The 57,389-nt window shown below is 53.1% G+C and carries 54 protein-coding genes and 2 tRNA genes (2 of these 56 cut by a window edge); 33 read left to right on the top strand and 23 right to left on the bottom strand.

Going from position 1 to position 57,389, the window contains the following annotated elements; genetic code table 11:
- Positions 1–1,003, top strand: the 3' portion of a protein-coding gene (locus tag IPM50_02410; protein ID QQS33453.1) for a hypothetical protein. The gene continues 713 nt to the left of window position 1, outside the view; 1,003 of the gene's 1,716 nt are visible here — the last part of the coding sequence; the start codon falls outside the window, past its left edge; its stop codon occupies positions 1,001–1,003.
- 7 nt (positions 1,004–1,010) lie between these two features.
- Here IPM50_02410 and IPM50_02405 read toward each other — a convergent pair whose 3' ends face one another.
- Positions 1,011–1,730 carry a tetratricopeptide repeat protein gene (locus tag IPM50_02405; protein QQS33452.1) on the bottom strand — a complete coding sequence of 240 codons (720 nt, stop codon included), beginning with the start codon at positions 1,728–1,730 and terminating at the stop codon, positions 1,011–1,013.
- Between the two features lie 107 nt (positions 1,731–1,837).
- Here IPM50_02405 and IPM50_02400 point away from each other — a divergent pair, with 107 nt between their 5' ends.
- Complete coding sequence (locus IPM50_02400) at positions 1,838–3,448, top strand: M20/M25/M40 family metallo-hydrolase (GenBank protein ID QQS33451.1); 1,611 nt, start codon at positions 1,838–1,840, stop codon at positions 3,446–3,448.
- On the opposite strand, the gene nth is transcribed toward IPM50_02400, so the two are convergent.
- Complete coding sequence (gene nth / locus IPM50_02395; protein QQS33450.1) at positions 3,445–4,095, bottom strand: endonuclease III; 651 nt, start codon at positions 4,093–4,095, stop codon at positions 3,445–3,447. The genes IPM50_02400 and nth overlap by 4 nt on opposite strands.
- 65 nt (positions 4,096–4,160) lie before the next feature.
- Between nth and IPM50_02390 the strand changes: the two genes are divergently transcribed.
- The 3 genes from IPM50_02390 to IPM50_02380 are packed head-to-tail and all read left to right on the top strand — an operon-like array spanning position 4,161 to position 7,890.
- The gene (locus IPM50_02390; protein QQS33449.1) at positions 4,161–5,279 is read left to right on the top strand and encodes a DegT/DnrJ/EryC1/StrS family aminotransferase; all 1,119 of its coding nucleotides are present in this window, start codon (positions 4,161–4,163) and stop codon (positions 5,277–5,279) included.
- Positions 5,280–5,292: 13 nt separating this feature from the next.
- A complete protein-coding gene (locus IPM50_02385) occupies positions 5,293–6,549 on the top strand; it encodes a hypothetical protein (GenBank protein QQS33448.1) in 1,257 nt (418 codons plus the stop codon).
- The gene (locus IPM50_02380) at positions 6,550–7,890 is read left to right on the top strand and encodes an O-antigen ligase family protein (protein ID QQS33447.1); all 1,341 of its coding nucleotides are present in this window, start codon (positions 6,550–6,552) and stop codon (positions 7,888–7,890) included.
- 63 nt (positions 7,891–7,953) lie between these two features.
- Here IPM50_02380 and rpoZ read toward each other — a convergent pair whose 3' ends face one another.
- From rpoZ to IPM50_02360, 4 genes are read right to left on the bottom strand one after another with little or no spacing between them, the layout of a single operon-like run.
- Positions 7,954–8,208, bottom strand: a complete 255-nt coding sequence (gene rpoZ / locus IPM50_02375; protein ID QQS33446.1) for a DNA-directed RNA polymerase subunit omega — start codon at positions 8,206–8,208, stop codon at positions 7,954–7,956.
- Entirely contained in the window at positions 8,205–8,840 is a 636-nt protein-coding gene (gmk, locus tag IPM50_02370; GenBank protein ID QQS33445.1) for a guanylate kinase, read from the bottom strand. The genes rpoZ and gmk overlap by 4 nt, the downstream gene beginning before the upstream one ends.
- 30 nt (positions 8,841–8,870) lie before the next feature.
- Positions 8,871–9,749 (bottom strand): YicC family protein, encoded by an 879-nt coding sequence (locus IPM50_02365; protein QQS33444.1) that lies wholly within the window; start codon positions 9,747–9,749, stop codon positions 8,871–8,873.
- Positions 9,746–11,551: an ATP-binding cassette domain-containing protein gene (locus IPM50_02360; protein ID QQS33443.1), complete on the bottom strand. Its 1,806-nt coding sequence runs from the start codon at positions 11,549–11,551 to the stop codon at positions 9,746–9,748. The genes IPM50_02365 and IPM50_02360 overlap by 4 nt, the downstream gene beginning before the upstream one ends.
- 119 nt (positions 11,552–11,670) lie before the next feature.
- Between IPM50_02360 and IPM50_02355 the strand changes: the two genes are divergently transcribed.
- Entirely contained in the window at positions 11,671–13,227 is a 1,557-nt protein-coding gene (locus IPM50_02355) for an OmpA family protein (protein QQS33442.1), read from the top strand.
- Here the strand turns inward: IPM50_02355 and IPM50_02350 are convergent.
- The gene (locus IPM50_02350) at positions 13,224–14,252 is read right to left on the bottom strand and encodes an ATP-binding cassette domain-containing protein (GenBank protein QQS33441.1); all 1,029 of its coding nucleotides are present in this window, start codon (positions 14,250–14,252) and stop codon (positions 13,224–13,226) included. The two genes, IPM50_02355 and IPM50_02350, sit on opposite strands and share 4 nt — an antisense overlap.
- A gap of 9 nt (positions 14,253–14,261) precedes the next feature.
- Between IPM50_02350 and IPM50_02345 the strand changes: the two genes are divergently transcribed.
- A complete protein-coding gene (locus tag IPM50_02345; protein QQS33440.1) occupies positions 14,262–14,531 on the top strand; it encodes a hypothetical protein in 270 nt (89 codons plus the stop codon).
- On the top strand, positions 14,528–15,208 hold the full coding sequence (locus IPM50_02340; GenBank protein QQS33439.1) for a hypothetical protein: 681 nt from the start codon (positions 14,528–14,530) through the stop codon (positions 15,206–15,208). The genes IPM50_02345 and IPM50_02340 overlap by 4 nt, the downstream gene beginning before the upstream one ends.
- A 1-nt stretch (position 15,209) precedes the next feature.
- Here IPM50_02340 and IPM50_02335 read toward each other — a convergent pair whose 3' ends face one another.
- Entirely contained in the window at positions 15,210–16,991 is a 1,782-nt protein-coding gene (locus tag IPM50_02335; GenBank protein ID QQS33438.1) for a hypothetical protein, read from the bottom strand.
- Positions 16,992–17,152: 161 nt separating this feature from the next.
- On the opposite strand from IPM50_02335, the gene IPM50_02330 reads away from it, so the two are divergent.
- Both IPM50_02330 and IPM50_02325 read left to right on the top strand, forming a co-directional pair.
- Complete coding sequence (locus tag IPM50_02330; GenBank protein ID QQS33437.1) at positions 17,153–19,399, top strand: VWA domain-containing protein; 2,247 nt, start codon at positions 17,153–17,155, stop codon at positions 19,397–19,399.
- Positions 19,400–19,509: 110 nt separating this feature from the next.
- On the top strand, positions 19,510–20,481 hold the full coding sequence (locus IPM50_02325; protein ID QQS33436.1) for a hypothetical protein: 972 nt from the start codon (positions 19,510–19,512) through the stop codon (positions 20,479–20,481).
- A gap of 2 nt (positions 20,482–20,483) precedes the next feature.
- On the opposite strand, the gene IPM50_02320 is transcribed toward IPM50_02325, so the two are convergent.
- A complete protein-coding gene (locus tag IPM50_02320; protein ID QQS33435.1) occupies positions 20,484–22,190 on the bottom strand; it encodes a S41 family peptidase in 1,707 nt (568 codons plus the stop codon).
- 270 nt (positions 22,191–22,460) lie between these two features.
- Between IPM50_02320 and IPM50_02315 the strand changes: the two genes are divergently transcribed.
- Positions 22,461–23,741 carry an insulinase family protein gene (locus IPM50_02315; GenBank protein QQS33434.1) on the top strand — a complete coding sequence of 427 codons (1,281 nt, stop codon included), beginning with the start codon at positions 22,461–22,463 and terminating at the stop codon, positions 23,739–23,741.
- Positions 23,742–23,744: 3 nt separating this feature from the next.
- On the top strand, positions 23,745–25,109 hold the full coding sequence (locus IPM50_02310; protein ID QQS33433.1) for an insulinase family protein: 1,365 nt from the start codon (positions 23,745–23,747) through the stop codon (positions 25,107–25,109).
- 70 nt (positions 25,110–25,179) lie between these two features.
- Here IPM50_02310 and IPM50_02305 read toward each other — a convergent pair whose 3' ends face one another.
- The 3 genes from IPM50_02305 to IPM50_02295 all read right to left on the bottom strand — a co-directional run bounded on the left by IPM50_02305 (position 25,180) and on the right by IPM50_02295 (position 26,874).
- A complete protein-coding gene (locus IPM50_02305; protein ID QQS33432.1) occupies positions 25,180–25,578 on the bottom strand; it encodes a VOC family protein in 399 nt (132 codons plus the stop codon).
- 1 nt (position 25,579) lies between these two features.
- The gene (locus IPM50_02300) at positions 25,580–26,020 is read right to left on the bottom strand and encodes a VOC family protein (protein ID QQS33431.1); all 441 of its coding nucleotides are present in this window, start codon (positions 26,018–26,020) and stop codon (positions 25,580–25,582) included.
- Between the two features lie 155 nt (positions 26,021–26,175).
- A complete protein-coding gene (locus tag IPM50_02295) occupies positions 26,176–26,874 on the bottom strand; it encodes a hypothetical protein (GenBank protein QQS33430.1) in 699 nt (232 codons plus the stop codon).
- A 314-nt stretch (positions 26,875–27,188) separates the two neighbouring features.
- On the opposite strand from IPM50_02295, the gene IPM50_02290 reads away from it, so the two are divergent.
- Together IPM50_02290 and IPM50_02285 are read left to right on the top strand one after the other, a co-directional pair.
- Positions 27,189–27,578 (top strand): helix-turn-helix transcriptional regulator, encoded by a 390-nt coding sequence (locus IPM50_02290; protein QQS33429.1) that lies wholly within the window; start codon positions 27,189–27,191, stop codon positions 27,576–27,578.
- A 29-nt stretch (positions 27,579–27,607) separates the two neighbouring features.
- Positions 27,608–27,994, top strand: coding sequence for a hypothetical protein (locus tag IPM50_02285; GenBank protein QQS33428.1), 387 nt, complete (start codon positions 27,608–27,610; stop codon positions 27,992–27,994).
- A gap of 87 nt (positions 27,995–28,081) precedes the next feature.
- On the opposite strand, the gene aroF is transcribed toward IPM50_02285, so the two are convergent.
- The gene (gene aroF / locus IPM50_02280; GenBank protein QQS33427.1) at positions 28,082–29,116 is read right to left on the bottom strand and encodes a 3-deoxy-7-phosphoheptulonate synthase; all 1,035 of its coding nucleotides are present in this window, start codon (positions 29,114–29,116) and stop codon (positions 28,082–28,084) included.
- Positions 29,117–29,189: 73 nt separating this feature from the next.
- Positions 29,190–31,217: an arginine--tRNA ligase gene (gene argS / locus IPM50_02275; protein ID QQS34439.1), complete on the bottom strand. Its 2,028-nt coding sequence runs from the start codon at positions 31,215–31,217 to the stop codon at positions 29,190–29,192.
- A gap of 107 nt (positions 31,218–31,324) precedes the next feature.
- On the opposite strand from argS, the gene folE reads away from it, so the two are divergent.
- The 4 genes from folE to IPM50_02255 are packed head-to-tail and all read left to right on the top strand — an operon-like array spanning position 31,325 to position 36,301.
- On the top strand, positions 31,325–31,906 hold the full coding sequence (gene folE, locus IPM50_02270; GenBank protein QQS33426.1) for a GTP cyclohydrolase I FolE: 582 nt from the start codon (positions 31,325–31,327) through the stop codon (positions 31,904–31,906).
- Between the two features lie 7 nt (positions 31,907–31,913).
- Positions 31,914–33,572, top strand: coding sequence for a M28 family peptidase (locus tag IPM50_02265; protein QQS33425.1), 1,659 nt, complete (start codon positions 31,914–31,916; stop codon positions 33,570–33,572).
- A 19-nt stretch (positions 33,573–33,591) separates the two neighbouring features.
- Positions 33,592–35,679, top strand: a complete 2,088-nt coding sequence (gene metG / locus IPM50_02260) for a methionine--tRNA ligase (protein QQS33424.1) — start codon at positions 33,592–33,594, stop codon at positions 35,677–35,679.
- A 1-nt stretch (position 35,680) separates the two neighbouring features.
- The gene (locus IPM50_02255) at positions 35,681–36,301 is read left to right on the top strand and encodes a hypothetical protein (protein QQS33423.1); all 621 of its coding nucleotides are present in this window, start codon (positions 35,681–35,683) and stop codon (positions 36,299–36,301) included.
- Between the two features lie 11 nt (positions 36,302–36,312).
- On the opposite strand, the gene IPM50_02250 is transcribed toward IPM50_02255, so the two are convergent.
- Positions 36,313–36,648: a hypothetical protein gene (locus IPM50_02250; GenBank protein QQS33422.1), complete on the bottom strand. Its 336-nt coding sequence runs from the start codon at positions 36,646–36,648 to the stop codon at positions 36,313–36,315.
- Here IPM50_02250 and IPM50_02245 point away from each other — a divergent pair.
- The 3 genes from IPM50_02245 to IPM50_02235 all read left to right on the top strand — a co-directional run bounded on the left by IPM50_02245 (position 36,647) and on the right by IPM50_02235 (position 38,813).
- The gene (locus tag IPM50_02245) at positions 36,647–37,600 is read left to right on the top strand and encodes a hypothetical protein (GenBank protein QQS33421.1); all 954 of its coding nucleotides are present in this window, start codon (positions 36,647–36,649) and stop codon (positions 37,598–37,600) included. The two genes, IPM50_02250 and IPM50_02245, sit on opposite strands and share 2 nt — an antisense overlap.
- Positions 37,600–38,385: a TatD family hydrolase gene (locus IPM50_02240; protein QQS33420.1), complete on the top strand. Its 786-nt coding sequence runs from the start codon at positions 37,600–37,602 to the stop codon at positions 38,383–38,385. Before IPM50_02245 ends, IPM50_02240 begins: the two co-directional genes overlap by 1 nt.
- A 209-nt stretch (positions 38,386–38,594) precedes the next feature.
- Positions 38,595–38,813 carry a hypothetical protein gene (locus IPM50_02235; GenBank protein ID QQS33419.1) on the top strand — a complete coding sequence of 73 codons (219 nt, stop codon included), beginning with the start codon at positions 38,595–38,597 and terminating at the stop codon, positions 38,811–38,813.
- Positions 38,814–38,874: 61 nt separating this feature from the next.
- Here IPM50_02235 and IPM50_02230 read toward each other — a convergent pair.
- Positions 38,875–38,949, bottom strand: a tRNA-Val gene (locus tag IPM50_02230).
- Positions 38,950–39,092: 143 nt separating this feature from the next.
- Positions 39,093–39,584: a prepilin-type N-terminal cleavage/methylation domain-containing protein gene (locus IPM50_02225; protein QQS33418.1), complete on the bottom strand. Its 492-nt coding sequence runs from the start codon at positions 39,582–39,584 to the stop codon at positions 39,093–39,095.
- Between the two features lie 208 nt (positions 39,585–39,792).
- Between IPM50_02225 and IPM50_02220 the strand changes: the two genes are divergently transcribed.
- The 3 genes from IPM50_02220 to IPM50_02210 are packed head-to-tail and all read left to right on the top strand — an operon-like array spanning position 39,793 to position 42,238.
- The gene (locus IPM50_02220) at positions 39,793–40,365 is read left to right on the top strand and encodes a sigma-70 family RNA polymerase sigma factor (GenBank protein ID QQS33417.1); all 573 of its coding nucleotides are present in this window, start codon (positions 39,793–39,795) and stop codon (positions 40,363–40,365) included.
- Positions 40,362–41,222, top strand: a complete 861-nt coding sequence (locus IPM50_02215; protein QQS33416.1) for a zf-HC2 domain-containing protein — start codon at positions 40,362–40,364, stop codon at positions 41,220–41,222. The genes IPM50_02220 and IPM50_02215 overlap by 4 nt, the downstream gene beginning before the upstream one ends.
- Positions 41,219–42,238, top strand: a complete 1,020-nt coding sequence (locus tag IPM50_02210; GenBank protein QQS33415.1) for a hypothetical protein — start codon at positions 41,219–41,221, stop codon at positions 42,236–42,238. Before IPM50_02215 ends, IPM50_02210 begins: the two co-directional genes overlap by 4 nt.
- Here IPM50_02210 and IPM50_02205 read toward each other — a convergent pair whose 3' ends face one another.
- Positions 42,239–42,553 carry a hypothetical protein gene (locus IPM50_02205; protein QQS33414.1) on the bottom strand — a complete coding sequence of 105 codons (315 nt, stop codon included), beginning with the start codon at positions 42,551–42,553 and terminating at the stop codon, positions 42,239–42,241.
- 100 nt (positions 42,554–42,653) lie between these two features.
- Here IPM50_02205 and IPM50_02200 point away from each other — a divergent pair, with 100 nt between their 5' ends.
- The 5 genes from IPM50_02200 to IPM50_02180 all read left to right on the top strand — a co-directional run bounded on the left by IPM50_02200 (position 42,654) and on the right by IPM50_02180 (position 48,744).
- Complete coding sequence (locus IPM50_02200; GenBank protein ID QQS34438.1) at positions 42,654–43,151, top strand: YajQ family cyclic di-GMP-binding protein; 498 nt, start codon at positions 42,654–42,656, stop codon at positions 43,149–43,151.
- Positions 43,152–43,223: 72 nt separating this feature from the next.
- Positions 43,224–44,207: a polyprenyl synthetase family protein gene (locus IPM50_02195; GenBank protein QQS33413.1), complete on the top strand. Its 984-nt coding sequence runs from the start codon at positions 43,224–43,226 to the stop codon at positions 44,205–44,207.
- A gap of 71 nt (positions 44,208–44,278) precedes the next feature.
- On the top strand, positions 44,279–44,902 hold the full coding sequence (locus IPM50_02190; protein ID QQS33412.1) for a hypothetical protein: 624 nt from the start codon (positions 44,279–44,281) through the stop codon (positions 44,900–44,902).
- A gap of 144 nt (positions 44,903–45,046) precedes the next feature.
- Positions 45,047–47,116 carry a VCBS repeat-containing protein gene (locus IPM50_02185; protein ID QQS33411.1) on the top strand — a complete coding sequence of 690 codons (2,070 nt, stop codon included), beginning with the start codon at positions 45,047–45,049 and terminating at the stop codon, positions 47,114–47,116.
- A 74-nt stretch (positions 47,117–47,190) separates the two neighbouring features.
- Positions 47,191–48,744: a PrsW family intramembrane metalloprotease gene (locus IPM50_02180; GenBank protein QQS33410.1), complete on the top strand. Its 1,554-nt coding sequence runs from the start codon at positions 47,191–47,193 to the stop codon at positions 48,742–48,744.
- 62 nt (positions 48,745–48,806) lie between these two features.
- Here IPM50_02180 and IPM50_02175 read toward each other — a convergent pair.
- Positions 48,807–48,882: transfer RNA gene (locus IPM50_02175), tRNA-Lys, on the bottom strand.
- Positions 48,883–49,097: 215 nt separating this feature from the next.
- Here IPM50_02175 and IPM50_02170 point away from each other — a divergent pair.
- From IPM50_02170 to IPM50_02155, 4 genes are all read left to right on the top strand, one after another.
- Positions 49,098–50,723: a protein kinase gene (locus IPM50_02170; protein QQS33409.1), complete on the top strand. Its 1,626-nt coding sequence runs from the start codon at positions 49,098–49,100 to the stop codon at positions 50,721–50,723.
- A 117-nt stretch (positions 50,724–50,840) separates the two neighbouring features.
- Entirely contained in the window at positions 50,841–51,773 is a 933-nt protein-coding gene (locus IPM50_02165; protein QQS33408.1) for a hypothetical protein, read from the top strand.
- Between the two features lies 1 nt (position 51,774).
- Entirely contained in the window at positions 51,775–52,272 is a 498-nt protein-coding gene (locus IPM50_02160; GenBank protein QQS33407.1) for a DUF4190 domain-containing protein, read from the top strand.
- Between the two features lie 34 nt (positions 52,273–52,306).
- Entirely contained in the window at positions 52,307–53,605 is a 1,299-nt protein-coding gene (locus IPM50_02155) for a protein kinase (GenBank protein ID QQS33406.1), read from the top strand.
- Here IPM50_02155 and IPM50_02150 read toward each other — a convergent pair.
- From IPM50_02150 to IPM50_02135, 4 genes are all read right to left on the bottom strand, one after another.
- Positions 53,602–54,453, bottom strand: coding sequence for a YihY/virulence factor BrkB family protein (locus tag IPM50_02150; GenBank protein ID QQS33405.1), 852 nt, complete (start codon positions 54,451–54,453; stop codon positions 53,602–53,604). The two genes, IPM50_02155 and IPM50_02150, sit on opposite strands and share 4 nt — an antisense overlap.
- A 14-nt stretch (positions 54,454–54,467) precedes the next feature.
- Positions 54,468–55,601 carry an alanine racemase gene (gene alr / locus IPM50_02145; protein ID QQS33404.1) on the bottom strand — a complete coding sequence of 378 codons (1,134 nt, stop codon included), beginning with the start codon at positions 55,599–55,601 and terminating at the stop codon, positions 54,468–54,470.
- A 25-nt stretch (positions 55,602–55,626) separates the two neighbouring features.
- A complete protein-coding gene (locus IPM50_02140) occupies positions 55,627–57,183 on the bottom strand; it encodes an acyl-CoA carboxylase subunit beta (GenBank protein QQS33403.1) in 1,557 nt (518 codons plus the stop codon).
- A gap of 64 nt (positions 57,184–57,247) precedes the next feature.
- On the bottom strand, positions 57,248–57,389 hold the 3' portion of the coding sequence (locus IPM50_02135; protein QQS33402.1) for a CDP-alcohol phosphatidyltransferase family protein. Its footprint extends 719 nt past the window's final position; the window shows 142 of its 861 coding nt (coding positions 720–861); its start codon lies off the right edge, out of view — the gene reads right to left on this strand; it ends in the stop codon at positions 57,248–57,250.

Genomic DNA, 57,389 nt, shown 5'->3' with positions numbered 1-57,389 from the left:
ATTCGATTTCATTATCACGCGACTCTTCTCAAAGAGCATCGGTATGGAACGCCGCTCATGCCTCTTCAATCGCGAGGAAATGCTCGGCCATATCAATACGCTCTATGAAGAGTGGGCAAGCGTGCCTCTATATGCAGCGGACGAGGACGATGAGTCCAAACTGCTGTTGACCGCGCTCAGTTTCGCGGATCTCGCAGAAGAAGCTGAGAATGCCGCGACGTTCGACCAACTGCTCAAGAACGAATTCTTTGAACGGCTGAGAATGTTCAAAGAAAGCATCAGCGATCTATTTTACGCTCCTAACGTTACTGCCGCGGCAATTGAAGCAAATGTTCGTATTGGCAATGCGTATGTTTCTTTGATCGAGCGCGAAAAGGACAAGATGGACGCCGAGGCGTTGGAGTCGAAATACGCGGACCACGATCACGATGCGATCTCGGAGGCCGCGGCAAGGACGCTGCATTTGGTCGACGTCCTGAAAGCAGGAAGTGCTAAAGAAGAAGAGACCGAAAGCGAAGCTCCGGAGATCATAGAACGGTTCGAAGACGAATCTCCGCAAACGAATGAGGCAGAGGCTCCTATCTCCCTCGGATCTCGGCTATCGATGCCGAAGTTCGCTTCAAATCTTCTCGAAAACGCGTTCGAGGTAAACAAGTGGCTCTTAGTGCTGTCGGCATTGCTGATCGCGGGTGCCGTCGGAGTTTATATTTGGGGCAACTATGTCGTGCGCGAAGATGTCAGCACCGCAGGGGTTGCTCCGATCAGCATTCAGAACGCTCAATTGGCCGAACAGGTAAGGGTTGCAAAACTCTCCGGTGAGAATCTGTATCTGCAAATGAACCCGAGCTGGGATGCTTTTCCGAAGGAGAAGCGGCAGGAATACCTCCAGCGTATGATGCAGGAAGGCTCGGCCATCGGATTCAAGCAGGTCACACTAATCAACAGCAACGGCAAATATGCCGGCTTTGCATCGGCGTCAAGGATCGACGTCGTCATGCCGTAAATTCTGTTTATTTCTTCGGGACAAGCGATGCGGCGAGCTTTTCGTCAGCAGCAGCCAAAGTCTGACTCTTGTTTGCGCGATAGAATCTTGCCCGCTCCAGGTAAAACTCAGCGGTGCCGCCGGAGATCTCTATGGCAGACGAAATATCCGCGATGGCTCCATTGATATCGCCGAGTTCGAACTTGGACTTCGCTCGATTGGCGAAGGCCCGAGAATGTTTCGGCCGCAATTCGATCACACGACTGAGGTCCGCGATAGCATACCGGAACTCTCTCTGAGCAAATCTTAAGGTCGCTCTATTGTAATATGGGGACGCATTTGCCGGCTCGGCAGCTATCGCTTTTTCATAATCAGAGAGGGCCTTTTCGATCTCGCCGTTCCGAAAGTAGGAAATGCCCCGATTCATCCAAGCTTCCGCTCGCTTTGGGTCGATGGCGATCGCCCTGGAAAAATCTGCGATCGCACCCATTTCGTCGTCTAGCCGTTTTTTCAGCAGGCCTCGATTATTGAACGCGTCATAGTCTGCAGGATCTAGACCGATCACCTTTGTATATTCAGCAACGGCCCCTTTCAGATCGCCGGCCTTTTGTTTGTCGATGGCGCGGTTGAATATCTCGTCTGTCCGTGACTGCCCGTAGCCCGCGGCCGTAAGCAAGCAGATAAGAGCCGCGAATCCGATCGCGGAGGAAACACAGCGCAATGATCTTTTGATATCTATTTCAGGCATTGAAACAAATTCGCCCCGTCTAGGGTATAATTACGCGTAATACGCCTTGTATTTCAGGTTTTGCGGAGGCTATTGATCCGTTTGCCTAAAGGCGTTTCAGACAAGCAATGAAGAGAATATCTACAGTCAAACACTTTGCAGCACTATTGTTGATCGTTTCGATCTTTACACCTTCGGCATTATTTGCACAGGCATCGCGCGATGAGGTTTACGCTGCGATACGAAAAGAGGGCATGGAAAGATCGACCATCATGAACTCGCTTCACTTCCTTACCGATCTTTATGGTCCGCGTCTTACGGGCAGCCCGAATCATGTGAATTCGGCACGCTGGGCAGCTCGGGAAATGCTGAACTGGGGATTTGACAAGGGAGAACTTGAGCCTTGGCAATTCGGGCATCCGGGCTGGGTGCTTGAGAGAGCTGTCGGCCTGATGCAGCGGCCTGTCCAAGATACCCTTACGTTCGAGGTATTGGCTTGGACGCCTTCAACTAAAGGTGTGGTGATCACCGATGCGGTGAATATGGTGCTGCCGGAAAGGCCGACACAAGAGGAATTGACCGCATACTTTGAGGGCATGAAAGAGAAGGTGAACGGCAAGGTCGTTCTCGTAGGGAAACCCGGCGTAATACCGGTAAACTTCAATCCTCCTGCAAAACGTATCGCTGACGACGTCCTGCAGCGTCGATTTGGTGCGGATGCTCCTCAGCCGTCTGGACCACCCGCTGCTCAGCCTCCGCCGCCCGCGGCACCTGCTAAACCGGGAGCTCTTACCGGAGCTCAGGTCTCCGAACAATTGGATGCATTTCTTGTCGCCAACAATGTCGCCGTTCGCGTCAATGATGCCGGCCGCGAACATGGTCAGATCCGGGCATTCAACAACCGGACATTCGACGTGAACAAAGTGGTTCCGACCGTCGTGATGAGGAATGAAGACTACGGCCGTATCTATCGGTTGGTCGAGAGAAATACACCGGTTCGGCTTGAATTTGATATTCGCACCCGCAGCGTTCCGGACGGCGTGACGAGTTATAACGTTATCGGCGAGATCACGGGTACGGACAAGAAAGACGAAGTGATAATGCTCGGCGGACACCTCGATTCCTGGCATGCGGCAACAGGAGCCACCGACAACGCCATAGGCTGCGCAGTGATGATGGAAGCAGCCCGTATTCTAAAGGCTATCGGCGTTAAGCCGCGTCGCACGATCCGCGTCGCCCTATGGGGCGGCGAAGAGCAGGGGCTTTTAGGCTCTCAGGCCTATGTGAAGCGTCATTTTGGATCTGCCGAAGCTCCGGGCCCTGATTTCAGCAAATTCGGCGGCTATTTCAACGTTGACAGCGGCACCGGCAAAATTCGCGGAATGACCGTTTTCGGCCCGCCCGAGGCGGCTGCTATCCTGCGTGAAGCTACGGCGCCCTTTTCCGATTACGGCTTCATGGGTGTCATTGCAACAACAAGCCGCAATCTCGGCGGGACCGATCACACTTCGTTCAATAATGCGGGCCTTCCGGGCATCGGTGTTCAACAGGATCCGATCGAATACGGCAGCCACACATGGCACACGAACCTGGACACGTATGAGAGGATCATCGAAGACGACGTGAAAAAATCTGCGATAATCTTTGCCGCTGCGGTTTACGTGCTTGCGATGCGGGACGAAATGCTGCCGAGGTTTAAGGCAGGTGAAATGCCGCCGCCGCCCGCAGCGAGAAATTAGACAAAATCATTGCGACTCGGACAGATGTCCGCTAGGACGCACTCACTGCATAGCGGCTTTCGCGCATTGCACACGCGCCGTCCATGCGTGATGAGCCAGTGAGGGAACATTACCCAATTTTGCTTTGGAACCAACCGCCGAAGATCGTCCTCGATCTTTTCGGCGGTTTTTTCATTTGTCAGCCCGAGCCTTTGGGAAAGCCGGGAAACGTGCGTATCCACGACCACTCCCGAGGCGATGCCGAATGCATTTCCCATTACCACATTCGCGGTCTTGCGGGCGACACCGCCGAGCGTCAGCAGATCTTCCATCGTTCGCGGGACCTCGCCGCCGTAAACTGCGATCAGACGTTCACACGCCGCCTTGATATTCTTCGCCTTGTTGCGGAAAAATCCGGTCGAGTGGATCTCTTTCTCCAATTCCTGTTGGCTCACTTCGACGAAATCCTGCGGGGTTGGATACTTGCGAAAGAGCTCGGCAGTGACGATGTTTACACGCTCGTCGGTGCACTGTGCCGACAAGATCGTCGCGATCAAAAGCTGAAAAGGATTTGCGTGGTTCAGGGCGCAATGTGCGTCCGGATACGCCTTTTTCAGGCGTTTCATTATCTCTTTCGTTCCCGCCTCGCGATCTTCTATCATTCGCATCAGATTAAAGAGATGGTGCCGGCAATGCAAATCCAAAGTCGTTTCGATATTATCTAGTGCAGAAAATGAGAGTCCCTTTACTAGATCTGACTGAACAAAACGCTGCTCTGAGGCCCGAGATCGAAGCCGCTTTAGGGCGTGTTCTGGACACAAATGCATTCATTTTGGGAGGCGAGGTGGCCGAGCTTGAAAATGAACTTGCGTCCTATTGCGGCGTCAAACACGCCATCGGCTGCGCTTCGGGAAGCGATGCTCTTCTGCTGGCAATGATGGCATTCGATATCGGTCCCGGCGATGAGGTGATCACTACACCGTACAGCTTTTTTGCGACGGTCAGCGCCATAACAAGGCTCGGCGCGACACCGGTCTTTGTGGACATAGAACCGGACACGTATAACCTGAATGTTACGCAGATCGAGGCAAAGATCACCGAACGCACCAAAGCCATTCAGCCTGTTCACCTTTTCGGCCAATGTGCCGACATGACCCGTCTGAACGCCATAGCTGATGCTCACGGGATACCTGTCATCGAGGATGCGGCACAGGCGATCGGCTCGGAAGAGAACGGCATTCGTGCGGGGGCGTTGTCCGCGATCGGCTGTTTTTCTTTCTATCCGTCAAAGAATCTTGGAGGTATGGGTGACGGCGGTTTCATGACGACGAATGATGACGAGATCGCTGAAAAACTCCGGGCGTTACGCGTTCACGGCTCGAAGGAGCGTTACTATCACAAATGGGTCGGGCTCAATTCGCGTCTGGACGGTTTTCAGGGAGCGGTGCTGCGTGTGAAACTGCCACACCTCGCCGAATGGTCGGGTCGCCGGAGATCAAATGCTGACCGCTATCGCGAATTGTTTGATCGTGCCGGTCTGACAGAAAAGATAATTTTGCCGTTCGAAAGAGAGGAATGCAGGCATATCTACAACCAGTTCGTCGTGCGAGTGCCGTCGGGGCGCAATGCCCTAAGGTCGCACCTGACGGAAAAAGGCATCGGAACTGATATCTATTATCCTGTCCCGCTCCATCTTCAAGAGTGTTTCGCTTTCGTGGGATATGTAGAAGGTGACCTTCCGGAATCTGAGTGTGCTGCTCGCGAGACGCTCGCCCTGCCGATCTATCCTGAATTGACACCGGAACAGCTGAGCTACGTAGTGGACAGTATCGCAGACTATTTCGGGTCTTAGGCTCGAGACGTTGATGCCAAATAACGCCACAAATGCCGCCTCACGCACCCTGTTGATCGCGATGGTCATCGGTTGCGTGCTGTGCGCATGGTTCGGGATCCGCTGGCAGATCGGTACGATGCTTGCCGAACGAACTTCTCCCGCCGAAGATAATGCCGCTGAGATCGCGGGAACGTCGATCCGATTTGCTCCGCTGTTTTCCGGCGGACATAAGCTGCTGGGTTCAATTATGTTCGCGCCCGAGGAGTCACTTGCTTCGTACGTCGATGCGGCACGCCTGTCGCCCTTCGATATTCATCGACGTATTGACCTCGCAAGGGCTTATGAGCAAAGCGGTGAACTCGCAAAGGCCGAATCGGAATTTGAGCGGGCGGCAGCTTTGGCGCCGAACTACTCTGCACCTCGCTGGCATCTTGCTAATTTTCTTATAAGACGGGGGCGAGAGAGCGAGGCATTGCAGGAGCTGCGGGCCGCGGCCTTCGATTCACGCCGCTATCGCGATCAGGCGTTTTCTCTTGTTTGGGATATATACGAGAAAGATACTGCCCGGATCGAGTATGTCGCAGGTGATAGGGCGGATGCGATCGCCCATGCGGCCTATTTCTTCGCGTCGCGAGGAGCGGCGGAGGCATCGCTGCGAAACTGGGACCGGCTGGGGGACGAGGATAAGAAGAAGAATGAAAAGCTTGCTCGCGGCATCGCCGACGGGCTCTACGGACAAAAGCGCTTTATCGAGGCCATGGCATTCTTTGAGCAACTTGGGATGGCAAAGGCTTCGCTTAACAAGGTCTCCGACGGTTCGTTTGAGTCACCTATCGGAAACGTTGAAGACGCTCGCTTTTCTTGGGAGATCTATCGGAATGAAGCGAAGGTCGAGATCGGGGCTGATTCGAGGGTAAAACGCACCGGCGAACGAAGCCTGCGAACAACGTTTCGAGGGTATTCAAAGCCTGCCTTCTACAATATTGCTCAGACCGTCGCTGTTGAACCTGATTCGTCGTACACGCTGGTTTTTTACGTGCGTGCCGAAAATCTGCAATCGCCGGGCCTGCCGTTCGTGGAGGTTGTCGATCTGATCAACGAAAAGGCGTTGGCGAGCTCGGAGAACTTCGCCGCCGGCAGTTACGAGTGGCGAGAATTTCGCATCGACTTTCAGACACCGCGAAACTGCACAGGCATCTCCATACGGACACTGAGAAAGTTTTGCGGTGAGGAGTGCCCCATGTCGGGGACTTTCTGGTTTGACGATATGGAGCTGATCAGGAGGTAGATGCAAAGACTAAGTTCCATAGCATTCGGGCTTTACATGGCGTTAACGGTCTTCGCAGTCATGGCTTATGGGACTGTACACCAGCCTGTCATAGCAGTTTTCTATCTTTTTTCGACGATCTTCGTCATCCTTTATTCGTTATCAGCTTTTCGCGATCAGCTACGGATCTCAGGCCTCTTGATATTTTCGCCGATGCTATTGTTCGCATTGTATGCGTTCGTGCAGTCGGTGCCGATAGGTACAGTTTCGGACTCGGCAGGCATAGGGCAAATACCTAGAACCATCTCTCTCGAACCCTATCATTCGCTGGCGGCTGGTGTTTCGATCCTGATCCTCTTCTTTGTTTCATCATCGTTTTTGGGGTTGTTGGGCACTGCCGCGAGAGTAAAGAAGTTCGCCGTATTCGTTACCGTTTTCGGCACTGTATATGCATTCTATGCGATCCTTCAGTCGGTCCTGAGCCCCGACTCGATCTACGGGATATATACGCCCGCTGCCGCAACTCCTTTCGGCTCGTTCGTCAATCGCCATAATTTTGCAGCTGTCGTCGAAATGTGCATAGCATTTCCGATCGGCCTTCTTTTCTCGGGAGCCGTAGGACGGGATAAGGTCTTGCTGACCGTGACCTCCATCGCGATCATGGCCACTTCATTATTGTTGAGCGGCTCACGCGGCGGACTGGTATCGCTGATCGCCATGGTTATCTTGGTCTCTCTGATCTCGTCACGGTCTAGGTCCGGAAAAAGTGTGGCGGCGAAGTTCGCGCTGTCGTTCGCATTATTGGTGACGGCTATCGGCGGGGCGATCTTCGTTGGCGGGGAGACGTCGCTAACGCGTATCGGTGATTCGTTGGAGACGGAAGACATTTCTTCGTACCGAATGCACATCTGGCGGGTTACGACCTACGTTATTCGCGACAATTTCCCGTTGGGGGCAGGCATCGGAGCATTTCACACAGCATATGCGGCAAAGGACACTTCCGGCGGGCAGATGCTCGTAGAACAGGCTCACAACGACTTTCTTCAGGTTGCGGCTGATGCGGGCGTTGTCGGCATTGTCTTAGGCATCTCTTTTCTTGTTGTCTTCGGCAATGCGGTTAGAAAGGCACTTTTAATAAAAGACCATCATCTGCGAGGGATAGCTGTAGGAGCGGCGGGGGCGTGCTTTGCGGTTCTTGTTCACAGCCTTTTTGATTTCGTGCTTCACATTACGGCTGTGGCCCTATTATTCCTCAGCTGTTTGGCGTTGCTTACTGCAGCGGTCGACAATTCTGAGAACTCGCCTGACGACGATGTTACTCATCCCAAAAAGAAGGGAAGCGTAGCTCCATTCGTAAGATAGGGAACAATAAAAAAGCTCTGCGGCAGTTATTGACGCAGAGCTCCAGATCCTAAAAGTTGCTGCTCAGTCTTCGAGCAGTTCGAAATTTACTTTTTTCTCTTCCAATTCCTTTAGGGCCACGCGCGTAGGTTTACGCTTTCTCAGGTCAAGATCGACACGAGGATGAGCACCTCTCTGAAGCTGCTTGCTTCGTTGCGCGGCCAGCAGTATGAGCCGATATTTGGAATCGATCTCCGGCGGGTCGATAACTTCGGGTTCTTCGATCCCGTCTTCCGCGCCTTCGATCTCTTCAAGCTCTTCCGTAATTTTCTTTGTCATGATGCAGCAAAACGCCGATACGAGGCGTCGAAACCATCTAGAATACTCTGTATCTCATCGATTTGTCTATCCCGCAGCAGTCTTTCCGCCTTGATGATGGTCCGAAGGTCTTCTACAGCGTGGTTAAGATCGTCGTTAACTATCACGTATTTGAACAGGTCATAGGCTCTGACCTCATCAAACGAGTTCTTCAGCCGCAGCTGCAGGTCACCGCTGCTTTCAGTGGCACGGAGAGTAAGACGTGTCTGAAGCACCGGGAAAGACGGCGGCAGAATAAAGATGCTCGTTGCATCGGGAGCGGCAGAATGCAAGATGCGGGCTCCCTGAACATCGATCTCCAACAGTACGTCTGTGCCGCCGTCCATTACTTGTTGGATCTGCGTTCTGGACGTTCCGTAAAGGTTGCCGTGGACCTCGGCATATTCCAAAAACTCACCCTTTTCGATAAGCGTCTCAAATTCAGTTCGGGTCACAAAGAAGTATTCGCGGCCGTCCTGTTCACCGTCGCGCATGGCCCGCGTGGTGTAGGAAACTGAGAACGTGATGCCGGGCGTCGTGCGCAATACTTCTCGGATCAGCGTTCCTTTGCCGCCTCCCGAAGGTGAACTAATGATTATCAGGCCTCCTTTCATAGTTTGCACCCAAGCGCCGAACTCTCGGTCTTATTCGATATTTTGTACCTGTTCGCGGATTTTCTCAATCTCGCTCTTAATGGCCAGGGCATTCTCCTTCACCGTCATGTTGTTGGTCTTTGACGCGATGGTATTTGCCTCGCGATTCAGCTCCTGAGTAAGGAAATCGAGTCGCTTGCCGGCATCCTTTTCGTCTGACATTATCTCGCGAAAATGCTCGATGTGTCCCCGCAATCGGGCAATTTCTTCTGAAATATCGGCCTTATCCGCCAAATAGGCCGCTTCCTGCGCCAGACGTCCTTTGTCGATATCGGTGTTCAGGCCGCTTTTGGCGAGCATATCCTCAATTCGCTTGCCAAGGCGCGCCTGATACTCGTCGGCAACAGTTGACGCCAGTGATTCGATCGCAGGAATCCGCGATTCGATCTGGTCGATACATTCGTTCAAGACGCGGGACAGGATCGTTCCTTCGCTGCCGCGCATCTCCTCAAGCGCCGATAGGCTTTCATCGAGAGCTTTCAAAACGAGCTCGAGTGTCCCGCCGTCAACTTCCGCTTTCTTCTGTTTGAAGACGTTGGGCAGCCTGGCGATCATGTTAATGTCCGGTTCGCCCGACAAACCGTATGATTCCCGCATGCTTGCGACAGCCGACAAGTAGCCTGAGATCGTAGGATTGTCCAATTCAAATTCGACCTCCGATGTACGGTCGACCTGAATATTCGCATCCACTCGTCCGCGGGAGAGACGTGCTCCGATGCGGGTTCGGATCTCGTTCTCTATCGCCTGAAGGTCAGCCGGCAGTCGAAGATTCAGGTCCAGAAAACGATTATTGACCGTTTTCAGATCGACCGTCACGTTGGTCGTTTCATTTCCTGCAGTGCCGCGGCCGAAGCCCGTCATTGATCTCATTCGCTTTTCATCTCCGATTCGTCTTCCGCAGTGAACTGCATCGAATAAAGCCGCTGATAAACTCCGCTTTGCTCGAGCAATTCATCGTGTGTTCCCGTTTCAATAATTTCGCCCGCCTGCATGACCACGATAAGGTCGGCGTTTCGGACCGTCGAAAGCCGATGTGCGATAACAACCGAAGTACGGTTCTGCATCAGGTTAGCCATCGCCTGCTGCACGATCGCTTCGCTTTCGCTGTCCAGTGCCGAAGTGGCTTCGTCCAATATCAGCACAGGAGCGTCAGCGATCACAGCCCGAGCGATCGCGATCCGCTGCCGCTGCCCGCCGGAGAGCAGCGTGCCGCGTTCGCCTACAATTGTGTCGAAACCATCCGGGAACTGCGAAATGAACTCGTCCGCAAATGCGACCTTCGCGGCCTCACGCACCTGCTCCAGCGTGGCGTCCGGACGGCCGAAGGTGATGTTGTTGAAGATAGTGTCGTTGAACAAGACGGTTTCCTGCGAAACGATGGCAATGTTCCGCCGTACGTCAAGGATCTTTGCATCACGCAGGTCGACGCCGTCCCAGGTTATACGGCCTTCGGTCGGATCGTACAGCCGCTGGATCAGTTTGGTGAGGCTCGATTTACCGCCGCCGCTTTCACCGACCAGTGCCACGGTTGTTCCGCGTTCTATTTCCAGATCGATCCCGCGAAGTATATATTTTCGTTCGTCAGTATATTTGAATGAAACGCCTTCGATCTTGATGCGATCTTTCAGTGGGGAAAGAGTGACCGCATCCTTCTTCTCTGGCAGCTCATCATGCTCGTCGAGAACTGACCATACATCGCGTGCCGCAGCAAATGCCCGTGACAGTTCATTATGCTGCCTTGATATTTTCCGCATCGGGTCATAGCTCCGAAGCAGAAAATACAGGAACGCGAAATATTGTGCGGGGGCAAGCTGTTTTGCATTTACCTCGCTCAAGCCGAAATACAGCAGCACGACGACGGCGATGATGCCGACGATCTCTATCAGCGGCGGTGATAATGCCGCATATCTGGCTCCGCGCAGATTCGCCTTTGCGATCGTCCCGGCCGCGTCCAGAAACTTCGCGACCGCTCTTTTTTCGCCTGAATAGGATTTAACGATAACGTGGTTTGCAAAGGTCTCGTGGGCCGTTTCGTTCAGGTCTTTATTGCCTTTGAGGGATACCTCGGCCAGCCTTCGCATTCTCCTGCTGACCTCAGAAGTTATGTACGCGATGATCGGGCCGATGATGAGTGCCCCGAGCGTCAGTTTCCAGTTCAGATAGATGGCCGCACCAAGGAAGAACACCAGCATCAATGATTCGCGGAGAACATCCCGCAGATTTGCGGTTACCGCCTGTTCGATGGCGGCGCAACTAACAACAAGTCTCGAAACAAGATAATTCGAGCGGTGGCGTTCAAAAAAAGCGGCTGATTGTCGAAGGATGTGTTCGTATAACTCTTGGCGGATGTTCAGTATCACTGACTGGCCGATCTTCGCCATCAGGTAAGTTGAAAGAAATTCTGCGACGCCCTTAAGAACGGTAAAAGCGAGTAGCATGCCGCCGATGACCAACCATGCCCGGTACCAATCATCCTTTGGAACTATCGCGTTCAGGTCAAAGATCGTTCTGGCCTTAACGTCCTGAAATCCTAAAAACTGCTCAAAGATCGGTACCAGCATTGCTCCGATAGCGGTCTCAAAGACCGCTACGAAGACCATCGCCACCAGCGCGACCACGAAAAGCGGCCAGTAAGGCCGGACGTATCGTAACAGGCGGTTAAGATCTTGCATTCTTGACGGTAAAAGGTTGAATATACTTCACTTCCAATGACGATGTCCAAACGCTCCGTTTGCAACTCTGTTTAACCATATGGCATCTTTTCAAGAGTTGACTTGATCATAAAGACAATATGAAATTGCCCTCATTTATGCGTCCATTATCCATTCTGCTGTTTGTATTCGCCTTTACAGCCTTTACGTTTGCCCAGGCAGACGTCCCGCGGCGGACCACTGCGATCACTTATCCGCTTGATGAGACCATCAAGGTCGAGTTTCGCGGAACCACGCGTTTTCCACGAATGAAAGGCGACGCGAAGGTCCGACGCACGGCTCGGACTGGAACCCGAATTGAGCTGTCAGTCGAGAAAATGCCGCGTCCGTTTGAACTCGGGCCGGGCTATGCGACCTATGTCGTTTGGGCGATCTCGCCTGAAGGGCAAGTTGACAATTTGGGCGAGATCAAGCGAAGCGGCCTGTTCTTTATCGATTCGAAGGTAAATGTGACAACGACATTTCAGACGTTCTCCATCATCATCACGGCTGAGCCGCATTTCCTGGTTTCGAGTCCGAGCCAACAGATAATGCTTGAGAATCTGTATCCCGTCGCACCGCGCGGAAAGACCATCGCTACGATACCGGCCGTGCAGTATTTTGGGAATTCCAGTGATTACTTCCGTGATCCGCGGACGCCGGAAATAGCGGAGACAGATTACGCCCGTACGCCGCCTGCGATCCTGCAGGCGCGTCAGGCGGTTGCCTTGGCGAAGTTCGCCGGTGCGGAACGTGACGCGCCTGACGAATTGAGTGAGGCTGAGACGTTGCTCCAGAACGCCGACAATGGTTGGCAGGCGGGCAGAGCTTCCGATACGGTCGATGTCGCCGCCCGAAGGGCTATATCGGCCGCTGTAAAAGCAGAACAGATGGCTTTTCAGCGAAAGACCGCGAGGGAACGGCGAAATGAACAGCTTCGTACCGATGCCGAGATCCGCGAGGCGGAGAACCGCGTAATGGACGCTCAAGAACAGTTGTCGGAACTGCGTGCCGAACTGGCCCGCGAGACGCGCAACCGTGAACTTGCAGAACGCGACTCTGCGAATTACGCCAATCAGGTTCGAGAGCTGCGAGAAGAAAATGGGAGGCTGCGTGAAGAGCTTGGCCGTGCCCGTGTCGAGATCGAGACCGCGCGTGCGCGAGTGACAGCCCTCGAAAATGAGAACCGCTCGCGGCAGGAAGAAAACGAAAAGGAACTGAGAGCGGCGAATATCCGTGCGGCAGAGCCGGCATTGCTGCAGCAGCTTCGCGGATTTGGAATGGTTCAAAAGAACGATCGAGGTATAGTGCTCACCCTTGCCGAGAATATTTGGACCGGAACGCGTTCGACCACTCTGACGCCGCAGGCGGACGGACGATTGAATGCTCTCGGTACAATATTGGCAGATCACCCAGATTATAGGATCGCAGTAGAGTCGCATACCGACAATACAGGTGATCCTGCAGCGATCCAGACACTTACTGACCGGCGATCGTACATTGTCGCCGATATGTTCGCCGCCAAGGGCGTTGATGAGGGACGGCTTATGGCAAAAGGATTTGGAGCATCAACGCCGGTCGCGCCGAATACCTCCGCTGCTAACAAGGCAAAGAACCGAAGGGTGCAGATCGTCTTATCTGTATTTGTGGGGAACTAGTTTAGTACCGCTACACGGTGAGGCGGCAGACCGAGCATGCATTCGTCGCCGATGTTCAGTCCTACAACCTTAAACACGCGGGCGGTAAGTGAAAGGCCGCCCGCGTCGAGGTCTACCAAGCTTGTTTCACCGTCAAATCGCACATCCGTTACAGTTGCCCGTATCACATTGTCTTCAGGGAACGACGCATTCATAGCAATGACGACGTCCTCGGGCCGAATTCCAAGCAACATGTTTTGATTTATAGCACCGAGCCGGGATTTGGCGACCGCTTGTGAAAATATTCGAAGGCCGCCGTTGATTGTGTGAAATTCGGGAATGTCTGCATTTGACGACGTCAGTCGTCGAGCCTCTATCAGGTTGATCATTCCCGTCAACACGGCCACTGAGGCAGACACAGGGTTCTCATAGACCTCTTGCGGTGTTCCCGCTTGCATGACCGTGCCGCGGTCCAACATTATGACGTTTTCGGCAGCCTCACAGGGGTGTTTAAAATCGGCCGCCGCGAAGATGACCGTTTTTCCGAGTTTGGCCGCCTCTCGGATCGTACGTACTGATCGGGATCGTGTTTCTCGATCCATACCCGCGAAAGGTTCATCCAGCAAGATGATGTTCTTCGGGCTCTTCAGTGAACTATCCAGATGCGAAAAAGCAACTGAGCCGGCAGATCGCCTTTCGCCGGAAGCCCCGAATATGGAAAGAAGGCCGCGGGAATTCCCGGGGTCTGAGAAGTATACGTCTTCGGAAGAGAGATCAGTGAATGTTCCGCCGTTCGCTTTTTCTTTGCCGGCGATCAGACGGAGCAGTGTTGACTTTCCGGACCCCGCAGCACCGCAAATACAAACGACAGTGCCCAGCCTCACACTGAACTCAACATCGCGAAGTATCCATTGATCTCCGAAGCGTTTTGAAAGATTTGTGATCCTTAGTTCCATGCCGGTGGTATGAATGCGTGAAACTTTATTTGTAATAGTTCGTGCAAAGTAGAGTATGCTGATGTCATCTGATTTAGGCAAGTATTGCATTGGCTAACGATGGAAGAAACGAAGGTATCGGTGAAGAGAAAGTTGCTGCGGGCCGGCGGCTGGCAGGTGGTCAAACGCGGGGCTCGGTCACTGCCGTTCGGCGGCACGTTCATTGTTTTAGCTCTGGTTGGCAGTGATATAAGGAAAAAGGGAGTAGTTCGCGGCCTGGTCAATTCGGGCCTCGATGCGATACCCGTGATAGGGCTTGCGAAGAACGCAGTCGAACTTGTTCGAGGTGATCTTCTGCCCGATAAGCCCAAGAAGGAAAAAGTGAGATGAAAGGTCCAAGAGTTTTAACGGTGGTTGCACTGGTGTGTTTTGTCGCTGTTACTGACGCCTATTCCCAAAACAACCGTCAGCCGAGGCCGCTTGCCACGCCGCCCGTTCTCACGGGTGCAGAGATCATCCGCGGCGGAAGTTTTGAGGATCCTCAAGAGGAAGTCAAACAGACCGGAACCGCTCAACCGCGGACAGCACCGACCCCGACGAATACAGAGCGCCTTGCGGAGCTGCTTGAACGCGTTAAGCGGCTTGAGAGCCAGAAAACGTCAACTTCGTCCGCCGGCGACGAAAAGCAGAAGGCGTTGCTAATGAATCTCGATATCATTACGCGGGCCGAACAGCGTTCCGATTCGCTGCGTAAACAGCTTTTCGAGATGATCGAGAAGGAGAATACGATCAAAACACGCCTGGAGCAGATCGAATATGATGCACGACCTGATGTTGTCGAGCGGAGCGTTCAGATCGCGGGTTCCATGCGGCCTGAAGAAGTTCGCGAGGCACGCAGGCGAAGCCTTGCGGCAGAAAAGACAAATCTACAAGTACTTCTAACCGAGATTCAAAGTACGCGCGGAAATCTCGCCGCCGCCCTGCAACGCGCTGATATGATGGTTGAAAAGCTCCGATTCAAGCTCGAAAAAGACATCGACGACGCTCTAGAAGACGACAAGCCGTAGGTCAGATCGCAGTTTGCGGTTTCGGAGCAGCGACGCATTGCTTGGCAATAGCGATCACTGCGAGCGTGCGGAAGAACCTGTCATCGAACGATCGTGCATGTGCCAAAGCCATATCCATATCCCGCTTGCTTAGATCTCCAAAAGCCCTCTCCAGATCAAATCCGGGAATGGAATATGACGCAAAGAATGCCATGTCCTTTGTGGCGATCTGTTTCATGACAAAGTTAGATAAAAGGTCAGGGTCCTTTAGTTTGTTCACCACCTTGATCGATTCACTAATCTCGTCTAGTGCGATAGTGTGATTTAGTTCTCCGTATTTTCCTGACAAACCAAGCAGCATCTGGGCCTTTACGACAGAATCGGGTGCGGCGCGAATGACCTTGGAAAGCTTGTTCAATATCTCGAATTTTGCCGCCTGATCATTTGCGGATCGCGCTGTTTTGTCAGCAAGTTCAAAATAGACATAGGCTTTTAGCTCCAGGTCGCCGATGCGCTCCGCGTGTTTTTCCGCATCGTCAAATCGCTCGTCCTTCACCGACCTCAGCCCGCGTTTGAACCAGAAAAAGGCAGAGGCTTCCTTCTTAGCTTTTTCATCCTTTATCTTGTCCAGAAACGGCTGAATTTTCGCAAGCTGCTCCTCGCTTGCCTCGCCCCAGGTGATCAGTTGGATGATCATCTCGTCGGTTAACTTTCCCGCCTTGTCAGCCTCGATAGCCGCTGCAATTCGTTCATCAAGCGACATCGAAAGCTGCTCGACGTGGTTTCCGCTGCTTTCAAGAGTCTTGCGCATTTCCGCATCCAAAAGTGCGAGGGCTTGCGACCGTGCGGCTGCAAGGCGATCCAGCAGATCCGGGAATTCAGAAATTACGATCGGTTCGATGTCATTCAATCCGGTAACCAGATACAGCGGCTCGGGCTTGTATGGCGTTTCAGGAGGCAACGCAAGATCGGACTGATTCGCGGCAAACCGAGCCACGCGTCCCAGAAAAGTTTCTATAATAAGCCTCTGTAGAGGTTTGTTCGGTTCCATATCGACAGGGATCGAGAATCCGAACTGGAACTTGTCAATACCCATGATGCGTCCTTGAGCAAATGGATACGCAGAAAGGAACAACAACCTTCGTGGGCGCTCGTCGCGATAACGAGCGAGCGCCTCAACGTAGAGCGAGTCCGAAAGTTCTTTGTCAGTCTGCGAGATCGACGATATTGCGGCTCCCATCATCATTGTCAACGGAAACGCCATCACCCTGCGAAATATGGTTCTCGCCAGGTCGCGATCGTTGGCGGCAACTGCGATAGCAATGCCCAGCAAAGCATCGATCTCACGTTCGCGAAACTTGGAACCGGCCTCGCCCAGATTCTTTTTGTACTCGTCAATTACCCTGGCGATCAGCTGGTCGGCCCACTTGGCGTCGTGCTTGGCAACGGCTCGGATCACATCCATTCTGTGATCCGGAACTTGCTCTCTGAAGCGAGCATCAAATCCATCACGAGCTTTCGATCCGTCACCTGCCTTCTCGTGTTCAGCTTCTGCGCGTTTGAATGCATCTGCAAAAAAGTCTCGTGCAGCCTGTTCATCGTACTTCCAGAGAAAATCCGCCGACCTTATAAGAATCCTTATCTGCTTGTCGTTAGCGGTGATCGTACTGCTTTCTCGAACTTGTTGTCTGACAAGCTGGGTCGCGAGATTGACGTCGCAGTTCGGGGCTGCCGTCTCCGTTGATTGAGAAACTGCAATTTGAGTGACGATGGAAATGGCCAATAGTGAAAGAAATAGACGCATATCGTGCCCTCCGCTGGATAAAGTACCTTTTCAGACAATTATATTCAGTATAAACATAAAAGTTGCATATTCGATGCAAGAATCGACCCTGTCAAACGTTCAATTTGCATCAGATCTGATCGAAAGTCACCCCGTCGGTTTGATCGAAAAGGAGAGATCTCATGAACCGCAGCCTTGTCCGCCTAAGTCTATTTACATTTCTAACTATCGTATTTGCAGCATTTAATGTCGCGGCACAGGGCGTCATACTTCCCATTCCCTGCGACAGGCGGCCGTGTGTGCCGATGCCGCGGCCTGTGCCGCAGCTTCCGACGGCTTTGCCCGTGAAATCCATCGAAATTACGACCAAGATCGACGCGCAAGTTGCACGTACCCACGTTGAACAGGTCTTTCGGAATGACACGCGATTCACGTTAGAGGGGACATACTTCTTTCCCATACCGGAAACGGCCTCGATAGTGGAATTTGCCATTTGGGAGAACGGAAAAAAGCTTGTCGGTGAGGTGCGTTCACGTGAAGAGGCCAGGCGGATCTACGACGAGATCGTTCGCCGAAATATCGATCCGGGACTGCTCGAATATGCAGGAAAGGACCTTTTTCAGGCATCTATCTTTCCCATTCCGCCAAATTCGGACAAAAAACTCGAACTGACATACACCGAAGTACTAAAAGCCGAGAACGGCACTGTCGGCTACCGTTATCCGCTAGGGACGGGCCGCAACCTGTGGCGGACACAGCAGACAAAAACGGATAGGAATGTCCGCGCTCTGCAGCAGTTCGGCACCGTTTCGGGCAAGGTCGAGATCTCGGCACGCGAGGCGGTCAGGAATGTGTATTCGCCGACCCATCAGATCGAAGTTAAGAGCCGTTCGGCGTCTTCGTCGGTAGTATCGTTTGAAACGAAGAACAACGACAGGGACTTTCAGATGTTCTACGGTGTCTCGAACAACGATTTCGGGATGTCGCTTTTGACGTACCGCGAGCCCGGAAAGGACGGCTATTTTTTGCTGATGCTGTCCCCGCGGGACAATATCTCCGAAAGGGAATTGGTCAACAAGGACGTCGTTTTTGTGCTTGATACAAGCGGTTCGATGGCCGACGAAGGCAAAATGGACAAGGCTCGGAATGCACTGCTTTTCGGTATCAGAACGCTGCGTGACGGTGACCGCTTCAATCTGATCAATTTCGCGGGTGAGGAACATCTGATGGAGCGCGGTCTCGTAGCGGCGAACTCTGACGGCAGAAAGCGCGGTGCAGAGTTCGTCGATAAGCTGCGTCCTACAGGCGGCACGAACATAAACGACGCCCTTGTTACTGCCGTAAAGCAATTTGACCGAAGCGACAGGCCAAAGATGCTGGTTTTCATGACCGACGGCCTGCCGACCGTCGGGGAACGGAATGTCGAGCGGATCATCGAGAACTTGAACTTGAATAGGGAGAAACAACAGAATATAAGGATCTTTCCGTTCGGATTCGGATACGATGTGAATACCGCTCTTCTTGACCGCATTGGTTCTGAGAACGGCGGTATTTCGGATTATGTTCAGCCGAAAGAAGACCTCGAGATCAAGGTCTCGAACTTTTTCTCACGTGTCAGCTCACCGGTGCTGTCCGACCTCCAGCTCGACCTCGGCCCTGTGATCGCAGAATCGATGTATCCGCGCAAACTGACAGACCTTTTCCGCGGGATGCAATTGACGGTGATCGGCCGTTACAAGAACACCAACGAACTGCGCAATATCGCGTTTCGCCTGACAGGCCTTGCGGGCGGTGAGAGAAGGGAATTTAGATATACGAATCTCGATATGCCTGTCCGTTCGGACGGGAACGAGTTCCTGCCGCGGCTGTGGGCGAGCCGCCGCGTTGGCTGGCTGCTCGAGCAAATTCGGGCAAACGGAGAAACCAAAGAACTGAAGGATGAGATCGTAGAACTCGGGACGCGATTCGGCTTGGTCACTCCTTACACGTCCTACCTTGCCGCGGACGGTTCGGTGGTGAATGCGAGGCGGGATCTTGTGGTTTCCGGTGCGTTCTCGGCACCGGCAAAGGCAAAGGTCGCTGAACGCAGCGGTGCCGACGCCGTTCGTATGAGCGTGCAGCAGAACGCGATGCAGTCAAACGTTTCGCTTGACGGAGAAACTGAGGACAGCCGCGAACAAATAATTATTAGAAATTCGTCGGTGAATCAGTTCGTGGGAAACAAGAACTTCGGAAATCAGGAAGGCGTTTGGATCGATGCGGATGCTGAAACTTTCAAAGATGCGAAAAAAGTGCGGATCGTTTTCGGCAGCAGCGAGTATTTTGCACTGATCGGCAAACACCGTGAGCTCGCCAGGTATCTCTCAATAGGCGAACAGGTTGTCATCGAATGGCAGGGAACCGTTTACCGCATTGTGAACGTGAAGTAGATGTTTCTCTGGTAACTCCGAAGGAAATTTCGTCATCAGAAAGGATGAATTACGCCGCGAAAGCCGTTATTCTATAAGCTGAAAGCGAAAAAAGGTGACCGGAGGAAAAGGTGAGGGGAGTTTTTGTATCAATTTGTTTAGTTCTTTCGATCGCGTCCGTTGCCGCTGCTCAGTCAGGCTGGCGCGGCTTTGATTGCGATGTTGACGGCGATCTGGTCGGCGTTTATTTTCAATCGTCCGATCGCGGCTGGGTCGCGGGCGACAACGGCTATTTGGCGGCCACAAGGGACGGCGGAAAAACATGGACCCGCGTTGAACTGAACATTACCGATGATATCAACGAGGTCTATTTTCGTAATGATAAGGATGGCTATGTTGTTGCAGGCCGCAAACTGTTCGTTACGCGTGACGGCGGGCAGACATGGCAGGACATTCGGCCATATCGGACGGGTGAATTCGGTTCGGGCACTCCTGAGTTTTTGAGCGTCAAGTTCTCGGACAAGCGGCGCGGATACATCATCGGCTCGGTTCTGCGGGGCTCGGGCGATGATGCCGTTGTGGTCGATTCGCTCCTTATGCGAACGGAGGATGGCGGAGACACATGGCGTCGTGTGCTGTTGCCGTTCAAGTTGGAGCTTTTCAGCATTTTCTTTCGCGGAAACTCACACGGCTGGATTGTCGGCGACGACGGCACAATACTGGCGAGCCGTGACGAAGGCATGACCTGGACGCGTCAGAATACAGGCACGAAGGAGCCGCTCTACGGAGTTGATTTTCGCGATCAGAAGAACGGCGTTGCTGTCGGCAAGAACGGGACGATCATTCAGACAACGAATGGCGGCGATAGTTGGTGGCCCATCGAGTCTCCTGTTCGCGATTCGCTGATGCGCGTGGCTTTTTCGGACGACAAGAACGGGTGGATCGCGGGACATCGCGGCACGATACTCCGAACTCGGGACCGCGGCAAGACCTGGGAACGCTCACTGCCCGGCACGAACAGTCATCTATACGGAATATTCATGGACAAGAAATACGGCTGGGCCGTTGGGGCCGGCGGGACACTGTTGAGATATTACCCGTAAAACTACCGGTGTTCAGACCTGGCGGTCGAGCTTGCCCTGGCGAGTTGTGCGGCACGCGGCAGAAGTTCGACCGCTTTAGCGACCTGCGGGTCGTCCTCTATCAAAACCTGAGCAGCTGTTGTTTGGCCGAAAGCAGCGGTCGCCAAGTTGAGGCGCAGCCTGCGTTTGATGAATTCCGCCTGCTTGGTCAGGCGTTCCCGCGTTTGCGGTCCCTCCGGCGTTGCGTTCAGCTCGATAAATGTCGCTACCATCTCAGGCGTCACGGCCGCGTCGGTGCGGTTCAGTCGTTTCTTCGAGAGGTTGCCGACGATTCGGTGACCCTCAAATCCCGTCAATCTACCCGCGGCGAGATCTCGTGCAAAAAAGAAGAGCGCATCGAGCAGGGACGCCTGCTCGGGCGTCAGCTCCTGACTCAAGACTTCCTCGTCGGGCCGAATGCCGTCGCCGCCGATGACCTTGCGGTTCGTTACGGTCCGAGCTTCAAAATAGGGTTTTGCTGCTGCTGCGATCGCCGTGCGATGGTTGAAGTAGTCGTAAGAATCGACGCCGGCATATTCGCGTTGGATCGACCGCCCCGAAGGCGTCAGGTAGCGTGCCGTTGTCAGCGTAAGGCCGTTCTTTCCGGGAAGTTCTATGACGCTCTGTACGAGTCCTTTGCCGAACGTCTTTTCGCCCACGATCATCGCTCTGTCAGTGTCCTGAAACGCTCCGGCGACGATCTCTGAAGCTGATGCCGACTCACGATCTACCAGCACTACCACAGGCATTGTCTCGGGCGCGATATTGTTGGAACGCCATTCACGGTTATCCAGGCCGGTGCGTCCGCGTTGGGTCAGGATGACCGTTCCTTTCGGAACAAACTTTTCGACCACCTTTACTGCCTGATCGACGATGCCGCCGCCGTTGCCTCGCAGGTCAATTATTAGGGCCTTCATTCCCTGACGTTTTAGAAGAACTAGAGCTTCGTCGAATTCGCGTGCGGTCGTGTAGTGAAAGCCGTCGGACATCTCAATATAGCCTATGCCTTGCCGCAGCATATAAGAATCTGGTATCGAAGGCTGCGACACGCGTCCGCGTCGAACCGTTATGACCTCTACCTTTCCTGTGGCGTTTCGCTCGACTGAGATGCGGACGGATGTTCCAACAGCTCCGCGGATCTTGTCACGGACGTAATTCGAAGAGCGGCCGGTCATGCTCTCGCCATTTACGGCAACAATACGGTCACCGTAACGCAGTTGGGCACGTTCTGCGGGCGAAAGTGAAAACGTCGAGAGAACATAGGTATCGACGGTCCCGTTCTTTTGAAAATTTGCAATGCTCGCACCAATACCTGTGTATCCGCTGCGGTGTTCATCCAGTAGCTCCGACCATTGTTTCGAATCGTAGAAATTAGAATGCGGATCCAATGCCGAAAGCATGCCGTCGATCGCCGGCTGAATTATTTCAGCGGACATCAGCTTTGGGCCGGAGACATAGACCTGTCTTATCAGATCATGAGCCTCCTTCAATTCGTTCGCTATCTGCGAGTGCTCGAACTGACGTTCGATGGGTCTTGCACCGGAAGGCGCTGCCGACGCCGAAAAATAGCTGCCTGTGCTAAGAGAGAACGGATCTGCCGTTTCGCCGGGACGTTCCCGCGTTTGAGCGGCCGCTGCCGACACCGCCGCGAACACAAGAAGCACACTGAGGGTTGTTCGGCGAATGCCCATAAAACCATGTTCCGCGGCAAGACCCAGCAAGTTGCTGAATTTGCGAAATATTCTGAAACTAAAAAAACATCGGCGGCTGTGGCGGCACCCAACAGCCACCGATCAATGTTTTATTTGCCTACTTTATACACTCAATCGGATGTCATTTCCAAATTCCGAAGAAAGAAAATGCGGCCCCACAATTCAGCGAAATGCAGGGGATTTTGCAATCCGCCGGTCAAAATGTTCTGATAAAAATCGTGGGCGGCGCTTCAGTGCCCGAGAGTATTTATGTCGCATGATTTTGAAATGAGGCCGCTCGAGATAGTCGAGCACAAGCTTGCGAACGGCTTGCGTGTCGCGATGAATCCGGACCCATCGGTCCCTGTGGTTTCCCTTGCTGTTTACTACAACGTCGGTTCGCGAAACGAACGCGCAGATCGAACGGGATTTGCGCATCTGTTTGAGCACATGATGTTTCAAGGCTCTGACAACGTTCCGAAGGCAGGGCACTTTCAATACATCATGAAAGCCGGCGGAACGATGAACGGCACTACATCCAGCGAGCGCACGAATTATTACGAAACGCTGCCCGCAAATCAGCTCCCGCTGGCGCTTTGGCTGGAATCGGATCGAATGCGTTCGCTCGCCGTCACGCAGGAAAATCTCGACAATCAACGTGAGGCGGTCAAAGAAGAGAAAAGGCTGCGTTACGATAATCAGCCTTATGGGCAGATCTTCGACATGATCAATGAGATGATCTATAAGAATTTTGCGAATGCACATTCGACGATCGGTTCGATGGATCACCTTGATGCTGCGACGGTCGAGGACGTGCAGGAGTTTTTCCGGATCTACTATGCACCCAATAACGCCGTGTTGACGCTCTCAGGAGCATTCGACGTCGATAAAGCGAAGGCATTGGTCGAGCAGTATTTTGGAGATATTCCCGCACAGCCGCTGCCTGAAGATATCGATGTGAATGAGCCGCCTGAGGTTGCTGCGACATACCGTGAATGGCAGGATCCGCTCGCTCCTTTTCCGGCTTTTCTTATCGGCTGGAAGATCCCGCCGCGGCGGACGCCGGAATTCAATGCCCTGTATCTGGCCGGCAAGATCCTTTATGACGGCGAAAGTTCCAGGCTCTATCAAAAGCTGGTAAAAGGCGACGAATCCGTCATACAGCTGTTCGGCTTCACAGACGAACGGCGGGGGCCGTCGAGTATATTCATAGGGGCGATCCCTAAGCCGGAGATGGACGTGAGCGTGATCCGCGAAGCGATAATGCGCGAGATACACGATCTCGCCGCCCACGGCCCGACAGCCGAGGACATGGAAAAGATCGAAAACCAGCTTGTAAATGACGTTGTACGCTCCAGGCAATCCTCGATGGCACGGGCACAGGCGATCGCTGAGTTCGCTCTTTATGACGGAGATCCCGCACTCATTAATACGGAAGTTGACGAACTCCTTTCCATTACCGCCGAGCAGATCCGTCATGCGGTCGGCGTCTATTTAAATACGGACAACCGGGCGCTGCTCGACGTCGTTCCCGCGGCTGCCCACAATTGATCTATGCAACAAGTTTCTCGAAGTGTGCCGCCGGCACCGCTTCCACCTATATCTTTCGACATTCCTGCACCGTTCAAGACACAGCTCTCTAACGGCATGCGTGTCGTCGTTTTCGAAGATGACCGAGTGCCGCTGGTCAGCTTTCGGCTTGCATTTTTCTCGGGCGATATCAATGACCCCGATGAGAGCATAGGACTCACGTCGGCCGTGGTTTCGATGCTGAACGAGGGAACTCAGAATTACTCCTCGCTGGATCTGGCGACGAAGATAGAACGTTTGGGTGCGAACATTTCAGCAAGCTCAAGCGACGATTTTACGATACTTTCCGCATCGTCTCTTTCGCTTTATCAGAGCGAAGTTTTGTCTCTACTGGCAGAAATTACGCTGCGGCCTACATTCCCCGAAGAAGAACTCGACCTTTACCGCCGGAATATGGTCGAGAATCTTAAGTTCCAGCGTTCTCAGCCTCCTTTCCTGGCAAGTGAGCAGACATCACGGCTACTGTACGGCGATCACCCGTATTCGATAGCGGCTCCTAAGCCGAGCGATATTGAATCCTTGGAAAGGGCAAAACTCGCCGGTTTTCACCGCCGTATGCTTGTTCCCAACAACGCAGTATTCATCGCTGTCGGCGACGTGGCGCGTGATGAGATCGTAAAAGAGCTGAAAGATTATTTCGGCGATTGGGAGATGGCCGACGTAGCCGAAACCGAGTTCCCAAAGCCGCCTTTGAGGCATGAAAGAACGCTCACCGTTGTTGATCGTCCGGGTTCGGCACAATCGAACATCGTCTTATCAAACCTTGCTATAAAACGTACCGACCAAGATTACTTTTCGGCCCTGGTCATGAATCAGGTGCTGGGAGCGGGAGCTTCATCGCGAATATTCATGAATCTAAGGGAAGTGAAGGGCTATACCTACGGCGCTTATTCCAGACTGAATGCAAAGCAGATGGCAGGCGACATAGAAGCGACGGCCGAAGTAAGAAATGAGGTTACCGGCGATTCTCTTAAAGAGTTCTTCTATGAACTTGAACGTATTCGCGATGAGAGGGTCGGAGATGACGAGTTGGACGACGCTAAGAATTTTCTGACAGGTGTTTTTCCGATCCGGGCGGAAACGCAGGAGGGGCTTACGAACCTGTTAGTGAATCAGTTCCTTTACGGTTTACCGGACGATTACCTCGAGACCTATCGTGACCGTGTTTCGGCAGTTTCAAAAGACGATGTTCTCGCCGCAGCGCAGCGGATCGTGCGTCCGGACGAAATGGCTATCGTTATCGTCGGTGATGCCGAAGCCATATTGCCTCAAGCAGAAGGCTACGCTGCGAGCGTCGAGGTCTTCGACACGGACGGTAAAAAGAAATAGACGCGCGAAACAGACCTGCAAAAGGTAACGGTTTCGTTCCTTATGCATAAGGTGTTTCGCGGACACCAATTTAGCCCTGCATATTAAATTGAATGATGGAGAACGCGGCTCCAGATGGGTCCATCGCCATGGCAATGCGGCCAACGCCCGGGGCGTCAAAAGCCTCGCACGTTATTCCGCCGCCAAGCGCCTTGATCTTTTCGACGGTCTCGTCGCAATTGTCTACCGCGATATAATTCGTCCAAAAAGACGGCGGCGGCTCAGGCCCCCAATTTTCATCGATCGCCATCATCCCGCCATACGCGATCCCGCCGACAACGATCTCTTTGTAATCAACGGGCGACACATTCGACTGAATTAGCTCCCAGCCGAACATTGCCTTGTAAAACTCCAAGGCCGCCAGCAGGTCGCGTGTGGCAAGTTCGCGCCAACAGATCTCACCATGCTTAGGTATCTCAAATTCTGCCATTTCAGCTTTGCGCCTCCTGCATAGTAAATATGGAAAAAATTGCTCCAGTCGGATCCTTCAACGTCGCGAAACGTCCCGTGTTCGGAATGTCCATTGGCTCCCGTATCACGGTCCCGCCGAGTTCTGCCGCTTTAGCTGCATAGGCGTCAACATCGTCGACAGAAATGTACGTCATAAAATGCGGCGGCGGCAGATCATTCGGGTCCTCGCACATTTCGGGCACGATCTCATAAAGGCCGCCTGCAGGATACGGGCCGCCGGTCGAGAACTCGTGATATGCGAATGGGCCGTCCGAGGCATTGCTGTCCTGCCATGTCCAGCCGAATATGGAACTGTAAAACTCCTTGCACCGTGCGGCGTCCTTTACACCTATCTCGGTCCAGCAGAAACTTCCGTGTTGCGGCCCGGCAGATCCTGCCGCACCTGTTGCTTCATCAGACATAATTTCCTCCATTGCTGAGCGTTCGTATTGTGTGTCAAAACTCAGCGATTTGCAAGACAGGGTTTTGAGCTGCGGCGTGGGAGTTTCTCACGCTTCATTTGAGGATTGTTGGACAGAAAATGCCGCAGCTCAAAACTTGTGTAAGCAGGGAAGTACTAGCCGGCCATTCGCATCGGCTCAACGCTTCTCTGCAATGTTTTCAGGTGGTCGATAAACTGCGAGGCTCCTCGTTTTGAGAGTTCCTCGACCTTACATTTCATTTTCTCGACGCACTCATTCTCGGCATCAATGCCGGCCTCGCGTGCCATACCACGGATCATGCCCAATTGTTTCGCGGTCAGCATGTCGCCGAGACTCTTCGCTATTGGGTCGAGAACTGCTCTTGGTTGAATTGTCGATTCATCATCGTGCTCGACCGTATCGAATTCACGCTTGTATAGCTCTCTGGCGATGCCGAATTTCACCGCGGCACGCTTTAGTGCGTCGTGTTCGGCCTTTTTGATCCCGGTCTCGCTTGCGGTTCGGCCGGTGCCGATGCCTTCGCGGGTGATGCCGTCAATGGTGATGGCGACCGTAACTGTGATGATGTCGCCGATGGCACGAATATCCTTTACGGTGTGTGCCCAGTTCGGCGCATGTTCGTCCAGGATGTCTGCGACAGTATGCCATTCGACATATTCGACCATGTGAATGTTGCCATCGCGATCGCGGCGCCCGGCACGTTGGCGGATCAGGTTCTGATCAACGGTCTTTTTCAATTCGCGGAGCGTTCCCGAAAAATCGAGGACGTTAGTTTCCTGTGCTTCTGTCGTTGGTGTTTGCGTCGTGGTGTCGTTTTGCGTAATTCGTTTCATCGTTTTGTGTCTCCTTAGGATCAATGGACCGACTCTCATTTCCTGATGTCTTTATCGGCCGGTCTGAACTGCCATTCCCGGAAAAGAGCCTTGGTCCCTGTTCGCCGCACTTCAGACCGTGCGACTCAGCTTTTCAATTGATGCCCAATCTCTTTGAGATGTTGCATCTATGAAACAATGTATCAGAATAATTTTATTGTTGCAAGTGCGAAACAAGGTGTTGCATTTAAAAATTCCTTGTGCTATGTTTTATCTGTGAAATGCAAAGTGCATCTGTGGCACTTAGACTTCATTGAGGAGAAAGGAGAAAAAATATGTCATTCAAGAACGAAAGTCTGATCAGCACGGCCGAACTCGGCAAGGCGATCAAACGTCGCCGCGAGGAGCTTGGGATGAGCCTTCGCGATGTTGCCGATGTGACCGAAGTATCGGCTTCAACCCTGTCGCGTATCGAGAACGGCACAGGTCGCCCCGATGCGGACAACATCGCACGCCTTACAAAATGGCTGGATATGCCTGTTGATCGCCTGATCCGCCAGGAGGAAGACGGCGTCGAACCGGTAATTTATTACCCGCACGAAGCAACGCCCGATATCATCGACGCTCATCTTCGTGCTGACAAGAATCTGTCGGCTGAGACGGCGAATGCTCTTTCTGAGCTTTTCCGCGTCGCGTATCAGCAGTTCAGCAAACCCGGAAAATGATCCGATAAACCACTCGAGACGAAAACATCATGAAACACGAAACGACAAACACCGGCAACACGAACTACTTCTCACTTTTCGGCATCGACACGGCGGTTGTGCTTTTTCTGCTTGCGGTCGAATATGCTCGAGCTGCCCGCTTTTCGACGCCCGACGGCATAGTGATGTCGGCGGCGATTCTGGCGGTAGCCTTTCTTCCATATTTCTTTCCTTCCGTTTTTGAAAGGCCGGTATTCGGCAAATGGGCTGCGGGTCGTGTTTCCGTGTTGGCGGCGGGAATGCTCGTCGGCGGCGGTTTCAGTATCGTGATGCCAGAACTATCGCAAGTGCTGCCAATGGCATTGCTGATGGTTGCGCTGTTGGGAAGTTTCGCCGTTCAGTCTTACGGTTTCATAAAGCTCGATCCGGCCAACTAGGCAAATGGCGCCGGAACGGGCACAGAAAAAAGGCCGGCTCGCGTTCAAGGACAAAGCGGGCTGGCCTTTTTCTCATTTATTCTGATGTCAACGCGATGCGTCGGCACTTTCCGCTGCGGGGCTGTTCACCGCATCTCTGATCCTTTCAATATCCGTCGATAGTTTAAGAAACTGTTCGGGCCTCAAAGCCTGAGCTCCGTCACACATAGCGTCCTCAGGGCAGGGATGGACCTCAATGATCAGCCCGTCCGCCCCGACAGCTACCGCCGCTCGGGAAAGTGCCGGGACCATGTAGTTCTTTCCGGTCCCGTGCGATGGGTCCACAATGATCGGCAGATGCGACATTCGCTGGACCGCCGGCACGATGGAAAGGTCAAGAGTATTTCGTGCATGAGAGGCAAACGTCCTGATACCGCGTTCGCATAAGATCACGTTCGGATTGCCTTCAGAAAGAATGTATTCGGCCGCAAGCAGAAGCTCGTCCAGAGTTGCCGAAAGCCCGCGTTTCAGTAAAACAGGTTTTCCGCATTGCCCGGCATATCGAAGCAGCGAAAAATTCTGCATGTTCCGAGCGCCGATCTGTACACAGTCGCCGTATTCCACGACCGCATCGATGCCGTGTTCGTCAAGGGCCTCAGTGATAATGTTGAGGCCGAATTCTTCGCGGACAGCAGCGAGCATTTTCAGCCCGTCGATACCGAGCCCTTGGAAGGCATACGGAGACGTTCGCGGCTTGAATGCTCCGCCGCGGAAAAACTTTGCGCCGCTTTCAGCGACAGTTTTTGCGGTGCGGAATACTTGCTCTCTGTCTTCCAATGCACACGGCCCCGCGATCATAGCGAAGTGACCGCCGCCGATGAAAGCACTTCCTACGGGGACCGCATATTTGTCGCGCGGGTCTGCGGTAGCCAGTCTGTACGGCTGCGTTACCCGGACCGTATCCGCAACGCCCGGCAGATTCTCAAAATGAGCCGGGTCGATAGAGCCCTTGTTGCCGGTTATACCAACTACAGTGCGCTCCGAGCCCTCGAGCGTATGGCCGGAGTAGCCGAGTGCTTCGACCGAGCGGATCACATTTTCGATGTCGGCGGCCGAAGCCTCCGGTTTCATCACTATCAGCATAAATGCGGCGGATCAGGGTATCCGCAGTTAAAAGTTACCGACCGGGCCGCCACTTTTGCAACCCGGCGGAGCTTTACATTCGCTCCGGAACGTCTATACCTAACAATTCGAGCGAGCGCGTCAGAGAGATGCGCGCCATATCAGTTACCGTCAAAAGTACCGCTCGTTTAGTCTCGTCAGCCTCACTCAATATCTTGTGGCGATGGTAAAAAAGATTGAATGCTTTTGCGAGGTTGAACGCGTATTTAGCAAGTATTGACGGTTCATTTGCTGCGGCGGACTGACGTGCCGCATCCTCGATCCGGGCCGCCAGGACCGCGAGCGACCAAATATCATCACCGTCATCGGCAGAAAAAACTTCCCGCAACGCGTCAACGTCTTGGATCGCTGACGCAACGCCCTCCATTTTCCCGCCTGTTTCTGCAAATTTGCGGAATATCGAATTCGCTCTGACCGCGGAATATTGGCAAAAACATCCTGTTTCGCCTTCGAACGAAAGTGCTTCAGCAAAATCAAAGACGATCACCGTGGTGCGCGTGAATTTGAGCAAAAAATAACGCAACGCGCCTACAGCGATCTGACGGCCGATATGCCGTTTTTCGTCGTCGGCCGCGTCGGCGTGACGCGATTCGACCTCGGCGATGGCCTTTTCTTCCAATCGGTCGATCAGATCGTCTGCCTTTACTCCCAGGCCTTTGCGGCCGCTCATTTCAATGAACGTGCGTTTGCGGTCGTCTTCGGAGAGCTCAAAGCCAAGCTCTACAGCCGCCGCCGGGGACAGAGCGACCATTTCGTAGGAAAGATGCACGCTGGCCTTTTCGCCGCGTTCGGGCGAGATCGCCGCGACACCTTTTTTCACGACCTCCTGCGGATACGACTGACGCGTGTCGATGACGTTGTAGATGGTTTCACCGCCGCCGAATGATGGGACATTTGACTCGTGCAGGCTGGCAGCCTGCGGCCCGGTTGTAATCCATACATCCTTTCCGTCAGGATACGTGTGAAAAAGCCTGTAATTGAAATCGAGCCCCAGAATACCCAGCTTCCACATCTGATAGGCGATGTCCTTGCCGGTATATGTAACTGTTCCGTTCGAGCGTACGAGGATCTTGTCGTTCTCGTGGTCGTCTGTGCCTTCGTGCGAGTCGAATGGCATCACCCAACAGCCCACGTGGTTGCCTTCGCTTTCGTACCGGATCACGCCGAGCTGTTTCATCTGCTCAAACGCTCGATCCCAAAAATGCAGGTGCAATATCTCGGATTCCCGCGGCAAAAGATCATAGCGGATGCCAAGCCTCTCCATCGTCGCGATGATGCACTCAACGTTTCGCGTCGCGACGTAGTCGGCGAGTTCGGCTGTCTGATTACCGCCTTCTTCAATGGCGTGGAGAACCTCGGCCCGCTTAGATTTTAGGGCGTCGTTGACCTGATATTCCTGTCCGACTCGGGCGTAAAGATCCCAGCAGTAATAGTCGAAAGAACGGCCTTCGGCCTTCAGATTTTCATCAAGGGCCTTGATCTCATCCAGGCCCATGTTTTCGAGATAGATGAAGCCGACAACGACATCGGCAACCTGGACGCCTGTGTTGTCAATGTAATTTTGAACCTCGACGCGTTTGCCGGTGGAGCCGAGAATACGCTGAAAAGTGTCGCCCAAGACCGAATTTCGGACGTGGCCGATATGTGCCGCTTTGTTCGGATTGACTGAAGTGTGTTCAACACAGACCTTTGGAGCGTCAGGAGACGCGGAGGTCAGTCCTCCTACAACAGCGGCGCCTGAGTTTTGCGGCAAAAATAAGGCACGATCGACAAAAATATTCAGATAGCCGGCACCTGCAACGTCCACCTTCTGAACAAGATCCTCCTTTTCGATCTCTTCTTTAAGCGTTTGTGCGATCTCGCGGGGATTCTTCTTTTCACCGGTCGCCTGCTTTATCTTTTTCGCAAGTTCGAATGCAATAGGGAACGCGAGATCGCCGAACTCTGTCTTTGGCGGTGTTTCCACCGCGACGATGTCAGGCACTACTCCAAAGAGGTCGTTCGATAGCGACGCGAGTTTTTCGCGAAGCGAGGTCTGAATTTGCAGTAAGGTTAGGGCCATCTCAGCGTCCATCAAGCAAAACGATGATTATAGGTGCTTCCGCTGTCCTTTCGCAAAGATTGGGCAAATGCTTTGCTTCGGCTTATACTCATTCTTTTACAGCGCATATGGCAAGAAGCAGCAAACGAAAGCTCGATACGCGGAAGATCGCTGACGGTGTCAGGCTGATCCTCGAAGGCATCGGCGAAGACCCAAATCGCGACGGGCTAAAGAAAACGCCGGAACGAGTGGCAGATTTTTATGCCGAGCTTACGGAAGGAATGTGGGTCGATCCTGCGGAACATGTAGTTCCTCTGCCGGGCGATTCGCATGACGAAATGGTTCTGGTAAAGGACATTTCGATCGCGTCGGTTTGTGAGCATCATCTTGCACCATTTACCGGCAAATGCCATATCGCCTATATCCCAAAGAACGGCCGAATAATCGGACTTTCAAAATTGGCGCGTATTGCAGAAGTCTTCTCGCGGCGGCTGCAGGTCCAGGAGCGGCTTACACAAGAGATAGCGCAAACGCTTTTTAATAGTCTTGACCCGATAGGAGTGATGGTCGTTATCGAGGCTGAACACACATGCATGACCCTTCGCGGCGTCAAAAAGCCCGGCGCGGTGACCATAACATCGGCCGTTTTAGGCGGATTCCGAAGCGACCCGCGGACGCGTGCCGAGGCGATGTCGCTGATCAAAGGATAGAAAGAACATGAAAAAATACATTTCGGTTGTTTTGTTACTAGTATTTGCGGCCGGTGCCGCTTTTGCCCAGGACCGAAGCTCATGGTTTGATGGTGCAAAAATGCGTGAACGCGTAAAGCGCCTCTCTGCCGATGAGATGGAAGGCCGCGGTCCCGGCAACGCCGGCAGCAAGAAGGCCGCCGATTATATCGCCGCTCAGATGAGATCTGCCGGCGTCAAGCCCGGCAATGGAAAAAGCTATTTTCAGAATGTGAAGCTCGTCGGCAACAAGGTCGATCCTGCGACGAAACTAAGCATCTCTAAAGGCTCCGATGAAACGACATCGTTCAACTTTGGCGATGATTTCGTTGCAACGACAGGTGCCCAGAGAGATAACGTTTCGGTCGATGCCGAGGTGGTCTTCGCGGGCTACGGCATCGACGCTCCGCTTTACAACTGGAATGATTATTCGGGCCCGGCGGACGATTATCGCGGCAAGATCCTTCTTATAATGGTCAACGATCCGCCCGCGACCGCAACAGAACCTAACCTTTTCGGCGGAAAGGCACTGACCTACTACGGCCGTTGGACATATAAGTACGAAGAAGCCGCTCGCCGCGGTGCTGCGGGCGTTATTCTGATCCACACCACCGAATCGGCGGGTTACGGCTGGAACGTGGTCCGAACATCTTTCGGCGGTCCGCGATCTGAGATCGCGAGGAGTGCGGGCGACAAGAGGCCGTTTTTGCAGCTCATGTCATGGGCGACGAATGATGCTGTTGATACTATGCTTAAAAAAGCCGGATTGGATATGAACGAGCTTAGTGCCGCGGCACAGAAACGTGGCTTCAAGCCTGTAAATACCGGCTTGCGGGCGAAGATCGACCTCAAAGCGACCAAGACCGAATTCGAATCGCCAAATATCGTCGGCATCGTCGAGGGAAGCGACAGGCGGCTGAAGAACGAATACGTACTCTACACCGCACATTGGGACCACCTTGGGATCGGAGAGCCCGACGCATCGGGTGACAAGATTTACAACGGTGCTTACGACAATGCTTCAGGTGTGGCGGCGGTGCTTGGCATCGGCGAGGCACTTGCTAAGTTACCGCGAAATAAACGCCCTAAACGCTCGACATACATTCTTTTCCCGACCGCAGAAGAGCAAGGCCTGCTCGGTGCGGAGTATTTCGCACAGAATCCGCTCATTCCGCTGAACAAGATCGCCGGCAACGTTAATATCGACGGGGTCAATTTCTTTGGCAAGACAGATGATTTCTCCGCTCTCGGCGTTGAGCGGTCAGCGCTTAATGCCATCGTTCAGCCGGTTGCATCGGAACGCAGTATGACGCTGCAAGGCGATATGCGGCCGGAACAGGGCTTTTTCTTCCGATCGGACCATTTCCCGTTCGCTAAGGCCGGTGTGCCTGCGGTCTCGCTGCGTCATGGTTCCAATTTCACACCTGCCTTAACAGGTGTCGCGCTCGAATTTTTCAGCAATTACACTGCGAAGTACTACCATCAGCCTTCGGATCAGTATTACGATTGGTGGGATGTGAATGCGATGATCCAGAATGCGGAACTCGGCCTCGCTATCGGTTGGGAAATCGGAAACGCATCGACAATGCCGCGTTATCTCGAAACTGATGAGTTTTGGGATGCAGATAAGAAGAGGATGGGCAAATAGAGCGGCCGGCGTACCAAAAATGAGCACTTTTTACGTCACAACTCCCATCTATTACGCAAACAGCCTGCCGCATCTTGGGCATTTGTACACGACCATCGTCGCGGACGTATTACACCGGTATAAGGAACAGCGTGGTTTTGACGTATTTTTCCTTACTGGGACCGATGAACACGGTATAAACATTCAGCGGGCCGCCGAAGCGGCAGGAAGAACCCCGCAGGAACAGGTCGATCACATTTCGTCGGAATTGAAGCGGATGTTCCGCGATTTTGGGCTGGACACTGGGAGCGGCGGCTACGACATATTTATGCGTACCACCGAGCCGTTTCATTACGAAGGTGTGCGGCATTTGTGGCGAGAGATAGCGAAAGGGAAGACGCCGCTTGGCAACCCGAATATTTACAAAGGGCATTATCGCGGTTGGTTCTGTGCTCCGTGTGCCGCATACAAGCTTGAGGATGAATATTACACGCCCGAAGGCAGCGAAATTCCGTACTGTTCGGTCCACGAAAAGCCGCTGGATAACGTCGCAGAGGAAAGCTACTTTTTTAACCTTTCGGATTATCAGGGATATCTGCTCGACCTGATCGAAAATGATCCGAAATTAGTTCAACCTGAATCTCGGCGAAATGAGGTTATCTCATTCATAAAAAGAGGGTTACAAGATCTTTCGATAAGCCGGGAAAAGAAGTCGGTCTTGTGGGGCGTGCCGGTTCCTGACGACGAAGATCACGTAATGTACGTGTGGCTCGATGCCTTGTCGAACTACATTACGGCTCTTGGTTACGGGAATGACCGCCCAAATGCTCCGGGATTCGATAAATATTGGGAAAATGCGGTTCATCTTGTCGGAAAGGACATTCTTCGGTTTCACACCGTTTATTGGCTCTCGTTCCTGAAAGCAGCCGGATTACCGCTCCCTAAGACAGTGTATGCTCACGGAATGTGGCTCGATGCGGATGGCCGTAAGATGGGCAAAACGTTAGGTAACGTGATAGAAGTTGATGTATTACATCAACATTTTCAGACCGATGCTCTTCGATATTTTTGTATGCGGGATATGGTTTTTGGCCAGGACGGAAAATTCGGGTATGAAAACCTGATAGAGCGTGCGAATGCGGACCTTGCGAGCGGCCTTGGAAACCTCGTCAGCCGTACCATTTCGATGATCCACAAATACCGAGACGGCCGCGTTCCAAGCGGCAAGATCGCGGAGGAAAATTACATCCACGCCCGCCGTGCGGGTGTGGATCCTGATGGTCAGGAACTTGTTTCCGTTCTGAATCACGCACGCGACGAATTCGTACGTCGATTCGAGAATTTCGAGTTCAGCCAGGCTTTGGAGACCCTTTGGGCGGTGATCGCACGCATCGACAAAATGATCTCTGATGCAAAGCCGTGGGAGCTGATCAAGGACGAGAAGCAGGCCGAAACGCTGAATGCCGTCCTTTACCGCTCATCTGAGACATTGAGATGGCTGTCGGTACTTCTATATCCCGTAATGCCGGGATCATCTGCGAAGATATACAAAATGCTCGGCCTCAGCGGCGACGTTGCGACGATCGATCCCGCAGGTCTTGCCTGGGGCGGGCTCGATGCCGGAGCTGCGATCGGCGAAGCGGAGGGAATTTTTCCGAGAATTGATAAAGGTAAGATTATGAGTGAGATAGAGCAAAGCAACGAGCAATCAGCGGTCAGCGATCAGGTGAAAGAACCCATCGCAGCAGCGAATGGTTTGGTCGCTGCGAAGAATGAGGGCGAAGAAAAGAAAGATAGTTTTATTACGATCGATGATTTCTTCAAGGTCGAGCTCCGAGTGGGCGAGATCAAGGTTGCCGAACGCGTTCCCGATGCCGACAAACTGCTCCGTTTTGAGGTTGATCTTGGTGAAAAGAAACCGCGGCAGATTCTCGCGGGGCTTGCGGAGTATTACGAACCTGAGAAACTGCTCGGGCGAAAGGTGGTAGTAGTCGCCAATCTGAAACCGCGAAAGATGCGGGGTTTGGAGTCGCAGGGAATGATCTGCGCCGCGTCACTGCTTGAGGAAGATACACCGGCGATCGCAACTTTTCTTGAGGATGTGAAGATCGGTGCAAGGTTGAAATAGTATGAAGACCTTTCAGGTAATTTTGCTATTAATTGTACTTTTGTCCGGAATTCCTTTAGTGAGTGCCCAAACCAGTCCGAAAAAGCCGTCAAAATCCAAGCCAATAAGAGCAACTGTTACTGTGATTGGTTCCCGAGATGTCGATGCGCCGAGATTGCCGGACGAGAGTAAGTGGAGCGAATTCTCGATTCCGGAACATGGGCTCATGATCCTGTTTCCGGGTGAGAACGATAACATCAATGATAGTGAGGTTGGGCCGGTTCAGACCTTTTCGGTAAGTACGCAAGAGGCAAGCTACACATTGGCGATCCGTTCAGTGGGACTGCCGATCGATCAGAGAGAAATTCAGGCCTTCCTTGATGAAGCAATAGACAACGCTTTTGATCCGGCTTCTACGAAATACCTGTTCAGGCGGCCGATCCCATATGAAGGCCATATTGGGCGTGAATTCGCTTTCTTGGAAAAAGGGCGAAGAACTGAATTTAGGGTTTATTTGCTTGATGGAAAGCTTGTAATTATCTCGGTCGCTGTAACGCAGAAAAACTACGATGCGGGCTTTGATAAATGGATCCAAAAATTCTTTGAATCGTTGATTGTCAAGACCCATAAGGTCGAGGCTTAATATGGGCTTGCTTAGGTTGATGGGAATTTTGAATTGATTAGGCCTTCAAGGGACGGGAAAATGATGAGAATCACTGTTTCGACTTTGCTATTGGCATTGGTATTTTGCTCGTCGGGGGCTTTTGCACAGGGTGAGGGCAGTGAACCGACTGCGCCGCCGCCACCAAAACCGAACCCGCCAAAGGAAATGAGGCTCGACAGAATCACCGGGATCACGTCCGTGCAGGGGCCGGACGGGAAATCAGTTAAGTTCCATTCGCTGTCAGGCGGCTTTAAGATCGCGTTTCCGGGCAGGCCGAAAGAGTCCGTGTCCGATATCAACAGTGCCTTTGGGCCGGCGAAACTCATGTCTTACCAGCTTGATACCAGCCTTGCTTCTTATTCAGTAGCTTTCCTGGATTTTCCTATACCGATGAAGGACAAGCTCGACCTCAATATCCGATTTGACGCGATGCGGGACGCTGACGTTAAGTACATGAAAGGCCGCGTTACCACAGATTCCGAGTTTTATTTCGGCACAAATTATGGACGTAATATGGTCATCGAGAGTGATTCGGCCTCAGCGACACACAGATTGATCGCCGTCGAACAGCGTTTATTCTATCTATCGGTTTACACTCGCGGAACCTTGTCACGGCAATCGAATACTCTTCGCAACGCTAATCTCAGGAGGATCAACGATTTTCTGAACTCCTTTGAGGTGACGGAGATACCGAGATCAACGCTGGTGGAGGTTGAATTGCCTGAAGATTTCGGCGTCCGTATGGTCGACGGAATTGTTGAGAGTTCCTTTTTCGGCATTTCTGTGCGAATACCTAATGGGTGGAATGTCTTTAATGAAGAAGAGGCCGAGTTCATAAGCGAGATGGGAAAGGAGGCGGTGTCTGCTCAAAGGCCCGTTATAGCCGAGTTTCTCACATCTGACAGGGTGAAGACGTTATTTGGGGCATCGAAGAAACCGCTCTCTTCGGCACTCAATACGGCGACGTTCATGATCATCGCGGAGAAAGCACCCTTTCCAAACTTTAGGCCTATTTCAGTGGCAAATACGTTCGTCAAGATGTTTCTGGATCCCGATGATGTGGTGACGAAGCAGCCGGCCGAAGGGAAGTTTGGAGCACTGGACATGGCTTGGATCGAGACGCAGGATAAGGTCACAAAAACCAGGGTAAGGATGTACTGGGCGAACGAAAAAGGCTTAGCGCTGGAGTTTGTTCTGACTTTCACGAGCGATGCTGAGCTGCAGGAGATGTTGGGCGCGCTGAATTCGATCAAACGTATCGAGGCATCTGAGAAGTAATGCTGGTCGATTCCCACTGCCACATAGACGGCGAGGCATTTGACGCGGATCGCGACGCTGTGGTCGCTCGAGCGAGGGAAGCGGGCGTCGAAATGATGCTCAACGTCGGGACCGGCGATCCGCATACGGACGAATTTCGCCGTGCGGTCGCGGTGGCCGAAAGACACGACGGTGTATATGCGAGCGTCGGCGTTCACCCGCACGACGCTAAGCTCTATGATGATGCGGCGGAAGAGCATTTGATCGATCTCGTTCATTCGTCCAAGAAGGTTATTGCTTGGGGCGAAATCGGCCTCGATTACTATTACGATCACAGTCCGAGAGACGTCCAACGCGAGGCGTTCGTAAGGCAGATCCGGAAAGCTCGTAAACTGGATCTGCCGATAATCATCCACAGCCGTGACGCGAACGAAGACACGGTGGAAATTCTGAAAGAAGAATGCAGCTGCGAAGGCTTTCGCGGCGGTATAATGCATTGTTTTGGCGGAACGGCAGAGATGGCAGAGGCACTGATGCCGCTCGGGTTTCTGATCTCGTTCGCCGGGAATGTGACTTTCAAAAAAGCTGATGAGCTGCGGGACGCCGCCCGCGTGGTGCCGCTCGATCGCCTGTTGGTAGAGACGGATTGCCCGTATTTGACGCCTGTTCCGCATCGCGGCAAACGCAATGAGCCTGCAATGGTCGTTCATACGGCACGGTTTCTGGCAGAGTTTTACGGCATTCCTTTTGAGGAGCTTGTTCGGCAGACAACGGCGAATTTCAAGGCGCTCTTTCGAATGATGTAGTCGTTTAAATTTCACGTTTTCGTATGAAACATACGGATTTGGTGGTATTTTTTTAAGTGATCTGAGCAGAAAATGATTTTAAACAACCAAATTCACTGCGCTTTCGTCTTAACGGTGTCTGTGGCACCGTGATTGCTTCAGAAATAGCCGGATGACGCTCTCGTTCGCGGCATTCGGAGGGGAACGATAAGAGAAGAAGGTATATTACCATGAAGTTTTTGCAGCAAGCCATTTTTGCGTTCGCGATCGCGGTCGTCTTTTCGGCCGCGGCTTACGGGCAGAAGAATGATCCGAAAAAGCCGCCCCCGAAGCCGCCGCCTCCAACCGTCGAGCCGGGACCGAAGAATCCGCCGCGGCCAACGCCGACCCCGCGCCCGAATGAATCCGCGTTTATCGTGTTCCGCAACACTGATTTTGACTTGGTCTAGATCGGCATCTTCACACATTTCAAAAGCCGGCAGCCTCATAAGGCTGCCGGCTCTTTTCTATTGGTGCCGTCTAGAAGATTTGAACTTCTGACCTATCGCGTGTGAAGCGAGTGCTCTACCACTGAGCTAAGACGGCGGAATTAGTTGAGAATCGATAGTTGATTACTGATAGTTGGAACCTTAAGTTACCGTGGTCCTGTGTATCGATCGTTTCACCGTATTCGTCTTGACGATTCGCTATCCGCTGTTCTCTATATATTCAACACCAGATATTCAACACTAGATCGACGGGTCGTCGGCCTTTGCCGGCCGGTTCTCGTCCGTCGCTTTAAGAGTGCTCAACGAAGAATCTGTATAGAAACGCCGCTTACCCGTGGCGGTGATGCCTTCGGAAACCTGCGGTTCAGCAGTGATGGAATAGAACGCAGGGCGGCTTGCAGAGGACGGTTCAACGGTCAAAGTAAAGACATAGCCATTAACCACAGGTCTTTCGCCCTTGAATTTCTCATCCAGGCCTACTTTTTCAACCAGCTCGTCGAATGTTCCGAAATTACCTCTGTTCCTCGTCGCATATTGTGCCTGAAATTTTCGGATATTCTCGATAGATTGTGCAGCAGTCGTCTCGTTACCGGAACTGATAACTGCCTGCCACGCTATACTGCCGACACCGATCAGCAGTCCGATAATGGCGATGACGATCATCAGCTCTATCAGGTTGAAACCACGCTGATCGTTTAGGCGCTCCAGCTGCCGCGAATAGTTAGTGACCATAAATAAATGCTCCCGTCGAATACACGAACACGGGATTTCTTTGTTTCAAAAGTTTACGGGCTTTCTTGGTGAAATTCAATACATAAAAGAGTGATAAAGCGTGCGGGCAAGCTGCGCCGGAACATATCATGCCGAAAAGCGTAAAAGGTGTCATAATTTCGACATTTGCGGTGTTCTTCCTAATGAAGAGCATTTCCGGATGCCGAAAATGAGCGAAGTTATCGAGATCCGTGTGGACATAATGTCCGAAAAAGCTGCGGCAGCGACTGATAATGCTATCTGGTTCGAGGAGGCGTTCTTGGCCCACCACCGGACGGTCTATCGCGTCGCGCGGTCAGTTTTGCGCGATGACGCTTTGGCGGAAGATGTCACACAGGAGACGTTCCTGAAGCTCTATCATCACTCAAGCTCGATACTCAGCGAAGATATGTTAAAGCCGTGGCTGATCAGGGTCGCTATCAACCTGGCAAAGAACTGCATCCGCGGCTCGATTCGGGCGAACACACGAGAAGCGAACTACGTCAAACTGACAGACGACGGTTCAATGCGTTCGGCGGCCGATGAGTACGATGAGAAAGCCGCCGTCAAAAGCATTTTTGATGCACTGAACGAGGTCAGAGAGCCGCACAGAAGCTGTCTAATACTAAAGCAGCAAGGGCTTTCGTATAAAGAGATCGCAGAGAGCCTGGATCTTAATGAGGCGAGTGTCGGGAAATTCGTGGCAAGGGCACGACAGGAATTTTCACGTGTTTACGGCGGAGCACAAGGCGGGAAGTTATGAAAAGGGATTGTTTGGACATCGGCGTGATACAGGCTTTCATTGATGGTGAACTGCCTGAGGATATGCTTGTGTCGGTTTCGGATCATTTATCTGCATGCGACGATTGTCTGCAAATGGTTTCGATCGCTGAAGCGGAAACACTCACCGTGTTTACCGCAATGGAACGGGAACTAGGGCCAATGGTGCCAACGCAGCGGCTGTGGTCGCGGATAAACGACCAGATCGAGAGTGAGCGACGCAGTATTTTTGGCAGGTTGGGGCATATCTTCTCAACCGTATTCATGAGCCCGTCGATGGCGGTTTCAGCCGCGATGATACTGGCGGTGACTGCGGCGGCCGTCCTTTTCCTGCGATCGCCTGACGCGGGCGAGGTCGTTAAGCGCGCACCTGCCGTTGCAGGCAGCTCGACAGGCCGGAATTCTGAAAGGACAGCATCTGAGCCGGAGACTGATGCCCAATATCAGGACCGTTCTGTACCGAAGGTTGTTATGACATCGGCAAGACGCTCCGCATCCGCACCCGCATTCGAGAAGGCTGTCTTTCGTTCTGGAAATGCTTCAGCAGCCATTAGGAATGAGGCCTTTATTAACGGTGAAGAGGTATACTTGAAGACGATCTCAGCCATGAGGCCGACCGTCGACAACAACAAGGACGGCGTGCTTAGTACAGCCGAGCGGATCGCCTACGAGAGGGAATTGGCAGTGATCGAGGACTCGATCTCAAGAACCAAAAAAGAGTTGAAAAGAAATCCTAAAAGCGAATCCGCCAGGCAGGTCCTGCTTGCGTCCTATCAGAATAAGATCGACCTTCTGAACTCAGTAGTTCAGCGTGAGGAGTTGATAGCGAGCCTACGATGAGAGTAGTCGTCGAACATTTTTTTCTTCGGCTGCTGCCTATATTTGTCGCGGCGGCCTGTATCGCGGTTTCCGCAGATGCGCAAACTCGGGTAACCGTCAAACCGCCGAGCATTCCTATGCCGCCTTTCGCCGGTGTTCCGTCGCCTTATGCGCAAGATACGTTCGAACTGGCAATTCCGGTTGAGCGGAACGTGAATATCTCCTTATGCGTAAAGGACGGGCGTGCAAAAGTGAACGGCTGGAACCGCGGAGAACTTCGTGTGTTTGCCGACAAGGGGCAGAAATTCGATCTAAAGGTCATGCAAAGGAACGCAGACACGGGCTTGGCTTCATGGGTGATGGTCGTGGCTCGGCCAAAGATATCAGGGGCGGCGGTCAATGAGTGCCTTGAAGGTGATGATATTGAAGTAGACGTGCCGACGGGAGCGTCGGTCAATCTGAAGGGCAGTGACATCTCCGTTCAGATCGACGGTATAGGCAAAGCTCATGTCCGAACGCTGGGCGGCGACATAATCGCGAGAAATATTTCAGGCGGCCTTACGGCCTCGGCAGGGCAGGGCGATATAGTGGCAGATCGAATTTCCGGCCCTATGAATCTACTTAATACCACCGGAAATATCATCATCGTTTCTTCGGGCCCGACCGGACCGGGAGATGACCTTAAGGCCTCTACCACGAGCGGATCGATCACGATGAAAGATACGATCTATCGCCAGCTCGAGGCGACCTCTATATCCGGAGCTATCTCGTTTGTGGGCGGCATCCCGGAAAATGCGTCCTACAACATCAATACTAACCGCGGCTCGATAGGCCTTTCTCTGCCGTCAGCCTCAGGATTCAGGCTGGCAGCTACCTACGGTTTCGGTACGCTAAATTCGGAAATGCCTTTAAATGTATTGACCGAGAATATCGAATCCGGTCCGATCCGCAAGATAGTCGGGGACATTGGCCCCGGCGGCGGAGCGACCGTGAGACTGTCTACGAACAGCGGCCGCATTTCGTTAAAGAAGATGTAGCTAGATCTGATCCTGCAGTTTCATCCCGGTTCGCGCTTCAAATTGCTCCGCAAAAGACGGCGCATCGGCCGCGCTCGTGTCGAGCGAGATCCTCTCTACCCGCCACATCGGAAAGAAACTCTCCTCCATTGGGAGATACGGTTCACCCGATGCGATCGACCGCGACCAATCCTCAAAATAGCCAAGTTCGATCGCGGCGATGAAAACCCCTGCAGGGCCTATATCGCGGATGACGCCCAGCGCCTTCTCTCGCGGGCTGTGTAGTGTAACTATCGCGATATCGCCGCTGCGGATACTCCGATGATCGATTTCCATAGGGCTATTGTCAGCCAAATTCGTAATGATGGCAACAATGCCTCGCTATGTCGGCGGTTCGGCTGTAATTTGGCTTGTGGCTGTGGCAGAATCTAGTTTTATGGCTAAAGAGAATTCTTTCGACATCGTTTCAAAAACAGACTACGCCGAAGTGACGAATGCGATAAATCAGACCACTAAAGAGGTTTCGCAGCGTTTTGATTTCAAAGGCAGCAAGGCGACCGTGGAGATGAACGGTAAAGACCTCATTCTTTCCGCGGAGGATGAAACGAAGCTCCGCAATATGAACGATATTTTGCAGAGCAAAATGGTAAAACGCGGTATCTCGCTTAAGGCTCTTGATTATCAGAAGATCGAGCAGGCCGCCGGGGGAACCGTTCGTCAATCGGTGAAGATCCAGCAAGGCATTCCGACCGATAAGGCCAAAGAGGTGGTCAAATTCATAAAGGACGGCAAGTATAAGGTTCAGGCGTCCATTCAGGGTGAGACCGTTAGAGTTGCAGGAAAGGACCGCGATACGCTTCAGACAGTGATCTCAGCGTTAAAGGCGAAAGATTTCGGCATCGATATGCAGTTTGACAATTACAGGACCAACTAGATCCCGCTATTTCCCAATTTTCCAAGACCATACTTCCGGATGATCCAATTCGCCGCTAAGAGAAGAGAACTAATGACCGCCGCAGCTGCCGAGAGAGTCTTTTTGCCGATCGAAGATGAAATGCGTGCCGTCGAGGCAGAATTCGATCGGCAGGCAAGCTCTAACCTTCAGGTAGTGAACTATCTTGGTGAGTTTCTGCGTGCCTCGGGCGGCAAGAGGCTTCGCCCTGCTTTGCTGATCTTGGCGTCAAAGGCCGCGGGCGGCGGCGAGCGGGAAAGCGTTATTCGGATGGCGACCGTCATGGAGATGCTCCATACGGCAACGCTGGTGCACGACGACATCATCGACAATGCCGAAACAAGACGGAATATGCCTTCGATGAATGCGCAGTTCGGCAATCAGACAGCCGTGCTGATGGGCGACTGGCTGTATATGTCGGCGTTCGAGACCTCGCTGCAGGAACGTTCTTTGCGGATACTGGATATACTCACCAAACTCACGCGAAAAATGACCGAGGGCGAGCTGATCCAGCTGACGCTGATCGGCAAGCTGGATATTTCCGAGGACGATTATTTCGAGATCCTCAAACGCAAGACGGCGTATTTATTTGCCGCTTGCTGTGAGGTCGGTGCCATCCTGGCGGATGCGAAAGAGGAGACCGTAACTGCCATGCGGCAGTTCGGGCTGGAACTCGGCATAGCGTTTCAGATGAGCGACGACCTTCTGGACCTGACGTCGCACAGTGAAACTCTCGGCAAGGCGGCGGGCTCCGACCTGCTGGAAGGGAAGCTTACGCTTCCGTTGATCCGCCTGCTGAAGAGCGACGCCGCGTTGCTGCCCGTTCTCGAAAGGATAATGCGTGAGGGAAACTACGATGCGATGCCGAGGGCGGATCTGATCGCAAGATTGGGGTCCGAAGGTGTCTTGGACTCTGTCCATAGCCTCGCTCTTGAGTACTCGGCACGCGCGATAAAAAGTCTTGCAGTTTTGCCGGTTTCGGAGTATCGTTCTTGTTTAGAAGACGTCTTGGCCTTTGCGACAGAGCGAAAAAAATAGAGCAAGGCGGTCTGATAAAAAAGAAAGTTCTTCACATTTTTCTTATTTTTCCCTAATAATACAGGTCGGTTATGGTAGATGACAGCCTTATAGTCACTTTGGAGCAGACCCTTCGGCAGACGCGGAATGCGCAGAACCGTCTTGCGGGACGGCTGCGAGAAGCAGAGATGGAGGTCGAGCAGCTTCGAATGGAGATCGCCGCTCTTGAGAACAGCGCGGCTCAGACCGAACGAGCGATCCACAGTCTCTTGGTTTCATTGCGTACCGGCGGGCCGCTCGACAGCTCTGGCAGCCCAAGCGGCCGTGTCATAGAGATGGACGGCGGCGACCATGGCGGCCTCGTAATGCGGTTCAACCGCGACGAAAGTTCGTACACGCCCCGAAGTGACAACACAGTATCGTACCTGAGCAATAACCGGCCCATTCCCTCCATTTCCCCAAATTCTGCCCCTGTCTCTAACAGGTTCGCCGATCTTACGATAACGCAGGCCTGTAAGCTTTTGCTACGTGAGGCGGGCGGCCCGCTTCATGTCAATGAGCTTTACAATTTGCTTATCGCAGGCGGCATGAGGTTCAAAGGCAATAATCCGACGATCTCGATAGCTGTCTCACTGAACCGCAATCGGCAGTTTCGCAAAGTTGATCCTGGCACATTCGACCTGGTCATGCGTGACGTCGTGCAGATCGCGTCTTAGTTCAGGTATAAGTCATCAGCTTTTCATTCGACATCAGGCGAAGAACGCGTATATACTTTCGAGGTCGGCAAACTCGTACGAATTTTCTTTTTCACATTGGGGAATTCAGATGGGTGTGTTGACCGCACCCGACCACGCAGCCTTATGAGTCTCATTCGTTTTTCGCTCATTCTTGTCTTGATACTGTCGGCATTTGCATCTGAGTCCTTCGCAGTGAAGAACTATAAGCTCAGGGCGAACATCAATCCCGGCTGCACGACGACCAGTTCCTGGAAATACGCTGACCTTTATGCGGACGGAAACCTCGCCGTCCTCGGCAGTTACAATTGCCGCGGGGTATTCATATTCGATATCTCGAATGCCGATGCTCCGGTATTGCGTTCCTGGTATAACCCCGGAGCTAATCTGCAGTTCCTAGAAGCCATCGTGATCGGCAATCGCGGCTATTTTGGTACAGGAAATACAGGCGGCGTGCATATCGTTGATCTGACGAATCCGGCGAGTCCGCAGCTTTTAGGCATCGTGAACGGCAGCAACGGCGGCGGTTATACCACTATTCACGAGATAATGGTGATCGACCAGAACGGCCAGCGTTATCTGATCCAAAACTCGAACTCCACGGCCAATCGTCCGGTTCGGATCATCAACATAACCAATCCTGCAGCGGCTTTCCTTGTCCATACCCTTACGCCGGGCGAGGTAAATTGGATCCATGCAATGCACATCCGCGGCAACCGCATGTACACATCTGGTTGGGGGAACAGCACGAACAAGGCTCGAACTGAAATTTGGGACATCGAGAATCTTGCCACGAGGGCCCCGATCCTGCTTGGCACCATCACCGACCCGAGCTCTTCGGTAACCGCGGGCAACAGCATGCATAGCTCCTGGACGAGCGAAGACGGCAATTATCTGTACAGCGCCCGCGAGATCTCCGGCTCTGCCGCCAATGGAGCGAACGCGGGGGACATACGGGTCTATGACGTTTCCAATCCGGCAACACCGCTTTTGATCAAAAAGATCAACGCCTTTGACCTGAACCTGAATGCCGTAACGCCCCACAATCCCGTTGTGAAAGGAAACCGCCTTTACGTCTCGTGGTACCAAGCCGGCACACAGGTTTTCGACATCACAAATCCGGCAGATCCTATACGCATCGGGCAATACGACACTTACGCTCCCGAATACGTGCCGACACAGCCGGAGCCGGGCCTTGCCGACGAACCTTGGGACATAATTTGCGGCAGGTCTGAACTGAATGATTTCGTCCCGACGAATTACGACGGCAACTGGTCCGCGTTCCCATTCCTTGGCGAGGACAAGGTCCTGTTGAGCGACCTTTCAACGGGACTTTACGTTATCGACACTACAACTCCGAATCTTGTTTCAGATTTTGACGGTGATAAGAGGACGGATATCTCAGTTTATAGGCCGTCTACCGAGACATTTGAATACATAGCCAGTTTCAACAATCGTCGCGTTTCCGATCCGTGGGGACTGCCGGGCGATATCCCGATCACTGCGGATTACGACGGTGACGGCAGAAGCGATCCTGCTGTTTATCGTCCTTCCAACTCAGTTTTTTATCTGAAACGCAGCTCAGCGGGTTCTTTGTTCATCGGCTGGGGAATTGAAGGCGACATTCCTGTTGTCGGAGACTTTGACGGCGATGGAAAGGCGGACGTTACTGTCTATCGGCCTTCGAACGGAGCATGGTACATTCTGCAGTCAACAGGCGGTGTCCGTATCGTTGGTTGGGGTATCGAAGGGGACAAGCCGGTCGCTGGCGATTATGACGGCGACGGGAAAGCGGATATTGCAGTTTGGCGTCCATCGAACGGCGTTTGGTATGTCATTCTGAGTTCCACCTCGCAGCCTGTTTATGCCGGTTGGGGAATGGCAGGTGACAAGCCGGTCCTTGCGGATTTCGACGGCAACGGCAAAACCGATTTCGCTGTTTATCGGCCGTCCAACGGCGTCTGGTACATATTCGATCCTGCAGCCAGCCCATCTACACGATTCTACGGTTGGGGCATAGCGGAGGACATTCCGACGCCCGCCGATTATGACGGCGACATGAAGGCTGATGTGATGGTCTACCGTCCTAGCAGCGGGGTCTGGTACGGCATCATGAGCTCGAACGGTTCAGTATCGGTCACGCCGTTCGGACTTGTGGGCGATGAGCCGTCGCCTGCTTCCGTTCAGCCTCGATAGATCATCAATATTTTGAATTGGCCCAAGGTCCGGCGTTTGCTTGACTTTGGGCTTTTTGTTCCTATGATTGCAGTATGAAACTCACACTGCTGATCGAAAGCGGTTCGCTCGCCGGCAAGCGATTCGAACTGGAAACAGGCTTCATGACCGTAGGGCGAAGCGAGACCTGCAGTGTCAGGTTTGATCCGATGACAGAACGGATCGCTTCTAAGCAGCACGCTTTCATTGAGGCACGGGCCGACGGTTTCTATATTTCAGACAATAGCAGCACGAACGGAACGTATGTGAACGACGCCCGCGTGACGCAGATGAAGCTCAGCAACGGCGACCGCATTCAATTCGGGCATAATGGAACTTCCGCGGAAGTTACTATAGAAGATGATGCCCGGAGCGTCCTTACGGCGGACGTATCGAGGCGTGATGCCGAGATACAGGCTTTCAATGATACGGCCGCGGCCGAACCGGCAGATCTTCAATCTTCGCTTCACAATTTCGGACTCGGCGGCACCGCGGTCAAGGTCGAGACGGGAAGCAAGACGGGGCGTTATATCGGCATCGGCATCACGCTTTTTGCGATAGCGTTCCTTGGCTTGATAGTGGCTGCGATCCTTTTGCTCAGCGTCGGGATCGTGCCTGCGGTCATCGCGTCAGTCGTGGCATTCGTGCCGGCGATGTTCTATCTGCTCCCGCTGATGTGGCTCGACCGATATGATCCGGAGCCGCTTTGGCTCCTGGCGTTGGCGTTCCTTTGGGGTGCACTTGTTGCGGTTCTTGTTTCGTTTGTCGTAAATACGGGTGTCGGTGTGGGCATTGCCGTTGCCGTCGGCGGCCAAGAAGGGATGATACTCGGCGATGTCGTCGGCGCTGTGATCTCTGCTCCTGTCGTCGAAGAGCTTTCAAAAGGCGTCGGGCTTTTGATATTGCTTTTCTTTTTCCGCAGCTATTTTGACGATATCCTTGACGGCATCGTTTTTGCCGGCGTGATAGCTCTGGGATTCGCGACGGTCGAGAATGTACTTTATTACGGACGAGCTCTCGGGACCGGCGGGCTTGGCGGCCTGGTGGTCCTATTTTTTCTCCGAGGCGTGCTGTCGCCGTTCGCACACGTGACATTTACCGCAATGACCGGCATCGGATGCGGCATCGCCAGAGAAACGCACAATACGCTGGTCAAGATAATAATGCCGGTCGTTGGTTATTTCTTCGCGGTGCTGCTTCATGCTATCTGGAACGGCATGGCGGTGGCCGGCGGACTTGAAGGATTTCTGCTTGGATACTTGCTGCTGGAGATCCCGTTCTTCCTGATCTTCGTCATTTTTGCTCTATTGATCATGCGGCGGCAAAACAAGATCTTGAACGAAATGCTCGCAATTGATATAGCTCGCGGCCTCATACCTACTGAACACGCAAAGATCGTGACCTCTGCATTTCGAAGTACGGGTTGGCTCTTGAGCGGGCTGTTTTCGGGCAAGTTCCGGGCCCGGAACCGTTACGTCAGAGCTGTAGGCAAACTCGGGCTCAGTTATTGGCACATTCAGCGTGCTAACGCAGCTCAGGGACAGACCGGCAGTTTTCAGCAGAATCCGATCCTGCGGGAAGAAGTGCTGGAGTGGCGAGATAAGGTCTAAACGAAAAAAGGCCAAGATCAAATGCCGGCTTGCTGACCGGTTCGACTTTGCCTTTTATGAAATGGTAGGCCGTGCAGGGATCGAACCTGCGACCCGCGGATTAAGAGTCCGCTGCTCTACCAACTGAGCTAACGACCCATTTGCAAAGCAAAGTATAACAAAATCGAATTTCAAATCTGAAATAGCATATCCGAAATTTCAATACCTGTTTCCTGCCATTCAAAGTATCGACGGCGTTCGCCGATAGGAAAGTTTCGCCCCCTTTGATCCATATAGGCATCGTCATTTTATCCAGTAAACATTGCAAGGACGGGCGATAGCGGTGAAAATAGCGTTTGGCCCGATGACGTAGAATGAGAGAATGCCCAAAATGCGAGCAGTGTTTTCCTGACGAGGTGGCTAATTGCCCTCTCGACGGAACGCAAACGCGCGTCTCGCTGCCGGGGCCGCAAATGATAGCCGGCCGTTATATGCTGGTACGGCGTCTCGGCCGCGGCGCGATGGGGCAGGTCTATCTTGCCAAGGATAATAAGTTCGAAACTCGTCACGTTGCGGTAAAGACCGTTCGGCAGGACATTTTGAGCAGCGATAACCTCGAAGAGGGCGAGGCGATCGTGCGTTTTGAAAGAGAGGCGCAGGCCGCGGCATCGATACAGCATCCAAACACGGTTAGTGTCACCGATTTCGGCGAGACAGAGGACGGCGTGTTCTATTTGGTAATGGAATATGTCGAGGGCGAGACGCTGCATAAGCTGCTTCGCCGCGAAGGTACATTGACCGTAAAACGTGCCGTTCGTCTGTTGAGGCAGATCGCCGACGGTGTCGACGCGGCCCACGACCTGGGAATACTTCACCGAGATCTGAAACCGGCGAACATCTTCATAATGCAGAAGGGTAAAGGCGGCGACGGCTTTATCAAGGTCGGTGATTTCGGTCTGGCAAAGATAATGTCGCAGACCGTCACGGACGCTTCGTCAAACGCCACGCCTTCATCACGGGGCATCATTGGCACACCGGAATTCATGTCGCCGGAACAGATGCAGCCGGAGCTCGGCATTGACGCGCGTGCCGACCTTTACGCTTTGGGCACTATCGCGTATCTGATGCTCGGCGGTAAAACGCCATTTACCGGTGAGATGATGCAGCTCGTCATGCAAAAGGTGATGCATTCACCTCCGCCCTTATCGACTCTCAGGTCAGACGTTCCCATTCCCGTTGCAGAAGTCGTCATGCGGGCGATCGAGACCGATCCGGCGAAACGGCCCTCGACCGTTGCTGAGTGGATCGACAGTCTTGAGGAAGCCGCTGAGGGCATTGCTGAATCAAAAGGTGTCGGCAAGAGCCGGCTGGTGATCCTCGCCCCGGTAAATGCTGAGGTATATGTCGACGATGAACGCAAAGCAAGCGTCGGTACGTCGGGACGGGTTGTTTTGTCGGATATCCCGATAGGACAACATGTACTTCGTGTTTCAAAGGCAGGTGAACGCGATGACGAACGTGTAATAGAAATTCGTTCCGGCGCCGAAGAGCAGGTCATTCAGGCACAGCTCCGTCCGCCGCATGGTTCATCAAGCCAGCCGTCATCTGCGGGCGGCAGCAGTCTCGGCTCTCAGCCGTCGAGTGTAATGCCCGGTATCGTCGTTTGCCGCGGCTGCAACGCGCGTTTTGCCGAAGGTGTGCGATTTTGCGGCCGATGCGGCGGTTCCATCTTCGATGCGATCGCCCGTACCGCGTCGATCTCGGGGATGTCAGGATGTCCGCGATGCGGAAATCCGTTGGGTGCCAATGCCAGATTCTGCGGCCGGTGCGGACTAAATATGGCTCCTCCGTCGCAGTCGGGCCAACCTCGGCCTGTGGGGTTTTACAGCGACCCTCACCGAAGTGTTCCCCCTGCTCAGGCCGAGCGTATTTGCGGCCGCTGCGGAACGTCTTTTCCGCCTCACATCAGATTTTGCGGCCGCTGCGGGATCAGCCTCTGACCACCCGGCGAACAATTTGCGCTGTTTGACCGTATTCAGGGGTGTCGCACTTTTTGCATGTTGACCGTATAATATTGCTGTCCATTTACCAGACCGCCGAGATGTGAGCCTAAACGTATGAAGATCTGCCCGACCTGTCGAAAGACCTACACTGACACAAATCTGAACTTCTGCCTTGAGGACGGTTCGGTGTTGACGGCTGTTCCCGGGCAAGGCGCTCCCGACACTGTATTTGTAAATCAGCCGCGGCCGACGCAGCCTCAGCCTCAAATGCAGCAGCCCGGACAGCCGCAATGGAACGTCCAGCAGCAACATTCAATGCAGCCGAAAAAGTCTTCGCGGGCGTGGCTATGGGTGCTCCTTATCCTCGGTGGAATGGGATTGATCTGCGGCGGCGGCCTAGTCGGCTTCATATTTCTTGCAGCCAATCAGGAACCGAAGACCGCAAACACAAAGTCCGAGAATTCGAACACGGCAGAGCCGGCCAACACTTCTTCGTCGACATCTACTCGCAAGAAAGACGAATCTCCCGACCTGTCAAAATGGGTCCAATCGACGAAATCTTTCGGGGAAACGGAGTTCACCGATGGTCAGTTCATAATGTCGTCGCGGGCTAAAGGCTACTACTATGTTCTGGCTGCGACATCGAAATACAAATCGATCGGAGCTGACGTTCAGGTCTCGGCCACGAATCTGGATAACGGTGCCACGAACCTCGGCTTTGGGCTAGTGTTTCACAGCGATACGACGCCTTTGCAGAAGGGCTATGCCTTCGTTATAGATTCGGCCAAGAAACGCTATCGGATCGTAAATCACACACCGAAGAAGGAGGATGTGGTTGTCAATTGGACGCGATCTGACGCGATCAAGGACGGCAAGCAGGAGAACATTTTGGAGATCCGCGACGGAGATTCGATGGTGGACCTATTCATTAACGGCAAGAAGGTCAATTCCATTCGGAATGTCCATGGATTTCCCAATGGCGTAGTCGGCCTTTACACCGGTGACGGCATTAAGATCGCATTCAAAGATCTCGAGATCAGACGCTAGTATGAAGCAATGTCCAAGATGTCAGCAGACCTATGCTGATGAACTCCTAAATTTCTGCCTTCATGACGGCGAGATGCTGATCGATCTCCAGATCGAACCTTCGTCCCCGCGATTTGCTGAAGATCCGCCCCCGACGATGGTGATGGACAATGTCCGCGTCACCAATCCGTATCAGTCCCCGGCTCCGATGGTCCAACAGCCTTATCAGCAATGGCAGCCGGCCGTCAATCAGCAATTCGGCTTTGCTGCCGGCACCGCCGACGATACGATGGCAAAGGCCGCTATGATCCTCGGTATCGCAAGCGTGGTCCTGGTCTGCTGTTATGGAGGGTTGTGGCTCGGTATCCCGGCGATGGTGACGGGCTTTATCGGCTGGCGAAAAGCCCAAGATGATCCTTCGAAATACACGGGTTCCGGCATGGCGGTATCGGGTATCGCGATGGGCGGCGTGACGTTCCTTATTTCGCTTATCTTAATGTTCTTGGCAATATTAAATTAGCGGCGATCCTGCAAATAAAATATAATCGGCGCTGATGCATGTGAACCTGAACGTGATCGCCGGTCCCCAAGCAGGTCGAACTTTCTCGTTCGACCGGCACGATACTTTCGTTATTGGCCGCAGCGAAACAGCTCATTTTTGCCTGCCCAGCGATCCTTTCTTTTCCAGACACCACTGCATTATCGAGATCGCTCCACCGCGGGCCTTTATTCGCGATCTCGGTTCGACTAACGGAACATTTGTGAACGGTGCCCGCGTCGAAAGTTCCTATCTTAAGAGCGGCGACCGCATTCAGGGCGGCGAGACCATCATCGAGGTTGATGTCAATACAGGTGACGAAGGTGATACCGCGACGTTCAAACACGAGCCGTCGGTGGTCAGCGTCTCGTGCCTGAACTGTGCGATACCCGTTAAGGTCGAGGCTGAGGATTCAGGCGAACAGATGACGTACGTCTGTGATGAATGCCGTGAAAAGCTCCTTTCCGAGCCGCAGCCCATACCCGGATATCAGATGATACGTATATTGGGCAAAGGCGGCATGGGCACCGTGATGCTGTGCAGGTCCGAGAAGGACGGACGTGCCGTCGCGATCAAGACACTTTTGCCTGAGGTTGCCGTAAGCGAACAGGCAATGAAACGCTTCCTACGCGAGATCGATGTTGCCGCGTCGTTGAAACATGAGAACATCGTCGGATTCATCGAACACGGAACACATAACGGGATCATTTACCTGGTTTCCGAATTTGTTCCCGGTATGGATGCATCGCGGCTCGCGGCTCAGCGCGGTGGGAAACTTGATCATCAGGAGGCAATGGCGATAATCAGCCAGACTCTGGCCGCTCTGAATCATGCTCATTCACTCGGATTCGTTCATCGTGACATCAAAGAGCAGAACATACTCGTTTCCGGCGAACCTCCGGGCCTGACGGCAAAGCTTACTGATTTCGGACTTTCAAAAAGCTTCAAGGATACAGGCATGAGCGGCGTTACCATGGTAGGCGACGTCGCCGGTACTATCGCCTACATGCCCCCTGAACAGGTGAGGGAATTCAAAGATGTTCGGCCGCCGTCTGATATTTATGCGCTTGGGATGACCGCGTACAGCCTGCTGACAGGTACAAATGCGCTTGGTATCGGCCCGAAAGCGGGCATAGCCGAAACCGTAAAAGCGATATTTGAAAAGCCTATCGTGCCGCTTTCAACATATAGGCCGGACGTTCCGCCCGGTGTGGCGTCCGTGATAGAAACCGCCCTTGCCAAATCCGTCGATCAGCGTTGGCGAACTGCCGGTGCGATGCGCGAGGCATTGATCAACGCACTTCGCACGGCCTAGTCCGCAGTTTTCGTGTCTTCATCGTCCAGCTGCCTCAACGTCGAGTTGACCGCAGCTCCTGCCATCAACGACAGCGAGGTCAGATACAGCCACAGCATAAGGATCATGACCGCTCCAAGAGAACCGTAGGCTCGATTGTAGGTGTTGAAGTAGCTTAAATACAGCTTGAACCCGCCGATCAGTATCAGCCAAGAGGAAACGGCGACCAGTGTGCCGGGCGTGATCCAGTGCCAACGGGAATTCCGATAGTCAGGAAGTAAGTTGTAAACCGCTTCGCAGATCGTCAGAACGATAAGGACCAACACGATCCACTGCAAAAAACGGGCAAGATCACCGGTGCCGTCGTAGCCGGTGATCGTTCGCTGAAAGAACTCACGTCCGCTGATCAGAACGAAAAGTGCTCCCGCTCCGAGAATGGTGGCGGCAAAAGTAAAAAGGATGGCCTGCAGCCTCGTCCGCCACCAGGCACGGCGTTCAGAAAGCCCATAAACGGAGTTCAGGGCAGCTCGAAGCGTGTCTACTCCGGCGGACGCCGTCCAAAGCGTTACAACTAATCCGAGTGTGAGCTTGCTGCCGGAACTGCTCGCGATGATCTCGTCGATGGTCGCGTTGACGAGTTCGAACACCGACACCGGCATTATTTGCCGCAAGAATCGAAAGACCTCATCCTTAAGAAAATCGGAAGATTCAAGAACCAACCCCGAAAGACTGAACAAAAAGAACAGGAGCGGGAACAAGGAGAATGTGAAAAAGAACGCTACCTGAGCAGCTCGCCCGAAGAGGTCAGATTCCTCCGCCAGGAAATAAAGCCTGGTCCAGAATCGTGTTGTCAGAAGTCGAGCCGGCATTCAAAAAAGTTCGTTCAGGATATATACCGCTTGGGAACCCGCTGTGAAACACCGCAAGTTATTTCGTAGCCGATGGTTCCGCAAAGTCCTGCGATGTCCGCTGCTGTGACCGAAAGGCCTTCCGAATTTCCTATCAGCAGCACCTCGTCGCCGATGGCTGCATCGGCGATGTCGGTGACATCGAAGATCGTCCAATCCATTGAGACTATGCCGGCTACCTTTGCTTTTTGACCGCGTATTAACGCCGAGCCGCGGTTCGAAAGCCCGCGCGGATAGCCGTCCGCGTATCCAATGGGTACAGCTGCAAGCCGCGTTGGCCTTTCAGTAGTAAACGAGCGTCCGTAACCGACGGTCGTTCCGGCATCGACCTGACGAACATGGGCGATCTCTGACCGCAAGCTCATCACATGCTCCAGATCGGGAAGTGCCGAATGGCCCCGCATAATATCATCAAGGAGGCCGTAGAGGCCGCCTCCGAGCCTGACCATGTTCTTTCGTGACCCGGAATGGGCTAGCGTCCCCGGAGAATTCGCAATATCAAAGACCTCAGGGTGATGGCCCGCAGCGGTGAACGAACGGCAGCAGTCGTCGAACATTTCTATTTGTGACACCGTAAAGTCATCATTTTGCGGATCGTCCGCTGCAGGGAAATGGGACATGATGCCTTTGACGCGCAGGCCCGTCAGGCCTTTGAGATACGCCGCAAAATCTGCTGCGTCAGTTGCGTCGATGCCGATCCGCGACATACCGGTGTCAACCTTAACATGAATGTCCGCTACTTTACCTGCGGAGATGGCCGCACTGTTCAACGATTCGGCAGTCCTGCGAGAACATAGCATCGGTTCCAAACGGTGCTGCAGAACTGCCTCTTCCTGTCCATGAAAGATCGATCCGAGGATCACGATATCTCCCGAAATACCGGAATTCCGCAGTTCGAGCGCTTCTTCGATCATCGCGACACCAAAAGAGGATATGCCTTCTTTCTCAAGCCTCGCAGAGCATGGGGCCGCCCCGTGGCCGTAAGCGTCAGCCTTTACGACCGCCAATATCGCGGAATCGCCGGCGATATTTCTAAGAGTCGAAAGATTGCGCGACAGGGCTCCGAGATCGATCACAGCTTCGGTCGGTCGGTTGGTCGATTTCGTCACTTTGTTCAGATGCCTTACCTAAGCCTTATAAGGGAATATTTCCGTGTTTCTTAGGCGGGTTCACATCCCGTTTATTTTTCAGGAGTTTGAGAGCGGCGATCAGTTTGGGCCGTGTAAGACTCGGCTCTATGACCTCGTCGATGAATCCGCGCTCTGCCGCAACGTATGGATTCGCGAATTTTTCTTCGAACTCCGCAACCTTTTCGAGTCGATAATTTTCATCGTTTGCGGCGATCTCCCGTTTGAAAAGGACGCCGACGGCGCCTTCCGCTCCCATCACAGCGATCTCGGCCGTCGGATACGCGAAGTTGATATCTGTACGAATGTGCTTGGATGACATCACGCAATATGCGCCGCCGTAAGCTTTCCTCGTGATCACCGTTATCTTGGGCACTGTTGCCTCGGCAAAAGCGTAAAGCAGTTTCGCTCCGTGCCGGATAATGCCGTAGTGCTCTTGGTTGACGCCGGGCAAAAATCCGGGAACGTCCTCGAACGTGATGAGCGGAATATTGAAACAATCGCAGAAACGAACGAACCGGGCCGCTTTTACCGACGCGTCAATGTCCAATACACCTGCAAGAAACGCGGGCTGATTAGCGACGATGCCGACCGAATATCCGCCGAGCCGTGCGAAACCGATAACGATATTCGGCGCATAGTGTTCTTGGATCTCGAAGAAGTAACCGTCGTCAACCACTGAATGAATGACGTCGCGGATGTCGTACGGCTGCGTTGCCGTCTCGGGAACCATTGCATTGAGCTTCTCGTCGGTCCTGTTCTCCGGGTCGTTCGTAGGGGCGAACGGCGGATCGTCAAGATTATTTCCCGGAATGAACGAGAACAGTTCCCGTGTTATACGCAATGCATGTTCGTCCGATTCAGCAGCAAAATGGGCGACGCCGGACTTCGAATTGTGCGTCATCGCCCCGCCCAACTCATCTTTTGTCACTTCTTCGTGAGTGACGGTCTTTATTACGTCGGGGCCCGTTATGAACATATACGACGTGTTTTTGACCATCACATTGAAGTCCGTGATCGCAGGCGAATAGACCGCTCCGCCGGCACACGGCCCAAGAATGCAGCTGATCTGCGGGATGACGCCGCTCGATAATGTATTTCTAAGAAAGATGTCTGCGTAGCCTGCAAGACTCATCACGCCTTCCTGAATGCGAGCTCCGCCGGAGTCATTGAGTCCGATGACAGGTGCTCCTGTCTTCATTGCCAGATCCATTACCTTACAGATCTTTTGGGCATGGGTCTCGGATAATGATCCGCCGAAGACCGTGAAATCCTGAGCGAAGACGAATACCGGCCTGCCGTCGATAAGCCCATGCCCGGTTATTACGCCGTCGCCGGGAAAAAGCTGTTCTTCCAAACCGAAATCCCGGGAACGATGCGTGACGAATTTATCGAATTCCTCAAATGTGCCGTCATCGAGAAGAAGATCTATGCGCTCGCGGGCGGTCATCTTCCCGGCAGAACGCTGCTTTTCGAGGCGCTTTTCGCCGCCGCCCAACTCTGCCGCAGCTGAGCGGTCCTTCAGTAATTCCAGTTTTGATCCTTTCTTTGATTCGGCCTGCATTAGGCTCAAGTTTATAGGTTTTCAGGCCATTTTCAAACGGCTATCGGTCCCCGAATCCATCTCGTTAGTCTTCCGTTAGTTTAGGCCTGACAAGGAACGGCCGTACGACAAACAGCACAAGGCCGTGAGCGACGTAGGCTCCGGCAAGAATGAGAAGGGTATATTGGGAATACAGCCAGATCGCCATCGCGACGCCGGCCAGGAAA

The organism is Acidobacteriota bacterium, from assembly GCA_016700075.1.
Lineage (GTDB): Bacteria > Acidobacteriota > Blastocatellia > Pyrinomonadales > Pyrinomonadaceae > OLB17.
This window is presented reverse-complemented; position numbering and strand designations above follow the sequence as displayed.

Excerpts from the sequence above, each read along its gene's own strand:
- rpoZ (QQS33446.1), bottom strand. The coding sequence starts at position 8,208 with ATGACAAAGAAAATTACGGAAGAGCTTGAAGAGATCGAAGGCGCGGAA.
- IPM50_02405 (QQS33452.1), bottom strand. The coding sequence starts at position 1,730 with ATGCCTGAAATAGATATCAAAAGATCATTGCGCTGTGTTTCCTCCGCG.
- IPM50_02170 (QQS33409.1), top strand. The coding sequence starts at position 49,098 with ATGAGAGAATGCCCAAAATGCGAGCAGTGTTTTCCTGACGAGGTGGCT.
- IPM50_02385 (QQS33448.1), top strand. The coding sequence starts at position 5,293 with ATGCCAAATAACGCCACAAATGCCGCCTCACGCACCCTGTTGATCGCG.
- IPM50_02235 (QQS33419.1), top strand. The coding sequence starts at position 38,595 with ATGAAGTTTTTGCAGCAAGCCATTTTTGCGTTCGCGATCGCGGTCGTC.
- IPM50_02390 (QQS33449.1), top strand. The coding sequence starts at position 4,161 with ATGAGAGTCCCTTTACTAGATCTGACTGAACAAAACGCTGCTCTGAGG.
- IPM50_02140 (QQS33403.1), bottom strand. The coding sequence starts at position 57,183 with ATGCAGGCCGAATCAAAGAAAGGATCAAAACTGGAATTACTGAAGGAC.
- IPM50_02290 (QQS33429.1), top strand. The coding sequence starts at position 27,189 with ATGTCATTCAAGAACGAAAGTCTGATCAGCACGGCCGAACTCGGCAAG.
- argS (QQS34439.1), bottom strand. The coding sequence starts at position 31,217 with ATGGCCCTAACCTTACTGCAAATTCAGACCTCGCTTCGCGAAAAACTC.
- IPM50_02190 (QQS33412.1), top strand. The coding sequence starts at position 44,279 with ATGGTAGATGACAGCCTTATAGTCACTTTGGAGCAGACCCTTCGGCAG.
- IPM50_02185 (QQS33411.1), top strand. The coding sequence starts at position 45,047 with ATGAGTCTCATTCGTTTTTCGCTCATTCTTGTCTTGATACTGTCGGCA.
- IPM50_02200 (QQS34438.1), top strand. The coding sequence starts at position 42,654 with ATGGCTAAAGAGAATTCTTTCGACATCGTTTCAAAAACAGACTACGCC.
- IPM50_02210 (QQS33415.1), top strand. The coding sequence starts at position 41,219 with ATGAGAGTAGTCGTCGAACATTTTTTTCTTCGGCTGCTGCCTATATTT.
- IPM50_02315 (QQS33434.1), top strand. The coding sequence starts at position 22,461 with ATGTCGCATGATTTTGAAATGAGGCCGCTCGAGATAGTCGAGCACAAG.
- IPM50_02265 (QQS33425.1), top strand. The coding sequence starts at position 31,914 with ATGAAAAAATACATTTCGGTTGTTTTGTTACTAGTATTTGCGGCCGGT.
- IPM50_02180 (QQS33410.1), top strand. The coding sequence starts at position 47,191 with ATGAAACTCACACTGCTGATCGAAAGCGGTTCGCTCGCCGGCAAGCGA.
- IPM50_02310 (QQS33433.1), top strand. The coding sequence starts at position 23,745 with ATGCAACAAGTTTCTCGAAGTGTGCCGCCGGCACCGCTTCCACCTATA.
- IPM50_02360 (QQS33443.1), bottom strand. The coding sequence starts at position 11,551 with ATGCAAGATCTTAACCGCCTGTTACGATACGTCCGGCCTTACTGGCCG.
- IPM50_02335 (QQS33438.1), bottom strand. The coding sequence starts at position 16,991 with ATGCGTCTATTTCTTTCACTATTGGCCATTTCCATCGTCACTCAAATT.
- IPM50_02305 (QQS33432.1), bottom strand. The coding sequence starts at position 25,578 with ATGGCAGAATTTGAGATACCTAAGCATGGTGAGATCTGTTGGCGCGAA.
- gmk (QQS33445.1), bottom strand. The coding sequence starts at position 8,840 with ATGAAAGGAGGCCTGATAATCATTAGTTCACCTTCGGGAGGCGGCAAA.
- IPM50_02220 (QQS33417.1), top strand. The coding sequence starts at position 39,793 with ATGAGCGAAGTTATCGAGATCCGTGTGGACATAATGTCCGAAAAAGCT.
- metG (QQS33424.1), top strand. The coding sequence starts at position 33,592 with ATGAGCACTTTTTACGTCACAACTCCCATCTATTACGCAAACAGCCTG.
- IPM50_02345 (QQS33440.1), top strand. The coding sequence starts at position 14,262 with ATGGAAGAAACGAAGGTATCGGTGAAGAGAAAGTTGCTGCGGGCCGGC.
- IPM50_02255 (QQS33423.1), top strand. The coding sequence starts at position 35,681 with ATGAAGACCTTTCAGGTAATTTTGCTATTAATTGTACTTTTGTCCGGA.
- IPM50_02380 (QQS33447.1), top strand. The coding sequence starts at position 6,550 with ATGCAAAGACTAAGTTCCATAGCATTCGGGCTTTACATGGCGTTAACG.
- IPM50_02355 (QQS33442.1), top strand. The coding sequence starts at position 11,671 with ATGAAATTGCCCTCATTTATGCGTCCATTATCCATTCTGCTGTTTGTA.
- IPM50_02250 (QQS33422.1), bottom strand. The coding sequence starts at position 36,648 with ATGAGTTTCGCCGGCCCAAAGGCACTGTTGATATCGGACACGGACTCT.
- IPM50_02245 (QQS33421.1), top strand. The coding sequence starts at position 36,647 with ATGTCTTACCAGCTTGATACCAGCCTTGCTTCTTATTCAGTAGCTTTC.
- IPM50_02160 (QQS33407.1), top strand. The coding sequence starts at position 51,775 with ATGAAGCAATGTCCAAGATGTCAGCAGACCTATGCTGATGAACTCCTA.
- IPM50_02340 (QQS33439.1), top strand. The coding sequence starts at position 14,528 with ATGAAAGGTCCAAGAGTTTTAACGGTGGTTGCACTGGTGTGTTTTGTC.
- nth (QQS33450.1), bottom strand. The coding sequence starts at position 4,095 with ATGCGAATGATAGAAGATCGCGAGGCGGGAACGAAAGAGATAATGAAA.
- IPM50_02300 (QQS33431.1), bottom strand. The coding sequence starts at position 26,020 with ATGTCTGATGAAGCAACAGGTGCGGCAGGATCTGCCGGGCCGCAACAC.
- IPM50_02165 (QQS33408.1), top strand. The coding sequence starts at position 50,841 with ATGAAGATCTGCCCGACCTGTCGAAAGACCTACACTGACACAAATCTG.
- IPM50_02350 (QQS33441.1), bottom strand. The coding sequence starts at position 14,252 with ATGCAATACTTGCCTAAATCAGATGACATCAGCATACTCTACTTTGCA.
- IPM50_02205 (QQS33414.1), bottom strand. The coding sequence starts at position 42,553 with ATGGAAATCGATCATCGGAGTATCCGCAGCGGCGATATCGCGATAGTT.
- folE (QQS33426.1), top strand. The coding sequence starts at position 31,325 with ATGGCAAGAAGCAGCAAACGAAAGCTCGATACGCGGAAGATCGCTGAC.
- IPM50_02240 (QQS33420.1), top strand. The coding sequence starts at position 37,600 with ATGCTGGTCGATTCCCACTGCCACATAGACGGCGAGGCATTTGACGCG.
- IPM50_02225 (QQS33418.1), bottom strand. The coding sequence starts at position 39,584 with ATGGTCACTAACTATTCGCGGCAGCTGGAGCGCCTAAACGATCAGCGT.
- IPM50_02150 (QQS33405.1), bottom strand. The coding sequence starts at position 54,453 with ATGCCGGCTCGACTTCTGACAACACGATTCTGGACCAGGCTTTATTTC.
- IPM50_02215 (QQS33416.1), top strand. The coding sequence starts at position 40,362 with ATGAAAAGGGATTGTTTGGACATCGGCGTGATACAGGCTTTCATTGAT.
- IPM50_02320 (QQS33435.1), bottom strand. The coding sequence starts at position 22,190 with ATGGGCATTCGCCGAACAACCCTCAGTGTGCTTCTTGTGTTCGCGGCG.
- IPM50_02330 (QQS33437.1), top strand. The coding sequence starts at position 17,153 with ATGAACCGCAGCCTTGTCCGCCTAAGTCTATTTACATTTCTAACTATC.
- IPM50_02155 (QQS33406.1), top strand. The coding sequence starts at position 52,307 with ATGCATGTGAACCTGAACGTGATCGCCGGTCCCCAAGCAGGTCGAACT.
- IPM50_02285 (QQS33428.1), top strand. The coding sequence starts at position 27,608 with ATGAAACACGAAACGACAAACACCGGCAACACGAACTACTTCTCACTT.
- aroF (QQS33427.1), bottom strand. The coding sequence starts at position 29,116 with ATGCTGATAGTGATGAAACCGGAGGCTTCGGCCGCCGACATCGAAAAT.
- IPM50_02195 (QQS33413.1), top strand. The coding sequence starts at position 43,224 with ATGACCGCCGCAGCTGCCGAGAGAGTCTTTTTGCCGATCGAAGATGAA.
- IPM50_02400 (QQS33451.1), top strand. The coding sequence starts at position 1,838 with ATGAAGAGAATATCTACAGTCAAACACTTTGCAGCACTATTGTTGATC.
- IPM50_02295 (QQS33430.1), bottom strand. The coding sequence starts at position 26,874 with ATGAAACGAATTACGCAAAACGACACCACGACGCAAACACCAACGACA.
- IPM50_02365 (QQS33444.1), bottom strand. The coding sequence starts at position 9,749 with ATGAGATCAATGACGGGCTTCGGCCGCGGCACTGCAGGAAATGAAACG.